The organism is Mesorhizobium japonicum MAFF 303099 (genome assembly GCF_000009625.1).
GTDB lineage: Bacteria > Pseudomonadota > Alphaproteobacteria > Rhizobiales > Rhizobiaceae > Mesorhizobium > Mesorhizobium japonicum.
On the sequence record NC_002678.2, the window covers coordinates 55,672 to 109,874 of the forward strand.

Here is a 54,203-nt window from a genome sequence, read left to right on the forward strand (position 1 = left end):
CGAAGGTGCCGACCGCCCCTGATATGGCGCAGGTGGCGATGTCTTCGCGTGCGTGCACCAGCCGCTCGCGGCAGCGCGAGAATTCGGCATAGGCCTGCGCCAGCTTGATGCCGAAGGTTGTCGGCTCGGCATGGATGCCGTGGCTGCGGCCGATGGTAACGGTGTCCTTGTGTTCGAAGGCGCGGCGCTTGAGCGCGGCAAGCAGGCCGTCAATGTCTGCGAGCAGAATGTCGCTGGCGCGGGTAAGCTGGACGGCAAAGCAGGTGTCCAGCACATCCGAAGACGTCATGCCCTGGTGGATGAAACGCGCATCCGGTCCGACGAATTCGGCAAGATGTGTGAGGAACGCGATGACGTCATGCTTGGTGACGCGTTCGATCTCGTCGATCTTCTCGACGTCGAATTTCGCGGCCCCGCCCTTTTCCCAGATGGTCTTTGCCGCTTCCTTCGGGATGACGCCGAGTTCGGCCAGCGCGTCGCAGGCATGGGCCTCGATTTCGAACCAGATGCGAAACCGGGTTTCGGGCGACCAGATGGCGACCATTTCCGGCCGGGAATAGCGAGGGATCATCGGTCAGTCCTGATGTCTCTAGAACAATTCCAGGAAAAGTGTGCAGCAGTTTTCCGTCCGGAATTGCGAAAAAGAAGGAGTTAGAGCGGGTCGGCGGTTCTACCAAACGCTAAACCGCTCTGGGTTAGCCCGCCTCCTAACAGAGACAGACAAAATGCTCAACGCCGCTGCTGTGCAAACCAGAGGCTGGCGGCAAACAAGGCGATGAACCCAAGCGGAAAATAGAGCCTGATGCCCAGCACCATGAACTGATAGGACGCCACCGCCATCGTGAAGGCGAGTTGAAACCCCCAGGTGAGGGTGAAGACCGGTGCATGCCATTCGGCATAATAGGACCGGTATTGCAAGGCATAGAGCCCGTCGGTCAGCCCGATCGTCGCGGCGGCAAGGCACACCATTGTCGCCGCGAAGGCGACCTCCCGGCGCCTTCCGAGTGAGACCAGCCGTGCCACGAACAGGCCGACCGGAAAGGCCAGCGCGCCGCCGCCGGCAAACAGCAGCGACACGGTGCGGATTTTCTCCGGTGTCACCCAATTGTCCAGCAACAGGTTGATGAGCGCGCTCGTGCCCATGGTTGCGGCCCAAAAGAGCGAGCCGAAAAGTGTCGCGCGCCACCCTGGCAAGGCGCGGCGCACGAAATTCAAATTGCGGCTGAGTATGGCGGCGTGCGGTGTCACAGGCGGCCGGTCACGGCGATCCAGCGGAAGTCCGGACCCTCGAAGCCATATTGGCGCACCGCGATCAGCACCGCATAGGCGCTGAGGCTATCCATGGAGAATGTCTGGACCGCGCCGATGCGGTAGCCGTTCGGGCAGCTACGGCTTTTGGGGATAGACTTGTCCTCATGCAGCAATTTGGTGGTGCCGCCATCCTGCGCTTCTATGCGCAGCAGCCGGAAGCCATTGATCTCGCCCTGGCTGTCGCAGCCTTCGGTGTTGTTCATGCCGATCTCGTCCAGCCGGAACTCGAGCGGTTGGTCGACCGGAGAGAAGATCGGGCGTGGATTGACCGCCATGCGGTGCGGATCGGCCGAAAGCTCGGTCACCGGGTTGAAACCGGCCGTGATGCCGCGGTTGGCGCTCAACTCGGCCTGGCTGACAATGGCCTCGCCCTTTTGCCGGGCCTGGAGGCGCGCCGCATCCAGTTTGGCGTTCTCGTCGTCGAGCCGCACCCGGATCGGCGTGCCCTTGAGAAAGCTGTCGGTGCTCGTGTCGATGTAATAGCGGTTGGCATAGGGGAAGCCCGACCCGTCCTGGACGCCGTATTCCTCGAAGGCGAACACGCCGCCGTCCTTGCTGAAGCCAAGGATTTCAAGCTCGGCGACATCGCCGGCCTGGGCGACGATCAACGCGCCAAGCTGTGCGGCCAGGGAAACGGCAAACAGGAAGAGCATTCGCATTGTTTTACTCCGACAGGCGATCGTTCAATCCCTAGCACGGCCGAATCAAAACGTCGTGCAGGCCGAAAGCCGATGCATCCAATCGGTTCGTCATTTGTTATTGTCGGCAGTCCCAATGGAGAACCACCATGACCGACACCAGCAAAATTCGTGAGCATATGGAAGTCGTCGGCGCCGATGGCGTGCATCTCGGCACTGTCGACAAGGTCGACGGCCAGCGCATCAAGCTGACCAAGGCCGACAGCGGCGAGGGCGCTCACAAGGGTCATCACCACTACATTCCTCTGGCCCTGGTTGCAGAAGTCGATGGCAAGAAGGTGTGGCTGTCGGCGAATTCCGACGTGGCGGTGACGTTCGAGGAAGAAAAATCCGATCCGGTCTGATCGATCGATTCAGCCCAACCGCGACGACCAGACGGGAAACAGATCGTTGTCGGCTGGCGTCGCGGCAAACACGCCACGGCCGATGGCGCGCGCCATGGTGGCGCCGGCCGCGGCATAGAGGTCGATTGCCGCATCGGCCTCGAGCCGGATGCCGCTCGTTCCCGTCGCCAGTGCGAACACCAAGTCACCATCGGCCGGCGTGTGCGTCGGCCAGATGGCGCGCACGAAGCCGTCATGCGCCGACATTGCCAGGCGTTTCGCCGCGGCCTTGGTGAGAACCGCATCCGTGGCAATGACGGCGATGGTGGTGTTGCCGCCGGTTTCCATCTGCTTGCCCGCATGCTTGTCGCGGTATTTCAGCAAGATCTCCTTCGCATCGGCCGGCATGGGCGAGGGATAGCCGAGCCCGCCGAATTCGTCGCCGATTTCGAAGGGCGCTGCCCACAAATGGCGGGTGCGCCCGACGGTCACCGATCCGGTCGGATTGACGGCGGCCAGCGCACCGATGGTAACGCCTGTGTCGAGCAGCGTAGAAGCGGAGCCCAGGCCGCCCTTCAGCCCGGCGGTTAAGGCACCGGTGCCGGCACCGACCGTGCCGAGCTGGAAATCGGTCGCGGCGGATTGCGCTGCCTCATAGCCGAGGTCGCGATATGGGGGATAACGGCCCCAGTCCTTGTCCCCACCATTGCGCAGGTCGAACAGGATCGCCGCCGGCACGATCGGCACGCGAAAGCCGCCCACCTCGAAGCCGACGCCGCGCTCGCGCAGTGCCGCCTGCACGCCGGACGCAGCGTCGAGGCCGAAAGCCGAACCGCCCGACAGCACCACAGCATGGATCGCCTCTATCGAATTGTGCGGTTCGAGCAGGTCCGTCTCGCGCGTGCCCGGCGCGCCGCCCAGGATCTGGACACCGGCCACCGCCGGTTCGTCGCAAAGGATAGTCGTCACGCCGGATTTCAGCCGGGCATCGGAAGAATTGCCGACGCGCAGGCCGGCAACGTCGGTGATCAGATTGCGCGGACCGGTGTGGAACATCAATTGCTTTCCAAAGGCACGAAGCGCGCGCCGTCGAAGCGGAAGACGCGGTAGGGGCTCTGGCTGAGGTCGCCCTTGGCGTCGAAGCGGACCGGGCCGATCGCCGTGGCGAAATCATGCCCGCTCAGCACTTCGGTCAGCGGCTTGCCCGGGGACAAGGTCGATGCGGCCTTGGCGATCTCGACCGCCGCAAAGGCCGGCAGCGTATAGCCGTCCGGCACGATTTTCTGCACGGAGAAGCTTTCCAGCACCTTTGCGTCGGCGACATCGGCCCATTCGGGCGGCGCGATCATCAGCGTGCCTGTCGCATAGGGCACGTCGCCGGGCGGCGTGCGCAGATTTTCGCCGCCGGCAAAGACGATGCCGGCCTGCAGCTGCGCGGCATCGCGGCCCATAATCGCGATGTCGTCACCGTCGCCGCCGGCAAAGACATGCGTGGCGCCGGCCTTCTTCAGCCGCCCGATCATCCCTATCTGGTTGTCGAGCTGCGGCCGGAACGTGTCGACGAACACCGGTTTCAGCGCCGCTTGCTCGGCCGCCGCGCGAAATGTTTCCGCCATCTCGCGGCCATAGATGGTGCCGTCATCGATGATGGCGAACAGCTCCTTCTGCCACAGGTGGGTGAGGGTGGAGGCGACGGCGTTGCGTTCATCGTCGCCGCGCGGCCCCAGGCGATAGACCGGCCAGCCGGTCTTGGCGCGGCGGTCGGTGAGGCTTTCGGTACGCACGCCGACGGTGATGACCGGGATATTGGCGTCCTTGAGGATCGGCATCGCCGCCTCGATGGCTTCGGTGCAGAGGAAGCCGATCACGACACTGACCTTGGCCGCAGCAAAAACCCTGGCCGCGGCTGCCCCGCCATCGGCGGTGCAGGCATCATCCTCGGTCTTGAGTTCGACGCCGTCTGCTTGCGCCGCCAGCGCTGCACCGGCCTCGATCTGCTTGCCGAGGATGGCCGACGGTCCCGACAACGGAGCAGCAACGCCGATCGTCAGCGTCTGGGCGCTAGCGGCGCCGGCCAGGAACAGCCAGGCCAGCGCGGCCGATATCGTTGCCCCGGGTCGCATTCTGCCGAAGAGTTCCTCCCAAGCCCGCGATAACAGCGCGAGCGCCAATTCCGCCAAGACCTAAAGGCTGCCCGGCCTTGGTGCAACACGCGAATTCGGGGATATGGGCCAAGCACTTCGCTTGTGGCATGTCATGTCTGGCCATATATAGCGGTAGGGTTCTGGCTATGGACAATTTCCGGTGCTGAAGAAGAATGATATTGGACCGCAGGCCTATCGCGACGCGATGAGCCATTTTGCCGGCCACGTCCATGTGGTCACCACCGACGGGCCCGCCGGCAAGCGCGGCACGACGGTGATCGCTGCCTGCTCGGTGTCGGACACGCCGCCGACCATTCTGGTCTGTCTCAATCGCGAAAATGCCAATAATGAGCTGTTCGTGAAAAACGGCCGGTTTGCCCTGAACACGCTGGCTTCGCACCAGGAACCGCTGTCGATCGGCTTTTCAGGCATCACCGGCCTGCCGGTCGAGGAGCGTTTCGCGCTCGGCGAATGGGACGTGATCTCCACCGGCGCGCCGACGCTGAAGGGCGCGCTCGCCGTGTTCGACTGCGAATTGATCGACACCAAGGATCTGGCCACGCATCGTGTGCTTTTTGGCAAGGTGACAGGCCTTCGCATGGGCGATAATTTGCGGCCGCTGATCTATCACGCCCGCGGCTATCATGTCCTGGACAGCGGAGCGGCGGCGTTCACGGAGAAAGAATGACCGAACTGAAACCGCGCCCCGTACCGCGGACGATCGACGAGACGCTCGATCTCCTGACCGGCGCGGACTATGTGGCGGACCGGTCGCTGGCGACCGTGCTTTTCCTGTCGTTGCGTATGAACCGGCCATTGTTCCTCGAGGGCGAGGCCGGCGTCGGCAAGACCGAGATCGCCAAGGTGCTGGCGCAGGCGCTTGGCCGCCGGCTGATCCGCTTGCAGTGCTATGAAGGGCTCGACGTTTCGTCTGCCGTCTACGAGTGGAATTACGCCGCGCAGATGATCGAGATCCGCATGGAGGAGGCGGCCGGCAAGGTCGACCGCTCCGCCATGGAGCGCAACGTCTTCTCGGAAAAATACCTGATCCGCCGCCCGGTGCTCGATGCGCTGACCGGCAAGACCGGAGCGGCCCCCGTCTTCCTGATCGACGAACTCGACCGCACCGACGAAGCTTTCGAAGCCTTCCTGCTCGAAATCCTTTCCGACTACCAGGTGACGGTGCCGGAGCTCGGCACCATCAAGGCGCAAGAACCGCCGATCGTCATCATCACCACCAACCGCACCCGCGAGATCCACGACGCGTTGAAGCGGCGCTGCCTGTATCACTGGGTCGATTATCCCAATGCTGAGCGCGAATTGGAGATCGTACGCCGCAAAGTGCCGCGGGCCAACCAGCGGCTTTCGGCGGAGGTGGTCTCCTTCATCCAGAAACTGCGCCAGATCGAACTGTTCAAGGTGCCGGGCGTCGCCGAGACCATAGATTGGGCCGGCGCGCTGACCGAACTCGACAAGGTGGCACTCGACCCGGAAACTGTGTCCGACACGATCGGCGTGCTGCTGAAATACCAGGACGACATTGCCCGCATCGGCACGGGCGAGGGCCGGCGCATCCTCGACGAGGTCAAGGCCGAGCTCGCGGCGGCGGAGTAACGCGATGAAAGCGCCGGGTGCTTACCCCAAAGAGGCCGACCCCAAGGAGGCGACGGCGGACGGACGCATCGCTGACAACATCGTCTATTTCGCCCGCACCTTGCGTAAAGCAGGCATGCGGGTCGGACCGGCCTCGGTCAAGGACGCCATCGAGGCGGTGCTGGCCGCCGGCATCGGCTCGCGTGACGATTTCTACTGGACGCTGCATGCGGTGCTGGTGTCCAGGCACGAGGACCACCCGGTCTTCGACGAGGCCTTCCGGCTGTTCTGGAAATCGCGCGAACTGATCGAGAAACTGCTGGCGATGTTTTCGCCGGTGGCGCCCGACGTCAGGGAGAAGCAGAAGCCGCGCGCGGCCGAAAACCGCGTCAGCCAGGCCATGTTCGAGGGCCATCAGAAGAATCAGCCACCCCAGGAGGTCCCTGAGATCGAGGTCGATGCCCGCTTCACCTTTTCCGGCAACGAGGTGTTGCGGGGCAAAGATTTTGCCCAGATGAACGTCGCCGAAATCGCGGACGCGAAGAAGGCTATCGCCGAGCTGCGGCTGCCTTTCGACATGGTGCGGACCCGGCGCTTCAAAGCCGATGCGCATGGCCGCCGCATCGACCCGCGCGCCATGATGCGCTCGGCCGCGCGCACCGGCGGCGAATTGATCCTGCCGAAATTCCGCTCGGCCCGTGAAGTCCACCCGCCGCTGGTGGTGCTGGCCGACATTTCCGGTTCGATGAGCCAGTACACCCGCATCTTCCTGCATTTCCTGCACGCGCTGACGGAAAAACGCCGCCGCGTCCACACCTTCGTCTTCGGCACGCGGCTGACCAATCTGACCCGGCAGATGCGCCACCGCGACCCCGATGCCGCGCTTGCCGATTGCTCGGCGGCGGTCAAGGACTGGTCCGGCGGCACGCGCATTGGCGACACACTGGCCGAGTTCAACCTGGCATGGTCGCGGCGCGTGCTGGGGCAGGGCGCGGTCGTGCTTCTGATCACCGATGGGCTGGAGCGCGACGATGTCGCCGGCCTTTCGCAGGAGATGGAGCGGCTGCACAAATCTTGCCGGCGGCTGATCTGGTTGAACCCGTTGCTGCGCTTCGACGGTTTTCAGGCGCGCGCCCGCGGCGTCAAGGCGATGCTGCCGCATGTCGATGAATTCCGCTCTGTGCACAATCTCGATGCGCTCGCCGACCTCTGCGCGTCGCTGGACAAGAAGTCGGCACAGTCCGTCGATCCGCGCCGGTGGATGGAAGCTGGCGCGAGGCAGGCCGCGTAGCCATATGTTTTCCAGGCTCCCTGGAAAAACAGACCCTGAGAGAGGCAACGATGAACGACAGTCTTTATCTCGATGAGGCCCGCGATCCGCTGATCATCGCGGAAGGTTGGATGAAGGATGGCAAGGATGTCGCCATTGCCACCGTGGTCGAGACCTGGGGTTCGGCGCCGAGGCCTGTCGGCAGCCATCTGGTCATCGATGCGGACGGCAATTTTCACGGTTCGGTCTCGGGCGGCTGCGTCGAGGGCGCGGTGGTGAGCGAGGCGGTCGACGTCATCGGCTCGGGCAAGGCCAGGATGCTCGAATTCGGCGTCGCCGACGAAACCGCCTGGCAGGTCGGCCTGTCCTGCGGCGGCCGCATCAAGGTGTATGTCGAGCGGTTGGGCTGATCTCAGATGGATCCATACGCCCTGAAAGCTTTGAATGCCGAGCGCCGCGCCCGCCGTGCGGCGATCCTCGTCACCGATCTCGGTGATGGCCGCGACCGCATCGTGCGTGAGGGCGACCAGGTCGCCGGTGATCTTGGAGCCGCGATCGCCAAGGCCTTTCGATCAGGCAATTCCGGTTCGGTCGAGGCTGAAGGGCGGACCTTCTTTCTCAACGCGCATCTGCCGCAGCCGCGCCTCCTGGTGATCGGCGCCGTCCATATCAGCCAGGCGCTGGCGCCGATGGCGAAAATCGCCGGCTATCCCGTCGAGATCATCGATCCGCGCACCGCTTTTGCCACGCCGGACCGCTTTCCCGATGTCGCTCTGCATGCCGAATGGCCGGAAGATGTGCTGAAGCGCCAGCCGCTCGACAGCTACACCGCACTTGCCGCCGTCACTCATGACCCGAAGATCGACGATTTCGCGCTGAAGGCCGCGCTAGACGCCAATTGCTTCTATGTCGGTGCGCTTGGCAGCCGCAAGACGCACGCCAAGCGGGTCGAGCGCCTGCTGGCGCTGGGCGCTGCTGCCGACCAGATCGCCCGTATCCATGCGCCGATCGGGCTCGATATCGGTGCCGCGAGCCCCGCCGAGATCGCGGTAGCCATTCTCGCGCAGACCATCTACGCCTTCCGCTCGCGCGGCCTCGATGTCTCCGCATCGGCGCAAAGATCGGAATCGATTTTGGAGAAGCACGATGCGTAGATTCAAAGCAGCAGAGCGTCCTTTGCGCGTCCAAGTGGACGCGCGGCGCTCTGCGGGCGCGGTAGCGTGAAATTCGGTCCGATTGCGATTGAAGAGGCCGAAGGCGCGGTGCTGGCGCATTCCACCACCGCTGGTGAAAAGCGCTTTCGCAAGGCGCACAGGCTGAGCGCTGAAGACATCTCCGTACTCAAGCGGGCAGGCATCGTGCAGGTCGTTGCGGCCGTGCTTTCCCCCGATGATCTGGGCGAGGACGCCGCGGCGCAAAGAATTGCCGAGAGCATGAGGTTCAGCGGCATCGAGGCGAGGCCGGCCGCCACCGGCCGAGTCAATCTCCACGCCAAGGCATCAGGCATCTTCACGGTCGATGCTGCGATGATCGACGCCATCAACGCCGTCGATCCCGCCATCACCCTTGCCACGCTGGCGCAGCATGCGCCGGTCGAAAAGGGTCAGATGGTGGCGACGGTGAAGATCATCCCCTTCGCGGTCGCCTCCACCTTGGTCGACACTGTTGTGAAAATCTGCGCCGGCGGCGAGATCCTTGCCGTCAACGCCTATCAGCCGGTGCGCGTCGGCGTCATCCAGACGGTCCTGCCGGGCATCAAACCCAGCGTGCTCGACAAGACGCTGCGCGTCACCGAAGCGCGGCTGGCGCGTTCGGGCGGCAGGTTGACGGCGGAGCGCCGAACGCCGCATGAGATCGCACCCGTGGCGGAGGCCGCCGCCTCGCTGGCGCGCGACAATGACCTGGTGGTGATCTTCGGCGCCTCGGCGATGAGCGATTTCGCCGATGTCGTTCCAGCGGCGATCGAGAGGGCGGGCGGAACAGTTGTCCGCGCCGGCATGCCGGTCGATCCCGGCAATCTGCTGGTGCTCGGTACACTCGGCGGCAAGCGCATCATCGGCGCGCCGGGCTGCGCCCGCAGTCCCAAGGAGAACGGCTTCGACTGGGTCCTTGACCGTCTTGTTGCCGGCCTCGACGTCACCGCGAAGGATATCGCCGGCATGGGGGTCGGCGGGCTGCTGATGGAAATCCCGACGCGACCGCAGCCGCGCGAACCGCTGCCGGCCAAGAGCCGGCTCAAGGTCGGCATCGTGCTTTTGGCAGCCGGCCGGTCGAGCCGCATGGGCGGGCCGAACAAACTGCTGGCGCTGTTCGACGGCAAGCCGCTGGTGCGCCGCACCGCCGAGCGCGCGCTCGGCTCGAAGGCGTCAGGCACGATCGTCGTCACCGGCCATCAGCGCGAGCGCGTACGCGCGGCTTTGTCTGGCCTCGACGTCACTTTCGCCGACAATCCCGATTTTGCCAATGGGTTGTCGACCTCGCTGAAGGCCGGCATTGCCTATCTGCCCGAAGACACCGCCGGCGCGATGATCGTTCTGGGAGATATGCCTGGTGTTGTGTCAGGCGATCTCGACCGGCTGATCGATGCCTTCCGCAAGGCCGGTGGCAATTCCGTCGTCCGCGCCTCGCATCAGGGCAAGCGCGGCAACCCGGTGCTCCTGCCGCGCGCGCTGTTCCCGGCCATCGCTCATCTCGAAGGCGATACCGGCGCACGCCATCTGGTCGAGGCCGAGGGGCTCGACGTCGTCGATGTCGAGATTGGCGAGGGCGCCTCTGTCGATGTCGACACCCGTGAGGCGCTCGAAGGCGCCGGCGGCGTGCTGCAGGATTGACAAACCCGGGCCGAATTACGCAAGCCTGCAATATGGCTTTTCGTTTCCTTTCTCCCCTCCACGGGTTTCTGGCTGCGGTATCTGTTCTTTGCCTTGCCGGCCAGGCCAATGCTCTCGAACTAAAACCCTTCAAGGACGATCTCTTCGCCTATCCGGCGACATTGTCGACCGGCGACGGCGGCGCTTACACGGTCATCGACTATCGCGAGATGCGCGATATCAACCAGCGCGACGTGGTGCCGGAAAAGCGCGTGCATCCGCAATATACCGACACCGGCGTGCGCAAGGTGCAGCAGGATCTGATGCTGAAGACCGATGCCGGCGATGTCAGGCATGTCGCCGTCGGCAAGACGGAAGGCGCCGCCCTCATCGTGCTCTACCTGCACGGGCAGGGCGGCAGCCGCAAGCAGGGCGTCGACGACTTCACTTTCGGCGGCAATTTCAACCGGCTCAAGAATTTGATGGCCGACAATGGCGGGCTTTATCTCTCGCCGGATTTCCCCGATTTCGGCGACAAGGGCGCTGCACAGGTCGCGGCCTTGATCGACCACTATGCCGAACAATCGCCTGGCGCGAAAATCTTCGTCGCGTGCGGCTCGATGGGCGGCGCGCTGTGCTGGAAGCTTGCCGCCCGCAACGATACTGGCCGGCGCATCAACGGGCTGCTGCTGCTCGGGTCTTTGTGGGACGAGAGTTTTCTCGCCAGTCCCGCCTTCAGGCGCCATATCCCGGTCTTCTTCGGCCAGGGCAGCCATGATGTGGTGTTTCCCGTGGTGAACCAGGAAGCCTTCTTCCGCTCCATCATCGCCAGGTCGAAGGCCTATCCCTATCCGACCCGCTTCGTCCGCTTCGAGACCGGCACGCACGGCACGCCGATCCGCATGGTCGACTGGCGCAGCACGCTGAACTGGATGCTGTCGAAGGCGCCTTGACTGGCGCTGCTCCGACGTCCTTCAAGGCGCCGTGTTGTAGTCGACGACCGTCTGTGGGTTCTCCTGCCCGTCATAGGAGGCATCGACGTCATACTGGACCAGCGAGAAATCGCCGTTACGGAACAGATAGGTTCCCGAATCGGAGGCATCGCCGACGCCTCGCCACTTGTCGAAGGTGGTGATCGTATGGGTGTCTGGGTCATAGTCGGAATTAACCGCCCAACCGGTCGTCTCGAAGCCGACGATGCTCATGCCCAGCAATTTGCCGTCGCTGTTATTGTTCTCGTAGCGGATGTCCATCTTGGGTTCGGCGAACTGCAATTGCCGCACTTCAGACAATTCGTCGGTCATGTAGTAGACCGAACTTTCATTGTAGGCCGCAGCCGAACAGGAGAAACGGAACAGCCGGGCTTCCTTATCGGGATCGCCGGGCCGCGCATCCTTGTCCTTGTACTTGATCGAAAATACCTCCGGCTCATTGCCCAGGAACTGCTTGTCGCACTGGTCGCCATAGGTCGCCAGGAAGGCTTTCCTGGCCTGCTCGAGTGCCGTATCCTTCTTCGGCGGTGGCGGGCCGTCGCCGCAGCTTGGCGGCAGCGCCGCCTCGAAATCCGCCGTTGAGGGTTTCAACGCCCCCTTTTCGATGTGGATAGGATCGAAGGGCGGCGCGGCCTGGGCCTGCGCATTGACCTGGCGCAGCGTGTAGCAGCCGGCAAAGACCTTTTCGCCGCCGCTCTTGTCCGTGGCACGGATGGCGACCGGGACGTTGTAGAAGATGCTGCCGGCGGCTCCGTCGTCCGAAATAGCTCCGGTCGTGACTTCCACCTTGTCGGTACCGTCATAACCCTTGACGAAGCTGTCAAAATCTTTAGCCGGCTTCGTATCGCCATAATATCCCCAAGCGCGGGCGAATTCGTGCCGGTTGATGGCGCTGTAGAGCGAGCGAATAACCGCCTCCGCGCTCGATCGGTCGTCGACATAGGGTGCTTCGGGAGCGTCGTCGGCGGCCAGCGCCGCTTGGCCAGATATGGTAAGGGAGAGAAAGGCAGTCGCTGCGAGAAGGACGCGTCTCATCGGGAATCTCCGCTCGATAACGGAAATTCTACCACGGCGATTGCGGCGGCGTGGTGACGCGGTGCCTACGGCGCTTGAAGAATCGTGTGCGCAGGCGCTACGTCGCTTCGCCGGCGTTCCGACCGGACAGGAGATCTGACGTGACGATATCGATGTATGAGGCATCCGTGCCGGTGTTTTCAACCAGGCTGAAAGCACTTTCCAATGTGCTGGCGGCTGCCGAACAGAATGCGCTTGACCGCAAGATCGACCCGCAGGTGTTTTTGACGGCGCGGCTTGCGCCCGACATGTTCGCTTTGACCCGGCAGGTGCAGATCGCCACCGACCACGCCAAAGGCGCGCCGTCGCGGCTGGCCGGCCGAGAGGTGCCGAAATATGAGGACAATGAGGCAAGCTTTGCCGATCTCGAGGCGCGGATCGCCAAGACGCTCGCGCTTCTGGCAACGTTCTCGGCCGCCGACATCGACGGTTCCGACGACAAGGTGATCGAACTGAAACTCGGTGGACGCGAAACCACGTTGGCTGGCATGCAGTATCTGCTGCATGTGGCCATGCCCAATTTCTACTTCCACCTCACCACCGCTTACGACATCCTTCGCCACAATGGCGTGCCGCTTGGCAAGGCGACATTTTTGGGATCGCGTTAAGGGGCAGATATTTCGAGATGTCCCGGATCGTCCGGGACATCTCGGAAGACGCATCTAGCGAATGGACATTTCGCGGGCGACGCGCGGAAAATCGGCGGGCTTGATGCCGATATCGGCGCGGTCGGCATTGCTCATCGAATGAAGCAGGGCGAGCGCCGCGCGGTAGCGCAAATGTTCCTGCGGGCGCGGCCGGGCGAACATTTCCGTGAAGAAACCCATGAATCAGGCTCCTGGTTGGTCCTCCACGCCAGCCAGTATAGGTGAATCATGACAATTGTGCAGTGCAGCATTTGCATGCCTGCTATGTCCGGATAAGTTTCCTAAAATTTTTTGCAGCCCACTGAAACTTCCGCGCCGCACGAACCGTAGGCTTCGACGCTGGCACGTGGCCAGTTTTTCCTCGCCACTCCTGGCGAATTTCCGGACTGCATGAAAATGCAGTCCGGCTTTTTGTTTTGAGGGACCGGTCGCGATCCTCGAATGGCTAAATTCATTAAGATCGGTGGTATGTATTTTTAACGAGCCGATTCTATGGTCTGGCAACCTGACGGTCAGGCAAGGAGGAGGCTGACATCGCTACCAGCGCCAAGCGTGATTTCGCTTCGCTGCTCGACGACCTCTTCGTTGCCTCCGACAAGGGCGATGGCATAGAGGACGACGAGGCCGGTGCGCGTCCGTCCATTCCATTCGATTATCTTTCGGTCGCCGATGAACTCCATTCCGGCCGCATCAAGGTATCCGCCGCCGAATATCGCGAGGCCGGTGCTGATCTGGCGAGCGAATTCGCCGCCTTGCTCGAACACGCCAAGCTGGCGCTGGCTGCCGAGGACCCGAAGCCCGAGGAAAAACTCCCGCCGATTGATCCGGAATCGATCGCGGCGGAACTGGGACTGAACCAGCCCAAAAGCGCTGCCGATTTCGGCCGTATGCGCCGCAGCTTTGCTTTCACCAACCATCCCGATCGCGTCGCCCCGCATCTGCGCCAGCGCGCCATGATCCGCATGCAAGTGGCCAACATGCTGATCGACGAGGCCAAGCGTCGCGCCGTGGCCGGCGCCCGCCGCTAGCTAAGCGCTGGTTCACGCAAAAGTCGGCCTGGTGAGGGTTGGAGAGCGCCGTGGCTTTCCCTATACATGCGTCTCCCTCCCGCGCAGACTTTCCCTCCGGAGCAGAATTCCATGCACAAACGCCGTCTCGGTCGGACCGATCTTCTTGTTACCCAGATCTGCCTTGGTTCGATGACCTGGGGCCAGCAGAACACCGAGGCCGAAGGCCACGCGCAGATGGATCTGGCTTTTTCGCGCGGCGTCAATTTCATCGACACCGCCGAGCTCTATCCGATCCCGCCCAAGGCGGAGACGCAGGGGCGGACGGAGAAGATCATTGGCAGCTGGATGAAGGCCAAGGGCAATCGCGACAAGGTGATCCTTGCCTCCAAGGTCGTCGGCCGCACCGCCAACAGCTGGTTTCGCGGCGACAGGCCGTCGCAATTGGTACGTGCCGATATTTTTGACGCCGTCGACAAATCCCTGGCCAAACTCGGCACGGACTATCTCGACCTCTACCAGATCCACTGGCCGGAACGGGATATCCCCTGGGGTGCCAACCCGACGCGCATCGGCGCCGTGGCGCGGCGCGCCGATGCCGACGGCGCACCGGCCAACGAAACGCCGATCGCTGAGACGCTTGGCGTCTTCGATGAGTTGGTGAAGGCAGGAAAGATCCGCCATTTCGGCCTGTCGAACGAAAGTTCCTGGGGCGTCATGCGGTTTCTTGCCGAGGCCGACAAAGGCGTTGGCCCGCGCGTAGCGTCGATCCAGAACGCCTACAATCTCGTCAACCGCACCTTCGAGGTGAATCTTGCCGAGGTCTGCGAGCGCGAACAGGTGTCGTTGCTGCCATATTCGCCGTTGGCGCAGGGCTACCTGACCGGCAAATACGACCATGGCGCCCGACCGCAGGGCTCGCGCTCGCAATTGTTCAATCGCGGCCAGCGTTACGAGACGCCGAATGCAGCCGAAGTGCTGCTCGAATACAATGAACTGGCGCGCTCCTTTGGCATGGAGCCGGCGCTGTTTGCCAATGCCTATGTATCGAGCCGGCCGTTCGTCACCTCCAACATCATCGGCGCGACGACCATTCCACAGCTCGAAATGGCGTTGTCTTCGGTGGATGTCGTCTGGACAGAGGAGATGCAGAAGGCGGTGGACGCGATCCACCAGCGGGTCGGCAATCCCTGTCCCTGATCGGCGTGAATTATCAAGGAACAACGGAGGGGTGGAGACGATGGTGGATTTTCCGATCGAGGCCGTGCGCGGACAATTTCCAGCGCTTTCCCTGACCGACAAGGGCCGCCGTCGCATCTATCTTGACAATCCCGCCGGCACGCAGGTGCCGCAGGCCGTCGCCGATGCGGTGTCGCGCTGCTTGCTCACCACCAATGCCAATCTCGGTGGCTATTTCGAAACGACGATCGCGGCTCAATCCGTCGTCGATGACGCGCATCGGGCGATGGCCGATTTCCTCGGTGCGGCGAGCCCGGAGGAAATCATCATCGGCGCCAATATGACGACGCTGACCTACCACATGTCGCGCACGCTCGGCCGCACGCTGAAGCCCGGTGACGAGATCATCCTCACCCGCATGGACCATGAGGGCAACGTCTCGCCGTGGCTGCAACTGGCCGAGGATTTGAGCCTCGTCGTGCGCTGGCTGCCATTCGATGAAAAGAGCTGGCAGGTCGAGGAGGCGGCGCTGACCGGGCTGCTGTCCGACAAGACACGGCTGGTCGCGCTGAATTATGCCTCGAACCTGACCGGTTCGATCAACCGGGTTAAGGCCCTGACCGCCATCGCAAAACGGGCCGGCGCCCTGGTCTATGTCGACGCCGTGCAGTTCGCGCCGCATGGCCTGATCGACGTGCAGGACCTCGGCTGCGATCTCCTGATCTGCTCGGCCTACAAATTCTTCGGTCCGCATATGGGCATTTTGTGGGGGCGGCGCGAAATCATCGATGGCCTGAAGCCCTACAAATGCCGCTGTTCGTCAAATGGCCTGCCGGAGCGGTTCGAGCTTGGCACACCGCAGATCGAACTGATGGCCGGCCTCATGGCGGCGGTCGACTATTTTGCCGGGCTGGGTGTAGCAGCGGGCGAGGGTGGTTCGCGCAGGCAGAAGATCGCCAGGGCGTTCGAGGTTTCCATCGCCTACGAGAATCCGCTGGCACAAAGGCTGATCGATGGCCTGTCCGACATTCCAGGCCTGACTATCCATGGCATCACCGATCGCAAGCGGCTCGCCGATCGCGTGCCGACGGTGTCCTTCACCGTCGACGGCATCGTACCGGAGACGATCGTTCGACAGATGAATGCCGAAAACATCTTCCTGTGGTCCGGCCACAACTACGCCTGGGAGATCGTCCACCAGCTCGGCATTCCGGCCGAGCAGGGCGTTGTGCGCATCGGCATCGCGCACTACAACACGGCGGCCGAAATCGACGAGACGCTGGAGAGCGTGCACCGGGTCATCGCCATGCTCAGGCAGCAGCGCTCCTGACGTAAGAAGAAACCGTCACCGCACCTTGCCGCCAAAACCTGTGAGGAAGGCGGTGAGATTGTCGCTGAGTGCGTCGCAGAGATAGCCGCCTTCCTGGACGACGACGCTCGGCAGGCCGAGTTTGCCAATCGCCTCGCCAATGCGGGAGAAGCCGGGCGTCGTCACCGAGAGCCCGCCGAACGGATCGCCTTCGAAGGCGTCAAGGCCAAGTGCCACCACCAGCGCATCCGGTGAAAAGGCGCGGATGCGCTGGAACGCAACGCCAAGCGCTTCCAGAAACGCCGCGTCGGCGGATTTGCGCGGTAAGGGCAGGTTGAAATTATAGCCGAGGCCGGGGCCTTCGCCGCGCTCGTCGGCATGACCCCAGAAGAACGGGTAGAACCGCACCGGATCGGCATGCAGCGAGACGGTGAACACGTCGGGCCGGGCATAGAAGATGCCTTGCGTGCCGTTGCCATGGTGCAGGTCGACATCGAGAATAGCCACCCGCGCCGCCTGCTTGCGCAGCACCTGCGCGGCGACCGCCGAATTGTTGATGAAGCAGAAGCCGCCGGCGACATCGGCAAAGGCATGGTGGCCGGGCGGACGGCACAGCGCATAGGCTGCCGGCGCGCCAGCCATCACTGCTTCCGCCGCTTCGACCGCACTCCAGGCGCTCCACAGCGCGCTTTGCCAGGTTTCGCCTGAGATCGGGCAAGCGGTGTCGGCCATATGGTAGCCGGCCTGGCCAACCGCCGAGGCCGGATAGGAGCCGTTGCGCGCGATCGGGTGGATGTTGGGGATCACTTCCGCCGAAGCGCCCTCAATCCGCTGCCAGCGCTCGAAAATATGTTCGAGGAAGTCGAGATATTCCGGTGTATGCACTGCCGAGACCGGGCCGAGCCCGTGATTGCGCGGCTGCTCGATCATGCAGCCTGCAGATTTTGCGCCGGCTAATAATTTCTCGACGCGCTCGGGCTTTTCCGGATTGGGCTGCGCCGCACCACTGGAAAGAAAGGCCTTGGGGTCGTGACGTTTCTGTTCCTCGGCGTAAAAGGCCTTCATTCCTGCTCCTCCGGCGCGTCGGCGAAGGCAAAAAAGGCATCGCCGATGATTTTCTGCGTCTGTTCGTAACTCGACCAGGCGATGCCCAGCCTTTCATAGAAGGCTTTGGCACCTTCATTGTCGGTGTCGACCGACAGCCTGAGATAGACACCACCTTCTTTGCGGCATTCCGCGGCCACACGCCGCAACAGCCGCTCGCCGATCTTGCGGCCGCGGAACCTGTCCTCGACATAGAGGTCCTGCACATAAACGCCGGGCCGCCCCATCCAGGTCGAAAAGATCGGGAAATACAGGCAAAGACCGGCGAATTCGCCGCCAACTTCGGCGATCAGCGTGGAGAAGGCCGGCTTGTCGCCGAAGCCGTAGCGGCGGAGATCATCTGAAGTGGACGTGATCTCCTGATGCGCGCCGATATGGGCGCCGAGTTTGAGAAGCGCGGCGTGGATGGTTTCGGCGTCATCGATTCGTCCGGGGCGGATGACGATATCGCTGGTCTTGGTCTGGACCTTGTCTGTCATGGATCAGGCCGTAGTCTCCACTGAACCGGGCCTATTCAGGAGAGCATCAAGGTCGCCGATACTGTCTTCCGAAAAGACGCGAATGCCATTGGCCTCCAATAGAGCGGCGGTCGTGCCGCGACCGGCTACGCGCTTGCCTGAAAAACTGCCGTCGAAGACGAAGCTGCTGCCGCAGGACGGACTGCCGTCGGTAAGAACCGCATAGCGGCATCCCGTTTCGCGCGCGAGTTCGAGTGCAAGCTGCCCGGCTTCGAGATAAAGTGCAGTCACATCGCTTCCCGTCTGCTCGACCACTCGACCCTGGCCGTCGAGCACAGCGTCGGCTGTACCGTGAATTTCCGCTGCAGGACGCGGCGTGGAGAAGCCTGCGGCGACCTCTGGACAGATTTGCACAACCCGTCCTTCCGCCTGCCACCGTGTCAGTACCGGATGGCCGTCCAGCCGGTAGGAGCCGTTATAGCGGACATGGCTGCCGAGCAGGCAGGCGGAGACGAGAACCCTTTCCATGTCAGCTCCCTCCCTTGCTTCTAGAAAGCCACCCGGTCGCCACCCTTTAGCGCCAGCATCTCACGCGCTTCGGCCGGCGTGGCAACCTCCAGCGACAGGCCGTCGAGAATGCCACGGATGCGGCGCACCTGGTCGGCATTGGATTTCGCAAGCTGGCGGCCGTCGTAGAGACTGTCTTCAAGCCCGACACGGACATTGCCGCCCATTGCCGCGGCGATCGAGATCAGCGGCATCTGCTGGCGGCCGGCGGCCAGCACCGAGAACTGATAGCTGTCGCCGAACAATTTGTCGGCGATGCGCTTCATATGGACGAGATTGTCCGGATCGGCGCCGATGCCGCCCAGAATGCCGAGCACGAACTGGATGAACAGCGGCCCCGACACCAGGCCGCGGTCGCGGAAATGCGCCAGCGAATAGAGATGGCCGACATCGTAGCATTCGAATTCGAAGCGCGTGCCGCAACCCTTGCCCAGTCTTTCGAGCACGCCTTCCATATCGGCGAAGGTGTTCTTGAAAATGGTGTCGCGCGTGGCTTCGAGGAGCTTCGGCTCCCATTCGTGCTGCCACTCCCGTGGCTTGTCGAGCATCGGAAACAGCGCGAAATTCATCGAACCCATGTTGAGCGAGCACATTTCGGGCTCGGCGCGCAATGGGGCGGCCAGTCGCTGGTCCAAGGTCATCAGCGACGAACCGCCGGTGGTGATGTTGATCACCGCATCGGTCGCCTGCTTGATGCGCGGCAGGAACTGCATGAACACGTCGGGATCGGCGGTCGGCCGGCCGTCTTTGGGGTCGCGGGCATGCAGATGCAGGATCGAGGCGCCCGCCTCGGCCGCTGCGATCGCATCCGACGCGATCTGGTCCGGGGTCACCGGCAGGTAGGGCGACATCGATGGGGTGTGCACCGAGCCGGTGACGGCGCAGGTGATGATGACTTTGCGCGGCGCCATTCCTTACCCCCGGCCTTCGACCGGCAGGTCGAGCTCTGAAGCCAGAACCTCCAGCGAGTCGCCGATGATGGAAATGATCTCGCCGACCTGTTCGCTGGTGACGATCATCGGTGGCGCGACCATGAAATTGTCGCCGTCGACGCCGCCCTTGACCCGGCGGCCATAGATGATCAGCCCGCGCTCATAAGCGAGGTCGAGCAGGCGCTGCGTGGCTTTCTTGCCTTGCTCGATCGGCCTCAGCGTCTCCGGATCGGCGACCATCTCGGCACCGGTCAGCAGGCCCTTGCCGCGTACGTCTGCAATGAACGGGAAGCGCTTCGCCAGCCCCTTCAGCCCGTCCATCAGCACGTCGCCCATGGCGGCGGCATTGGCGATCAAGTCGAGCCGGTCCATTTCGCCGAGCACGGCAAGCCCAGCGGCGCAGGCCAGCGGATTGCCGGCATAGGTATGGCCATGCTGGAAGCCGCCGGAAGCAAGCAGCGGCTGCACCAGCCGCATCGGGGCCGCCAGTGCGCCGAGCGGGGCATAGCCAGAACCCAGCCCCTTCGACAGCGCGACGATGTCGGGCTTGCAGTTCCAGTGGTCGCCGCCGAGGAATTTCCCGGTGCGGCCGGCGCCGCACATCACTTCGTCATGGATGAGCAGGATGCCGTAGTGGTCGCAGATCTCGCGAGTGCGCGCATAGTAGCTGTCCGGCGCCACCAGCGCCGCAGTCGCCGCACCGCCGATCGGCTCCATGATGAAGGCGACGACACTTTCCGGTCCTTCCGCGAGGATTTTTTCCTCCAGCATGTCGGCATAGCGGACACCGCGCTGCTCCATCGAAAGATTGTCGCGGTCGCGCCAGGCGGTGGGCGCCGGCACGGTCGGCATCACCCGCATCATCGGCTCGAAGGTTTCGGCCAGGGCGTCGTCGCCGGTGATCGAGAGTGAACCCAGCGTGCCGCCATGATAGGAGGGGAAGCGCGTGATCACCTTCCAGCGGCTGGCCTGGCCGGTGGCAACAGCCCATTGCCGTGCCAGCTTGATGCAGGATTCCGTCGCTTCCGAGCCACCGGAGACGAAGAAGATGCGGTCCATGCCCTCCGGCAGTTTCTTCGCGAGTTCCCGCGCGAGTTCCTCCGCCGGCTCGTTTTCGAAGTGCAGGCGATAGGCGAAGGTGGCGCGGTCCATCTGCCGCTTCATGGCATCGAGCACATTGCGGTTGGAATGGCCGATATTGGCGACCATCGGGCCGCTTGATCCGTCGATGAAGCGGCGCCCGTCTTGCGTCCACATGTAGATACCCTCGGCGCGATCGATCAGCGGCCGGCGCAGGCTGGACAGGTAGAACAGATGCGATTCTCGGCGCGCCTCGGTGATTTGGTCGGCGGTCTGGGTCTTCGACATGTCAGGACTTTCCAAGGTAGCGATCAAGGACATTGCGGGTGACGCGTTCCACCATCGGGTCCTGCCTTAGCAGGCCGGCTACCCATTCGCAGCTTCCCGCATGAAAGACCTCGCCTTTGCCGCGTGGGAAATTGACGATCATGCCATTGCCGCGTTTGACTTTTTCCAGATTGGCGTCGCTCGCCTCGCCGAACAAAGTCTCGGCGGTGAAGCGGCCATCCTCGTCGGTCAAAAACTGATCCTCGATCGGAATGTCGGCGCTTTCCTCGACCTGGCTGGCCATGCCCACGGCAAGAACCTGCAAGCCATCTGGCGCGCCGCTGGTCGCGGTGGGGTAGGGCAGGCCGCCGCGTATCTCGAAGTCGAGCCCGTCGACCTCATAGCCATAGACATGGCCGTCGGCGCCGAGCAGGTCGCCATAGTAGATGCCGGTGCCGGCAAAGGCCCAGTGTTCCGGCCGGTAGACCGGAAAACCACGCACGCCGCGCGGCGCGCAGCCGCCCCAGCCGGCATAGACCCCGCGCGTCGCGTTGAGGCCGAAAGTCGCCGAACCCGGCCGGCCGATTTCCGGGGCTTCCCAGGAATTGGTGGCGCGAGTGACGTCGCCACCGCGATAGGCGGGATCTTCCGCGCGGGCGCGGTATTTGTAGCAGACCTGCCGGCGGCCCTCGCCCTCGAGCCGCGTCTGCCACATGAAATTGCCGGCGAAGCGCGCCGCATGGCCGCCGCGCTCAACATAGTTGTCGACCGCGTCGCGCATTTCCCAGGTCCAGTACTCGTCATGGCCGACGAAGACGGCGCAGTCATAACCGTCGAGAATGTCGGGCGAGAAATGCAGATCGTGCTGGCTGGCGAGATCGACGGCATAGCCGGCCTGCTCGGCGAAGCGGAGGAAGTGGCTGTCATAGCTCGCCCAGCCCGACGAGGCGTATTTCTTCGAATGTCCGGTGGCCAGCGCCCATTCCATGTGGGGGTAGCGTGGTACCGTCTTCGGCGGCACGGCGACCTTGAGCGGCACGCGCGGCGCATCTTTTGGCAGCACGACGAAGCCGCGGCACCAGGGGCGTTGCGTCGACACAACAGGCGAGTACTGGTTGCGATCCGGCCCGGTGATGCCCTGATAATGGTTGGAGCCGCCCCAGGTGTTGTAGGCAAGCCAGGTGCCCGTCGCCGCCACCTGCAGCACACGGCCTGGCTTCTTGCCGGGTTGGGGTGAGACGATGAAGAGGTGGTAGCCATGGATCGGCCTACCGTCATGGCCAACGGAAGTCAGCGTTACCCGATAGGCACCGGATGGCCAGTCGCTCCCGACACGGAATTCAAAGGACGCTTCCCAGCCGCACCCCTCGGCGGAACATTGGTCGGGCGTGTCCTGCCAGCACGCCGCAATGCCGGATTTCTCGAAAACTTTCGTCTCGGTCCCGCCGTCGCGGATGATCGCCATGCTGAAGGACGGCGCTGTCGAGCTGACATGCAGCGTCACCATCTCGCCGGGGCGATAGGAAAAGCGATCCGAGTAGCACCAGATTTCGCCGCGCTCGCCATCCATGCCTGGCCACTCATAGTAGTGGCCGCGCACCGCGTGGCGGCGCTGCTCGGGCGTCAGCCCGAAATCGGGGAATTCGGTCGGCAGCTGGGTCATGAACACCGGAAAGGATCGAAGGTCGCCATTTCGGCCATCTGCCGGCCAAGCGTCAAATGGAAACGATCGGGCCAGCAATTGCTTGGCCGCCCTTGGCCGCACAAGGCAAAGCGACTATTTCAGGCGAGGCGGTATGTTCCGCCTGGGGAGCCAGCATGCTGAGAGTGCAAAAGGTCAAGGTCGACGAGATCTACGTGCCGACGGCGCGCAAGAAGACATTGCACCCAGAGACCGTCCGCCATCTGGCCGAGGACATATTGGAGAACGGCATGAAGACGCCGATCCAGGTCCGCCACGACGGCAAACGCCATATCCTTGTCGAAGGTCTGCACCGGCTGGAAGCGGCCAGGTGGCTCGGCGAGACCGAGATCGACGCCTATCTGGTGCAAGCCAAGCGCCACTGACACCTCCTTCGTCCTCGCAGCATGGAAAGCCTGTCGATAATTTTTCGCTGGTTTGTCGGGTTGCGTTCTGTCGGCTCGTCCTTAGGGCGGAAGCCAGATCAAACCGAGGAGACCACCTTGACCACTAAGCTCGACATCGCCCCCGCCAATGACCGCGAACTGGTTGTCGCCCGCATCATCGATGCGCCCCGCGAGAACGTCTATCGCTGCTGGACCGACACCAGGCTTTTGACGCAATGGTTTTCTCCGAAACCTTGGACGACGCCGCGTGCCGAAATGGACATGCGCACTGGCGGGTCGAGCCTTGTGATCATGGCCGACCCCGACGGCAATGAATTCCCCAACCCGGGCGTCTTCCTGGAAGTCATTCCCGGCAAGAAGATCATCTTCACCGATGCCTATACCCAGGCTTGGGAGCCATCGGAAAAGCCGTTCATGACCGGCGTGCTGACCTTTGAGGACGAAGGCGAAGGCCGGACCCGCTATATAGCGCGCGTCCGCCACTGGAGTGTTGCCGACCGCGAACGACACGAGGCGATGGGTTTTCACGTGGGCTGGGGCCAGTGCACCGACCAGCTCGAAGATCTCGCCAGGACGCTTTGATACAGCACAGCCCCGCCGACGATCGCGCCCAGGCTCAGGAAGCCTTGGCGCGGCGCGGTTGCCTGAGATGCTTGATACCGGCCATCTCCACGAAATTAGTCGCCGCCTCCCACAGATAGTCGCCGTAGAGAAACGGCTCGAAGGGCTCGGCGCCACTCAGCGGCAGCGGGGCGATCTCGGCGTCGACACGCGGTTCGTAGAAAAACGGGATCGAGAACCGCGCCGTCTTCGGTGCGATCACCCGGTGCCGCGTCGCCCGCACACGCCCGCCGGTCCAGCGCTCCAGCAACTGGCCGAAATTGACCGCCAGCGTGCTGTTGGCGGGCGGCACGTCGATCCATTCGCCGGCGAGGTTTTTGGCCTGCAAGCCTTCGACGCCGTCCTGCGCCAGCAAGGTGACGAACCCGGAATCGGCATGCTCGCGGCCGATGATCGTACGCGTCTCGCCCTTGTGGACCACCGAGAACTCAGGCCCGCTGATGTCGATGCCTGCATTGGCGTCGCGCAGGGGATAGCGGATCAGGCGCAGGGTCGAGATGCCATGCTCGAAATACGAATCGAAGATCGTTTCCGGCAGGTCAAGCCCGCGCGCGATCGACCGCATCAACGCATTGCTGACCGTCTCCATCGCGCGATAATAGTCCGCCGCCGCCGCGCGCCAGCCGGGCAGGGCATCTTCAGTCGGCAATGGCGTCGGCTCGCACAGCGGATCGTCGGACGCCGAAACGCCGGCTGCATCGGCGATATCCGGCCCCATGTCGATGCCTTCCTTGTAGGAAACGGCTGTCGGCTGCAGTGAAAACCAGCCGCGATAGACATTCTTCCTGGTGCGGTCGAAATTCCAGCGCAGCAATTTCTGCTTCTCGGTGTCGGGAAGGGCGAAGATGTGCAGCAATTGCGCTCGGCGTTCCGGCATCAGCCAGGCGTCTCCGGGAAAATCCCGAACCGCCATGAAGCCAATGCCCGAGGCGGCGGCCATGATGCTGATGTCGGCGCGGTCGCGGCCGGGCGAGGGCGGCCCGAACAGATCCGCAATGCCGATGGTTTCAATGTCTTGCGTCACGGCCGCCCCATCACGGTAATCGATGAAACTGTATCAAAGCTTTTCAATTGACCCAATCGGTCCCGCCATTTACCTCGATTGCATACTCTCATCATGGATCACGGTGATGGCAAAACATCAGGGCGGGTGCCTGTGCGGAGCGGTGCGCTACAGCACCGACGCGGCGCCCATCAACGAACGCATCTGCCATTGCCGGCTTTGCCAGAAGGCAATCGGCGCCGCCTTCAACGCCCGCGTGCTGTTTCGCATCGATGATGTGACCATCGAGGGGCCGCTGGCGACCGTGAACACCTCGCCCGATCTCAAGCGCGGTTTTTGCCCGGACTGCGGCACGACGATGTTTTCGCGTCGCGATTCCGCCGGCATCATCGGCATCACCACCGGCTCGCTCGACGATCCCACTTTCTTCAGGCCGCAGATGCATATTTTCACCGCCTCGAAACAGCCCTGGGTGGTGCTCGATGACGGCCTGCCGCAATATGAAGGCGCTCCGCCGCCAGGCTAGCTCTTCCTTCTCCCGCAAGGGGAGAAGGGAAGGTGAGACCATGACCAAAAATTGATCCAAATCATCACGCGATAGCCGGCAAAACGTCATTGGCGGGCCATCATTGTCTTCCTATCTATGCTGCGCGGGCCGGCATCGAGGAGACGACGGATGAACGACAGCATCAGCACCCTGGACGAGCTTTTGAGCGATCCGATGGTCCTGCTTGTCATGGAGCGCGACCGTGTGCGCCCGGAACAGGTACGAATGCTGCTCGAGCGGGCTCGCAACCGGGCGCCCGATGGCGCACGCGCCGATCAGCCGGTCGTTCCGCCGGCCCATATTGTGGCCAGAGGTTGTTTCCAGCAATGGCTGCGCGGTTAGGCGCGGTCAGTTGGAGCTAGGCGGCAAATAGCTGTAATGGCTGCGGAAATAGGCAATCCTGAAGCCCAGGCGTGCGTAATTGCGGTAGGCCGGGCCGTCGCGTTCCTCGTGCGGCGCCTCGATGTCGGCGACGAACAGTTTCGCGCCGGCCGCAATCCCGTCGCGCACCAGCGCTTCGCCAAGCACCGCGTCGAGATCGAAGCTCGGCGCCATGATGCCCGGCACCGGCGCTTCGATGCCGCTCCAGGCCGCGCCGTCCACGCCGATGAACAGCGAGCGCACCGCGGCCACTGCGCCATCCCGCTTGGCCATATAGTGATGCCAGCCCTGTCGGTCGACCAGAGCCAGCAGCCAAGGTGTGGTGGGCAGCCGGTAACTTTTGTCGATGAAGCCGGCCCATTCGCTTGCCGATGCCTTCGTCACGCGCTCGACTGAAACCCCGTCAACCGTGAAGAGCGGCTCGGACGACAGCGGTTCGGCGTCGCGGTAAATCCGCTCCCAGCCGCCCTGGCGCTGCAGGCCGCGCGCCTCGAGCCAGCATCTGAGGCGTGATGGTTCGGCGTGTGGATTGACATAGAACCAGGGCCGCGAAATGCCAGCGGCACGGTAGTGCGCCAGCAGCGCGTCGAGCTGGCTTTCCGAGGCCGGGCTGTCGACGCCGAAATTCTTCACGCAGTTGAAATGGACGAACGGGATCGTCGTGCAGGTGGTCCAGGCGAGGTCGCCTTCTCCCGCTATCGAAAGGCCTTGCCTTGCGGCGAAATCGGCCGGTGCTGCGGCATAGAGGTCGAGCCAGGCGTTCACCTCGGCGCGCTCGATAATCCGGCTGAGGTCGCGCGAGACATCCTCGATCGCGATGGCTGGCGAGTGCGGTTCGGGCAAGGGCTGTAATTCTGACAGGGCGGTCAGCATGGCTCTCCTCCGTCATTTAACTTACAGTGTAAGATTAGCGAAGGATAATATGAATGCGCGGCTTGTCAAGCGGCGCCTTACAAATCCGTAAATAGGAATCCGGGGAGCGCCAGACTATTGCTCGGCGGGGATCGCCCTCATGATTATTCGACAGAAAGGCTCGATATGGCTGACATCTGCACTCAAGGCGTAGACACCGGCTTCGTCGGCCTGGGATTTGCCAAGGTCGCCTTTCTCGGCCTGGTGCAAGGCATCACCGAATTGCTGCCGATTTCCTCGACTGCCCATATGCGCATCGTGCCGGCGCTACTCGGCTGGCAGGACCCGGGCTCCGCCTTCTCCGCCGCCATGCAGCTTGCCGCCCTTGCCGCCGTGATCAGCTATTTCTGGGGCGATGTCAGGGATCTCCTGTTCGGCTCGCTCGATGCGCTCACGAGGCGCGATTTTTCCGACCGGCATTTCCGGCTAGCGTCCTGGATCGTGCTGGCGACGATCCCGATCGTCATTGCAGGCGTCGCGCTATCGGGCGTTCTCAATGCCTGCAATTCGCCGCTGCGCAGCCTGACCGTGATCGGCTGGTCCTGTATCGCCATGGCGATCCTGCTGGCGCTGGCCGAGATTTTCGCCCGCCACAAGCGCACCATCGCAGAAGCGTCGCTCGCCGACGCGCTGCTTGTCGGCGTAGCACAGATCGGCGCGCTGATCCCCGGCGTCTCGCGCTCGGGCTCGACCCTGACGGCGGCGCTTGGGCTCGGCTTCAAGCGGGCCGAGGCGGCGCGCTTCTCGTTCCTGCTCGGGCTGCCGGCGATCGCGCTTGCCGGTCTCAAGGAACTGTGGGAGCTGCACAAGGTTCATCTCGACGCCCATGGCTGGTCGGTTCTTGCCACCGGGCTGGTCGTCGCCTCGATCTCCGCCTTCTTTGCCATCTGGGGCCTGATGCGAGTGCTGGAACGCTTCTCCGCCTGGCCTTTCGTCATCTATCGCGGCCTGCTCGGCGTGGTCTTGTTGCTCGGCCTGGCGATGGGATGGCTGGCTTGACAGCAGTGTTGCGTGCCGGCACCAGTTGAGTGCATGAGTCGATCCCCTCGCAGATGTGATCGCTAGGGTTGATTGACTTCGGAATATAACCGCCCTTAACATTCTGTTAACAAAACAGGTGGGTGGGGCCGGATGGCATCCTCGATGGGTTGGCGCCGCAAGGCGAAGGGGCTGGCGGTTGCCTTGGCCGTTTTCTGCGCGGTGGCGGGTTCGGCCCATGCCGCGCCTGCTTCCATGGTTGTCGGCGGCTCGACCTCCCAGCCGATCGGCCACTATGATTTTTGCAAGATCCATGTCGCCGAATGCTCTATCCGCTCGCCCGACAGTGTACCGGAACACCTGACCAGCAAGCTGCTGCACGATATCTCGGCCGTGAATCTCTCGGTCAACACGCGCGTCAAGCCGATGAGCGACATGGACAATTACGGCAAGGACGAATGGTGGGCCTATCCGGACAATGGTTTTGGCGACTGCGAGGATTACGCGCTGGAAAAGCGGCGTGAGCTCAACAGCCTGGGCATTGCCATAGCCAATCTTTTGATGACGGTGGTTCGCAAGCCTGATGGCGAGGGTCACGCCGTGCTGACGGTGCGCACCGACAAGGGCGACTTCATCCTCGACAATCTGACCGACAAGGTCCGCCTCTGGAACCAGACGAGCTATCGCTACCTGAAGCGGCAGGCGAGCGACAACACCGGGCACTGGGTCTCCATTCTGGGCGGCGACGAACAGCTGGTCAGCGCCGTCAAATAGTCGGGTCGGCTCCATCGCGTCCCGACCGCGGATGCTGGCGTGCGCCCATTCCAGGCCGATCTTCCACAATGCCCGTCGGCGATGTTATCCACGGCGGCTCGGCGAGGCTGGCAATCTGGTAGACGCATGGATTTTCTGACGTTTTTCAGCTCGGCGCCCCTGCTGCTGGGCGCGGTCAAAGCCGCGCTGCCGCAGGCCGTCGCCAGCACGATGGCCTTCAGCCAATGGTTCGTGTCGCTGCCGCCGTGCCGCGACTTCGCCTTCGAGGCGACCAGCTATCTCATTTGCGAGGTCGATCCGAAGCTCTATTCGATCGAACTGTTCTGGAAGGATCCGGTCGGCAAGCCATTTCAGTCGCTGCACAATCTCGACGCTGCCCAGCGCGCGGCCGGCCGCACCATGCTGTTTGCCATCAATGCCGGCATGTATCATCCCGACCTCAGGCCGGTTGGCCTCTATGTCGAGCGTGGCCGGGAAATGGCCGGCGTGAGGACGGGATCGGGAAGCGGCAATTTTTCACTGCAGCCGAATGGCATCTTCTACATCAGCGGCGGCAAGGCCGCGGTCCGGGCGACCAGGGACTTCGTCAGGAAGCGGCCGTCCACCGACTATGCCACGCAATCCGGGCCGATGCTGGTGATCGACGGCCAGCTTCATCCGAAATTCCAGTCCGACGGCACCTCGCGCAAGACCCGCGACGGCGTCGGGGTGCGCAAGGACGGTGTCGCGGTCTTTGCCATTTCGAACGGCACGGTGAATTTCCATACATTCGCCCGGCTGTTCCGCGATGCGCTCGGCTGCGACAATGCGCTGTTTCTCGACGGCACGATATCGAGCCTGTTTGCGCCCGCCATCGGCCGCAACGACGACTACTGGAATCTAGGGCCGATGATCGGCGTGTTCAGGAAGCGCGGCTAGGCGCGGCGGTTCGCTTACGCCGAAGCTTGAGCGCGATCACTGCTATGATAATCAAGGCGACCACGCCGATCGCCGCCAGCCCGAACAGGCTGGTCACGTCGAGTTCGGGGATGCTGCCGGCGCCCTTGGCCACCAGCCATCCCGGCGACAGCACGACCGGCGCCCAGATGATCGCCGACAGGATATTGGCGATCTGGAAGCGGCGCCGGTGCATGCCCATCATGCCGGCGACCAGCGGCACGGTGGCGCGGACCGGGCCGAAGAAGCGGCCGACGAAAACCGCTGCGAAACCATAACGGTGGAAGAACAGCCGCGCCCTGGCGACCTCGCGGCGGTAGCGGTTGAGCGGCCATTTGTGGACGACACTGCGCCCCAGCCATTTGCCGAGGAAGTAGGAGATGGTATCGCCGAGCGCCGCCCCGACCATCGCGGCCAGAAGCACCGGCAAAGGCTGGACGATGCCGGCCCCGACCAGGCCGCCGACGATGATGAGCACCGTGGTGCCGGGCAAGAGGATGCCAACCAGCACAAGCGACTCACCGAAGGCCAGCAGCCCGACCACGAGGCCGGCCCATGCCTGATGGTTCTCGATGAAACAAACGCTCTGGTCGATGAACGCCTGCACGCAAGCTCCTGTTGAAAGCGTTTCTCAGCTGCCGCTGTCGAGCAGGCTTCTGAGTTCGTCGAGCTTGTCGTTGACGAGCCAGCCGTAATAATTCTCCGCCGGCAGCTTGCGGCCTTTGCCGCTGGCGAGCGCTGCGCGCAGGTCGGCCGCCCGCTGCCGGGGCTGGCCGACATTGTAGAGCGTGGCCGTGATCCCCGGATTGTCCGAGACGTCGAAGCCCTGTTCCTTGTAGGCGTCGATGGCGTCGCGCACGATCGCGGCGATGTAGACGATGCTGCGGTCGGGATCCATGACATCGCGATAGATCGCCTGCGGATGATCCGGCGTGAGCTTGTCGTAGCCGCTCACCTTGTTGACCAGATCGGTCACCTCGAGCGCGGTCAGCGGGCTGATCTGGCCGAGGCCGAATGTCTGGCCGGCGAAGAAGGGCTGGAAGAAGGCCTGCTGGAAGGTCATTGCGTCGTAGGTGACGCCGTCGACCGTCTTGCCTCGGAAATGGTCGACCCAGACCCTGTCGCGGCAGCTCCAAAGGGAGGCACTGTCCTTGGCCTGCGCGCAGCCAGCGAATTCCGGCCGCTGGACAAAGGTCTGAACCGGCACGCCCTTGTAGCGGAAGGCAAAGTCGAGGCCGGAATAGGACAGCGCCTTCACATAGTAGGTCTGGACCGAGCCGACAGCCGTCACATTGTAGGTGTGTTCGCCGACCAGCGCCCCGACAATATGGATAGGGTCGATATCGTAAGCTGCCGCGACCTGCTTGATATGCGCCACCAGCTTCTTCTCGCGTTTCAGCAGCGCGACGATCTTCTCGTATTTTTCCGCGTAGGTGGTCTTGAAAGCGCGGGTTCGCGTCGCCGACGCATCCGGGATTCGCGGTTGCGTTTCCGAGCGATTGCCGGGGGGAACGACGATCAGCGCGCTGGCATGCGCGGCCTCGGCCAACAGCGCGCCGCCGCAAGAGAGGACCGCGAGCAGGGGGACCAGGAGAAGCCGCTGCAACGCAATCATCGGATGCCTTTTGTAGAAATCGTGGGAAATGCCTGCGGCCAAAGCCGCTCTCGTCTCAACAGCCACATCATGGCGCTGTCAAGGCTGGGCCGGCGGCGTCGACGGCGAATGTCTGAAACGGGTCACAGTCATGGTAAAAAACTTGATTCAAACTTTATTGGTAATTTCTCGTTCATAACTGGCCCGGTTGTCCGTCGGCCATTGCCTTCGGTCTGTTGTGTTTTGAGTACAGGTCCAGATGCGGTTACCAGGCGCCATCAGTTTCGTGATCGCATCGCTGTGCCTCGCCGGCTGCTCGTCGACATCGGGCATGGACGCGCTCGACATGCAGAAGCCGTCGAACGAAACCACCAGTTCGGTGGTGCGGCCAAGCGCACCGATCGCATCCGTTCCGGTGAGCAAGGCCAGCAATGCGCGCAAGCCGGCGGAGATCGCGCCTGAGGATGGTCCTGACCGGCCCTTCGGGCTGGCGGAGGAAGAAACCGTGGCGCTTTCGGCGCCCGCATTGCCGGACAATGTCGATCCGCCCGTTGAGCCCGCGGCCCTGGTCTCGCCACCGAAACTCTTGTCGCGCGCCGCACCGGCGATGCTTGCCGGGCCGGTCACGCGCTATGGTTTTCGCGATGCCAAGCCGATCAATTTCGGCCGCTCCTCACCCCGCCACCTTGCCGTGCACGGGGTCGACGTGTCGCGCTGGCAAGGCGACGTGAACTGGGAAAAGCTGCGCGCGCAGGGCGCCAACTTCGCCTACATCAAGGCGACCGATGGCGGTGACCATCTCGATCCGATGTTCATGAGGAACTGGCGCAATGCCGATGCCGCCGGGCTCAAGCGCGGCGCCTATCATTTCTTCTACTGGTGCCGCACCGCCGGCGAGCAGGCCGACTGGTTCATCCGCAACGTGCCGAAGGTCGATGGTGCGCTGCCGCCGGTGATCGACGTCGAATGGAACGGCGATTCCAGCTGCAAGCGGCGCCCGTCACGTGAAAAGGTGCTGGAGAAGATGCAGGTGTTCATGGACAAGCTTGAACGCCACTACGGTCAGCGTCCGATCATCTACACCTCCCCCGATTTCTATCGCGACAACCTCCAGGGCGCTTTCCTCGACTACCCGTTCTGGCTGCGCGCGGTGGCACGGCACCCGTCAAAGGTCTATCCCGGCCGCAAATGGCTGTTCTGGCAGTATTCCGGCTCCGGCCTGTCGCACGGCGTGACCGGCCGCGTCGACCTCAACGTCTTCCATGGCGACGAGCGGCAATGGCGCGCCTGGGCAGGCGGCGGCGGCCGTCAGATGATGGCCGACGCGGATTAGGGTTCGCGTCGCCATTCGTTCAGGTCCTGCTGCCTATTGCAGCTGGTTGCTCCCGCCATTCCTGTCCTCGCTCAGCCGCAGCTTTCTCCTCAACGCCATGATCTCGGCTATCGCGGCATCGATCATGGTGAGAAGTGTCAACGTGTCGTGCTGGGTTGGGTCGGCTCTGACATAGGCGAGCTGGTTGACGATGTCGGTGTCGTCGTCGGGTTCGTCACTCATGGCCGTTTTCCGGTTGTTATCTTCCAGACGTTCCCATTCGATCCGATCCGTCGTCAAATTGTACCTATATCACTTCGTCGTGTGAATGGTCGCCCGACCGCCCATCCAACCGGTCCGACCGCCTTATCTTGGATGACGGCGACGCGATTCGTCGAAGGTGGCAAAAGCCAGAACCGCGGAAAATGATGCGAAACTGAGCAGGACGGCGGCGATAACCATGAGGTCGTAAGTCGACACGTTCGTTCTCCCTGGGATGGTAGCCAAGGAGCAACGAGACAGCACGGACGACGCGTCCGCGTTGATCTGGATCAACCGTCGGCCGATGCCGGCGCCGTGCGCAGCAGGGGGTGACTGTGGCCGAGGGCGGAGAGAGGCGAGATTCAGATCGCCCCTCATCCTCGGCTCGTATTGGCGCCCTAGGATGAAGCCGCGGGCTCGTTGATCATTGCCTCGATGTTGTAGCCATCGGGGTCGAGCACGAAGCAGGCGTAGTAATTCTCCGCATAATCGGGACGCGGGCCGGGCGCGCCATTGTCTTGGGCGCCGGCTGCCAGCGCCGACTGGTGGAACGCATCGACCTCCGCCTTGCTGCCGACGCGGAAGGCAACATGCAGATGGGTGAGCGGCGGCGCCTCGCCGGTTCGCTGGATCTCGAACAGGCAGCCATTGCCGACATCGAAGGCCCAGAACACGCCCTCCTTGCCGAAGGACAGGCGATAGCCCAGGGGCGCGAAAGCGCGTTCGTAGAAGAGCTTGCTCCTCTCCAGGTCGGGCACTTCGATGGTTATGTGATCGATCATCTGGTCCTCTGTTGCGAGTGAACCTTGTAGGCCTAAGTCTGGCGCCCTTCTTGCGCCCGGATCTCGGCGGTCTGGGCCAGCACCCAGTCGCGGAACACCTTGATCTTCGGCACGTTGCGGCGGCTTTCCAGGTGCACCAACCAATAGCCGTCACCGTCGGATCCCAGGACGTCAAATGGCTGTATCAACTGACCGTTCGCCAGCAGGGCGCTGTAGATGTTGCGGGTGAGGATCGCCGCGCCCCGATCGGTCAATGCCGCCATTGCGTCGTAGGCCTGCGAACCCAGCATCGGGCCCGCAATGACGCGATCGGGCTCGAAGGGTACGCCGGCTGCCTCGAACCAGATTTTCCACCAGGGATCGTCGGCGCAGCATAGCGGCACCTTGTAGAGATCCTCGGGGCGGCGGATGCCGCCCACGCTCTCAGCCAGTTTTGGACTGAGCATGGGCGTGTAGTCGGCCTTGAACAGATAGTGCGCGGTCAGGCCGGACCAATTTCCGGTGCCGGTCCGGATGCCGATATCCATGTCCTCGCGTGTGAAATCGACCAGCCGGGGCGATGTATTGACCTTCACGGCAAGATCGGGATGCATCAGCTGGAATGTTCCCAGCCACACGGCTAGCCAGTTCGTTGCGAAGGTTTCCATGGTCGTGACAGACAGCACGCCTGTCGCTCCACCCTTGGTGGCGACCCAGGCATCCGCCAGGGCCGAGAACGCGCCGGATGCATGCGGCGCCAGCTGCTGTCCGGCTTCGGTCAAGGCGATCTGCCTTGTTTTTCTTATGAAAAGCGGCGTTCCTGCGCGTTCTTCCAGAACCTTGATCTGATAGCTGGCGGCCGACTGGGTCATGCCGAGTTCTTCAGCCGCCTTGGTAAAGCTGCCCAGCCGCGCGGCGGCTTCAAAGACTCTGATAGCCCCTAATGGCGGTAGCTCCCAACTCATGATGCATCAATCCTCCTGATGCATAGTATGCGACGTTCGATTGGAATCCAAGGCCGTGAACAGGCATGATCTGGTCATTAACCCGAACCCGAAAGGACCACGGCAATGACCACCACCCTCTACAACACGCTTCGACGTCCGGTGCTCGATCTCTTCACCGCGCCGTTCAGGTCCCGCAGCCGCGGCCTGCTTGACCAGCGTTCGCTGTCGGATCATTTCCTGCGCGACATCGGCGTCCTCGACGGCCACGTGCCTCCCGGCACCCTTCGCTGAAGAAGCTTTTTTGACTCACAGGACGCAAGGGAGGGCAAGATGGATGTGTCGCAGACTCTGGCGAAGAGCCGTCAAACGATCAGCGCTTATGAGGACTATGCGGATCGCTACGATGCCATCGTGCGGCATGTTCCCAACGAGAGAGAGCAGGCATCGCTGAAGCGCCTTGTGGCGATTGCCGGCACGTCAGGCCGGATTCTGGAAGTCGGGTCGGGAGCGGGCTACGATGCGGACTTTCTGGAGGGCCTGGGCGTCAAGGTTCGGCGCACCGACGCGACAAAGCGGTTTCTCGAACTACAGGCCGCGCGCGGCAAGCACGGTGACCTTCTCGATCTCCTCACCGACGATCTCGGCGGTCCCTATGACGCCGTCCTGGCGCTCGCCGTCCTGATCCATGTGCCGCGGGACCAGACCGACCAGGTGCTTGCCAAGATAGCCCGGTCGCTGCGGCCAGGCGGTGCCTTCCTCGTATCGATGCGCAACGGCGACGGTGAGACGGACAGCAACTATCATACGGTCTTGTGGCGTCGCGACGACTTCGCGGTCCGTCTCGAAGCCGCCGGGCTGGTCCTTCTCAGGGACGATTTCAACGTGGGCCGCAACAGCGAGGAATGGAACACCTTCCTGGCTGTCAGGCCGTCATGACGGGAGAGGGCGCGCGTTACGCCCGACCGCTCATCTCTCGACTTTGCGAATAAGCGAGACATTGCCGCCGCAGTGCTGTCTAGTGCCTGTTCCTGCACTCCGGGGGGATCAGGGTGGAGCTGGAACTCAAATTTCTGCTTGTCGGCTTTGCCTGCGCGGTCTCCGGCATGCTGTCGCTCATCACCTTCGTGAAATGGCGGGAGGTGCAGGCGCTCAGCCGCTGGTTGCCGACGCCGGGAAAGATCATCTCGTCGCGCGTCGAGGCGCGTGAGGTCAGAAGCTCGGGCGCTGGCTCGGACAGCACCGATACCACGGAAATGCGAAATTTCCCGGCAATCACCTTCGAATACAAAGTCGGCGGCAAGAAATTTCAAAGCTCGCGCTACAGCGTGAAGGAAAATTTGGGGAACTTTGAAGTCCGCGAAACCCTTGCGCAGTTTCCCCGCGGCGCGGAGGTGACCGTCTTCTACAATCCGGCTGATCCGAGCAAAGCCGTCATCGAGCGCACCATGCCGGACGGCGCCTTCAAGTTCATGTTCCAGCTCTCGGCCGGGTTGGTGATCGGCACGGCGGTTCTGGTGTTTTCCGTTGGCGGCGTGCTCGAGGCGATCCGGCCGCATCTGCCCAAGCCGCAGAATCTCGGCGCCGCCGCACTGCTGCTGTTCATGGGCCTGTTCGCCCTGCGCATGGGCTTCGCCCAGAAGTCGCTCGCCGAGCAGGCGGCAAAATGGCCGGTCGCCGCCGGCCGCATCGATGCGTCAGGCCTGCAGGCGCTGCGGACCCATTCAAGCTATCAACGCTGGCGCACCGTTTTCAAATCCCGCATCGTCTACAGCTATGGCGTCGCCGGCCAGTGCTACAGCGCCGACCGCGTCACCTTCGGCGCCACGGTCACGGCCTCGCTGCCCGGCCTCGTCAGCGCTCAGGCACGAAACTATGCCGAGGGCGGCAAGGTCGACGTGCACTACGACCCTGCCAATCCTGGCTCGGCGGTGCTCGAATGCCGGGTGCGTGGACTCTGGCTGCTATGGGTCTGTTCGGCAGGATTTCTCGGCGGCGCTGCCTGGCTCGTCGGGCTGGTGTGAGGACAGGTTTTGGCTTCCACAACGCTTTCCCGGAGATATCCAGTGATCGTTCGCAAACTGGCCTGCGTTTTCCTGGGACGGCCCGATCCAGCTGGCGAGCGCCAAGGAATGCCTGCTGAGCCACGCCACCTACCGCGAGCCGCGCTCGGGTCCACCGAATGGGCCGATTTCGCCAACGCCAATCCGGACGGCTCGGCCTGGGATGCCTTCACTCTGACGAGATGCAGCGATGACTAGCGCCGTGAGATCGATCAGTTCGCGTTGCGTGCAGGCGCCTAGACCAGTGCTCCTGCCGCTGGCGACCCACCTCCTGGACCCGCCCCCGGAGGTTACGCTAAGTCCGCGCCACTGGGCGGTTCCTTCTGGCGTACGCGGATCCTGCTGATGCGATGTGATCGATGGCGGACGTCAAACCGCGGATAAGCGGCTTGCGTAGCGGGGTTTCGACAAAACGCCAGATCAAGAAGGAGGCAAGGAGCACCGCGAGCAAAACGACAAAGAACGCAGCGTTCTTGCCGATTAACGGGGCCAGTGCGTTGAGAGAGAGATAACCTATGTACTGGTGTAGAAGATAAAGCGGGTAAGTCAATCCGCCGAGCATGAGGACGGTTTTCGAAGGGGCCACGAGGGAGCGGATCAGGAGTGCGCCTGCGAAAATCCCAAAGACAACTCCATTGGCGACCAAGAGAGCGGGATAGGGAATGGCCATTCCGTAATGTTCCTGCATCCAGCCCTGATTGAATGTGATCGTCTGGCACGACAACAGGAATGCCGCGACAAGAAGGATGAGCGCCGCCGGCGAACGACCTTTTGCAACAACCTGTTGGGCCAAAATACCGACGGCAAAAAAAGGCGCGTAGCTTGTGATAAGCAAAATTCGTATCGCCGTGTTCCCGAAGAAGAGCTCATTTCCTGCCGAAATCACGAGCCAGATGGCAACGATCGCCAACTTCCAACGCTGGAAGGCACCCGCAAAAATAAGCGCCGCAACCCAGCCATAGAATACGATCTCGAGCATGATCGACCAGTAGACACCGTCCATGGACGGCCTACCGAATGCGCGAGCGAACATGGAAAGATTGGCGACATAGGTCGAAAAATTTGTCGGAAATCTAGGGTTGTTGGCGATTGAGAGAACGACAAACGTCAACGTCATGCAGAGCAGAAATCCAGGATAAAGCCGCACGAAGCGCGCGACGGCGAAATCCTGCCACTTTCGCCCCTCAGCCGACCACGTGATGACAAAACCGCTGATAAGGAAAAACAGACTGACACCGAGATAGCCATAGATAGCAAACGGAGCAGCCGCAGGATATCCAGCGTCGATATCTCCGGCAATCGGCCCCCGATAAAGGTAGTGAAAGCACACAACCGCCAAGGCTGCGATCAATCGCAGAAGGTCGAGTGATGCCAGGCGCGATGAGTTGGTGTTGCCAACCATTTCCATTGCCCCTCTTCGCCATACAGGGCCCTTTGACCCAGACTAAAAGCCTGATCCCAAGGCTTCAGCGTCACAGAGAGGTCTATCGAGCGCGCTTCGATAGTGCTTGTCGCCTCGGGCTAAATCATCGTGCGTTTGCATGAGTTCGGCCTCGCCAGAACTGGACCAAAGGTCCACAACGCTCTCAGAATAGAATGCGCGTGGCGATATCACCGTGACCGCTTGAAGCCGATCAGGGTCAAGGTAAGAACCAATACCGTTGCTGGCCCTTGACCGTGCGCATGTTCAATAATGTCAACAACGCATAGATCAGTCCAGGCAGGATCTTCAGCCGCTTTCGGATGTAGACCGCCATTGCAACGTTCCACACAACCGGAGCAAGCGCGAGCCCTATCGCGGCACCCAATGGGCCTTAGATCTGTATCCCGATAACGCAGCCGATGACGCTAATAGCCGCGCCCGCCGTCATCGTCCCAGCGGCCGCCCCCTCGTTCCCAGTCATGGTCAAGAGATTCAATTGCAGTCCGCATAAAGCCACGAATACGCACCCGGGCATGAGTACACGCGCGATGGGCGCCCCGGTACCGAAGTCGTCACGCACCAGCTCAAGAGCGGCGAACAATCACCGGCAAAGGGATTGCCCATTGCCATTGCGGCGCCGCCGGCTGATTCCGAGCGCTCACCCCCGGCTTCAGCCTAGACGTGAATCAGGAGGCCCGGACATTGATCCAGGCCTCCTGCCATTTTCCGTTTGCTCACCTCTCAAAAACGAGGGTGAGCAAACTTCGTGTGTCGAATGAGCAGTTTACCTTGACGTCGAGCGAGATACAGTGACGCGTCAGGGCGCTTCAAATTCTCAGCTGCACCCGCTCGTGGCGCCGCACGTATCGCACTTCTCGCAAGTCCCATTCCGCACCATCGTGAAATTCTGGCACTCGGAGCAGGAATTGCCGGTGTAGCCTTGCAGCAGCGACTTGGCGCGGCGGTCGGCGGCGAGTTTCTTCGCCTCGGCGGCTTCGTTCGCTGCCGCGTCGGTGAACAGCGCCGCCGTGGTGTCCGAAGTCTCCGAAACCGTTTCCTCGAAGGCGATGTCCTCGGCCAGTTCCTTGGCCCGCTCCTCATAGTCGCGCTTGTAGGCGACCGCCTCGTCGCTGGCCGGCTTCAGCGCCAGCACGTTGGAGCCGGAGAAGGCGGTCGGCGCGGAGCGGGCAGGGGTGCCGGCGCCGGCAAAGCCCTTCGGCTCGTTGCCGATGGCCCTCGACACCAGCTTCACCGGCGAACCACGGGTCAGGCCCTTGGAGACGGCGTCGGTCTTGCCTTCGCTGATGCCGCGACCAAGCGCGGTGTTGGAGAAGTCCGACTGGTCGACATGGGCGAGGTCGTTGCGGCCGAGATAGGAGATGGCCAGTTCGCGGAACACGTAGTCGAGGATCGACGTCGCGCTCTTGATGGCATCGTTGCCGATGACCATGCCGGCCGGCTCGAACTTGGTGAAGGTGAAGGCGTGCACATATTCGTCGAGCGGCACGCCGTATTGCAGGCCGAGCGAAATGGCGATGGCGAAGTTGTTGAGCAGGCCGCGCAGCGTGGCGCCTTCCTTGTTCATGTCGATGAAGATCTCGCCGAGGCGGCCATCATCATATTCGCCGGTGCGCAGGAAGATGGTGTTGCCACCGATCTTGGCCTTCTGCGTGTAACCCTTGCGGCGGCCAGGCAGCTTTTCCTGCTCGCGCGACACGCGTTCGATGATGCGCTCGACGATCCGCTCGGTGATCTGCGCCGCGCGCGCTGCGGCCGGGGCCTGGATCAACTGCTCGACGGCTTCGTCCTCATCCTCCTCGCCATCGGCGAGCAGCGAGGCGTTCAGCGGCTGCGACAGCTTCGAGCCGTCGCGGTAGAGCGCGTTGGCCTTCAGCGCCAGCTTCCACGACAGCATATAGGCGCCCTTGGCGTCTTCCACCGTCGCATCGTTGGGCATGTTGATGGTCTTGGAGATGGCGCCCGAGATGAAGGGCTGTGCGGCCGCCATCATCTGGATGTGGCTGTTGATCGAAAGCGAGCGCTTGCCGATCTTGCCGCAGGGGCTGGCGCAGTCGAACACGGCGAGGTGTTCAGCTTTGAGGAAGGGTGCGCCCTCCAGCGTCATGGCACCGCAGACATGGATGTTGGCGGCCTCGATGTCCTTCCTGGAGAAGCCCATCGCCGGCAGCATCTCGAACGAGAAGTCGTTGAGCTGCTCGTCGGTGAACCCAAAAGTCTCCTTCACCCAGTCGGCGCCGAGCGTCCACTGGTTGAAGACGAACTTGATGTCGAAGGCCGACTTCAGCGCCGCATTGAGCGCGGCGATCTTGTCGTCGCTGAAACCCTTGGCCTTGAGCGAGCCGGGGTTGATGCCGGGCGCCTGGTTGAGATTGCCGTGGCCGACCGCATAGGCCTCGATCTCGGCGATCTGGCTCTCGGAATAGCCGAGCGTGCGCAGCGCTTCCGGCACGGCGCGGTTGATGATCTTGAAGTAACCGCCGCCGGCGAGCTTCTTGAACTTCACCAGCGCGAAATCGGGCTCGATGCCGGTGGTGTCGCAATCCATGACCAAGCCGATCGTGCCGGTCGGCGCGATGACGGTTGCCTGCGCATTGCGGTAGCCATGTTCCTCGCCGAGCTCGATGGCGCGGTCCCAGGCGGCTTTGGCATGCTCGGCAAGCGCCTGCTGCTTGAGATCGGAGGCGACCAGCGGCACCGGGTTGACTGCGAGCTTCTCGTAGCCGTCCTTGTCGCCATAGGCGGCGCGGCGATGGTTGCGCATGACGCGCAGCATGTTCTGGGCGTTGCGGTCATAGTCAGGGAAGGCGCCGAGTTCGGAGGCCATTTCCGCCGAGGTGGAGTAGGCAACACCGGTCATGATCGCGGTGAGCGCTGCGCAGATGGCGCGGCCCTCGTCGGAATCATAGGGAATGCCCGAGGTCATCAGCAGGCCGCCAATATTGGCGTAGCCGAGGCCGAGCGTGCGGTATTCGTAGGAGAGCTTGGCGATCTCTTTCGACGGAAACTGCGCCATCATCACCGAGATTTCGAGAACGATGGTCCACAGCCGCACGGTATGCTCGTAGGCGGCGATGTCGATCGTGCCGTCGGCGTTGCGGTAGGGCAAAAGGTTGATCGAGGCGAGGTTGCAGGCCGTGTCGTCGAGGAACATGTATTCCGAGCACGGGTTGGAGGCCCGGATCGCACCGGCCGAAGCGCAGGTGTGCCAGTCGTTCATCGTCGTGTTGAAATGCAGGCCCGGATCCGCCGACGCCCAGGCGGCGTAGCCGATCTTTTCCCAGAGGTCCCTGGCCTTCAGCGTCTTCAGCACCTTGCCATCCTTGCGGGCGGTCAGGTGCCAGTCGGCATCGTCTTCGACGGCGCGCAGGAAATTGTCCTTCAGCGACACCGAATTGTTGGAGTTCTGGCCCGAAACGGTCAGGTAGGCATCCGAATCCCAGTCGGTGTCGTAGGTCTTGAACGACATCGACTTGTAGCCCTGCTTGGCGAACTGGATGACGCGGTAGATGTAGTTCTCTGGCACGGCCGACTTCTTGGCTGCCTTGATCTCGCGCTTCAGCGCCGTGTTGATGGCCGGATCGAAGCAGTCCTCGCCATTGCCTTCGCAATTGACGCAGGCCTTCATGATGGCTTCGAGATGTTTCTTGACGATCTTCGAGCCCGTCACCAGCGAGGCGACCTTCTGCTCTTCATTGACCTTCCAGTCGATGAATTCCTCGATATCGGGGTGATCGGCGTCGACGATGACCATTTTGGCGGCGCGGCGCGTCGTGCCGCCCGACTTGATGGCGCCGGCGGCGCGGTCACCGATCTTGAGGAAGCTCATCAGGCCGGACGAGCGGCCGCCGCCCGACAGCTTTTCGCCTTCGCCGCGCAGCAGCGAGAAGTTCGAGCCGGTGCCGGAGCCATATTTGAACAGGCGCGCCTCGCGCACCCACAGATCCATGATGCCGCCCTCGTTGACGAGGTCGTCCTGCACGCCCTGGATGAAGCAGGCATGCGGCTGCGGATGCTCGTAGGAGGACTTCGACTTGGTCAGCTTGCCGGTGAAGGGGTCGACATAGAAGTGGCCCTGGCTCGGACCGTCAATGCCGTATGCCCAGTGCAACCCAGTGTTGAACCATTGCGGCGAATTCGGCGCGACACGCTGGGTGGCCAGCATATAGGCGAGCTCGTCGCGGAAAGCCCGCGCGTCTTCCTCCGACTTGAAGTAGCCGCCCTTCCAGCCCCAGTAGGTCCAGGTGCCGGCCAGACGGTCGAAGACCTGGCGGGCGTCGATCTCGGAACCGTAGCGCTCGGCTTCGGGCAGCTTGGCCAGTTCGGCTTCGTCGGCGACGGAGCGCCACAGGAAGGAGGGGACGTCGTTCTCCTCGACCTTCTTCAGCCGCGCGGGCACGCCGGCCTTGCGGAAATATTTCTGCGCCAGGATATCGGCGGCGACCTGGGAGAACTGCGCCGGCACATCGATGTTGTCGAGGCGGAACACCACCGAGCCATCCGGATTCTTGATCTCGGAAAGCGCCTTGCGGAATTCGATCTCCGCATAAGCCGATTGCCCTTGCTTGGTGAAGCGACGCTCGATGCGCATTGGTCCGGTCCTTTTGTCTATATATAGCGCTTTTCCCCAGGGATTTCTCCCCCTGATGCGAAACGCGCATGTCCGCCGTCTGCCGGCGTTCGAAAACGGCCGGCTCTCCATTCCGCGATCTCCCCCAGCATTTGCAGCCTGGGCTTCTCGTGAAGCCTCTGTCACAACGCGCCGGCGAACCCCGCGGGTCCCTCAAATCTGATTTTTTCGATTCCCTCACTCGAGGGAAATTCACACTATCTAGCGTCGAACCTACCTGCAAACACTAAATATAGTATTAACAGACAATTTATTCCAGTCCGACAATTCTCCCTTTCGTCGCCCCACCACCCCAAGATCCCAACGCTTCCGCCGGCCTCGTAAACGGGCGGAAATGCGGGCAAAACGCACATAATCCGGGAAAAAGACCGGGCTCAGAACTTTCCGGTCGCGCTCTCAACAGGAGCACATGGCCTATAAAAGGCGACTCGTTTTGCGCCGTCAAGGATTCGTTTGCGTAGCTTTTGTGACCCCAACATCTTGTGTGCCACACATGTGGATAACGGGGATAGAAATGCGCCGCCGCGATTGCCGTTTCGAACGGTGGATCTGCGGCCTTTGACCGCCGGGAGGCGTCGATCGTGAGCAATCTGGTCGGCCTCGAAAAACCTGTCGGGCCGATATGCCAGATATCAGCCGTAATGCAGCTTCGGCTTCGGCTCGGTGCCGGTGAACTGCACGCCGACCCGGTCGTTGCGGCGCCAGCGGACCTCGCAGCGATAGGCGACGCCGTCGAGCGGCACATAAAGCAGGAAACGATCGGGCACCCGCGCCTCGATCGGTATTTTCAATTCGGCGCCGCCCGCATGCTGGTTGCGCAGCGTCACGGCGATTTCCGAGTTTTGAATCCCGGTGATAACGGTTCCACCCTTGAGCACGCGTGGACGGTGCTCGCGCTCGGGCTCGCCGGTATGTTGCTGAATTGGGTCTACAGGATTCGCCATCGATCAAACGCCAGATTGGTCGATTCTTAGCGAAGAAGGATTAGCAAACCTTTCATGCTCGACACATCACAGGGTTGTTAATATGCCCTGGAGGTCACCTAGGAGAATCTGTGCGGGTCGGCGCAGAAATAGGCGATGATCTGGCAAAGGTCCGGCTCATTGATCATGCGCACGGCTTCGCTGGAACTCACCCACTTGCGGGTGCGGGAGTGCTTTTCCTTCCAGCGGTCGGCGATCTTGTCGACGTGCAGCGGAAACACCAGCACCTCGCAGGGCACTTCTTCACCCGAAGCCAGAACCTTGGCATAGAAGTAGCGGCCGGCTTCGAGATGCGAGACGGTTCCGCGCAATCCGGCTTCCTCGCCGGCTTCTCGCGCCGCCGCCTCGCAGAGCGGCTCCTTGGCTTCTGGCCAACCCTTCGGCAACACCCAGCGGCCCGTGTCGCGGCTGGTGATCAGCATGATCTCGACGCCATTACCGGTATCGCGCCAGGGCAGCGCGGCAACCTGCAGACGGCACGGCGCGGTGCCGAAGAGTCGCCGGACCCTTTCGGCCAGATGGTTGTGCGTCGTTGGCCTTGTCAACATCGGAGAAGCTAGCCCCAGCCTCCAGAATCGTTTGCCGCCTTACGAATCTTACGGCTAATTCTGACCAATAAAAGTAAAAACTTTGATCAGCCTGGCCGATTCCCGCCAATAGAGGTCGATTTCACAGGATATCCTGCCCCAGGGAGCCGTCCACGGAAGCAAATATTGTCGTCGGTGGCTGCTTAGTTGGAAAAAGCGGCGTGTCGCGAATCAGCCGGCGTGGTCGTCGGCGATCGGCTTCTGGTAGGTGAAGCCCATGTCCCAGGGGAAATAGATCCAGGTATCCTGGCTGACCTCGGTGACGAAAGTATCGACCAGCGGCCGGCCCTTCGGCTTGGCGTAGACGGTGGCGAAATGCGCCTTGGGCATCATTGCGCGCACGATGCCGGCGGTCTTGCCGGTGTCGGTCAGGTCGTCGATGATCAGCACGCCGGCGCCGTCGTCGGCGAGCAGTGCGGGCGTTATCTCCTTCAGCACCTGCAACTGCCCCTGGCTGGTGTAGTCGTGGTAGGAGGCGACACAGACCGTCTCGATGACGCGGATGCCGAGTTCGCGCGCGATGATCGCCGCCGGAACCAGCCCGCCGCGCGTGATGCAGACGATCGCCTTCCATTGCCCCTTGTTGGCGCCTGAAAGCCGCCAGGAAAGCGCGCGGGCGTCACGATGGAACTGGTCCCAGGAGACCGGAAAGGCTTTTTCGGGAAGGGACATTTTTCGCGCACTCCGCAGCACGCGAAGACCGCGTGCACAAAAACAGGGGAATGCGCGCGGAATTAACTGGAAAGCCTCGGCTTTGGCAAGGGCGGCTGGCAGCGATGGCTGTGGACTTATCGCGACAGGAAGGCCGCCACCTGTGCTGTACGCAGCACCGTGCGCGTCACTCCGCCGAACAGCAGCTGGCGCAGCCAGGAGTGGCTGTAGGCGCCAAGCACCAGCAGATCGGCGCCGGTCTCGGCGACCCGGTTCTGGATCATGTCGTCGACCGAGGTGCCGCCCGATTTCTGCACCGAGACGCTGACATTGGCGCCGTGGCGTGACAGCGCCGACGCGATTTCGGCGCCGGCGGCCTCCGGGCTTTCGTCGAACGTATCGGGCGGATCGATGACCAATATGTCGGTCTTCTCGGCCTCGATGATGAAGGGCAGGGCGTCGAAGGCGGCGCGGGCGGCCTCCTTGCTGCCGTTCCAGGCGAGCAGCACGCGTTTGAACGTGGTGACCAGCGGACCGGCACTCGGCACCACCAGCACCGGCCGGCCGGCGTCATAGACCAGCGTGTCGACATCGGCGCTCGGATCGCCGCCGGTTTCGCGCTGGGCGGCAATGATAAGATCGGCGGCGCGCACGCTTGAAATGCCGGTCAACGCGCTGTCGCCGGAGAAGCTCTCCAGGCTGCGCCACTCGAAAGAGAGGCCGGAATCCTCGATGCGCCTGAGGAAGACGGCCTGCAGCTTGTCGGCCCGCTCCCGGCTCATGTCGGCCGAGACCTGCAGGAACTCGGTATCGGGAAAGCCGGTCGCCGACGTGTAGGGCACCGGAAGCGCCTCGGCATGGATGCCGATCAGATGGCCCTGGAAGCGGTTGGCGAGCGGAATGGCGCAGTCGAGCACGCGCTCGGCGTCCTGCTCGTTCTGCAGAATGGCAACGATGGTCTTGAAGCGCATGGTGATCCCTCAATCTGGCGAGTGTTTGAACTCGCGTGAAAGCAACGCCGGCGCGCCACGCTTTGTTCCGGCCTGGACCCGCTCAGCTCGCCTTGGCGGCGAACCCCGCCACCATTGCCTCGACATCGGCGCGCGCGGCGTCCAGCGCTTCCTGGCTGCGGGCGCGAACGACCAGTTCGGTCCAGAACTTGCCGTCGCCATACTTTGGATAGGAGCCGATGATCGTGTCCGGATGCGCTTTCTGGATCTCACCCAACGGTCCACCGACAAGGCCTTCGCCGAACGGACAGTGCACGGTCGCCGACAGCATCTTCGTGCCCGTCTTCAGCGTCGGCACGACATTGTCGAGCATGGCCTGGAAGATCGAGGGCACGCCGGCCATGACGTGGACGTTGCCGATGCGAAAGCCGGGCGCCACGGACACCGGATTGTCGATAAGGTCGGCGCCGCGCGGCATTCGCGCCATGCGCTTGCGCGCCTCGGTGTATTCGATGCCGCGCGCCGCATAGCTTGCCTCCAGCAGCGCATAGGCCTTGGCATCGTATTCGCAGGGCACGCCGAATGCCTTGGCAACCGAATCGGCGGTGATGTCGTCATGGGTCGGGCCGATGCCGCCGGTGGTGAACACATAGGTGTAGCGCGCACGCACGGCGTTCACCGCCGCGATGATCTCGTCTTCTTCGTCGGGAACAATGCGCACTTCCTTCAGGTCGATGCCGATGGCCGTCATCATGTCGGCGAGGTGGCCGATATTCTTGTCCTTGGTGCGGCCGGAGAGAATCTCATCGCCGATGACGAGCATGGCGGCGGTAACGATTTCGGTCATGGAGGGCTCCGGCAGGACGGGTTGCCTGAGATAGCGCGGCGCGTGGCTGTCGGCAATGCCGCCAGGCGGTGAACAATCCATGCCTGGACGCGCCCGTTTCGAAGCGAGGTTGCAGCATGACCGGATGCGGGTAAGCTCAAACGGGTTCTGGTCCGGGTGAACAATGCTGATATCGATCCTGTCATGGCTGCTGGCCGTGCTGTTCCTGCTGGCGGTCCTGGGGATCGCCTGCCTGGCGCTGGCGACGCTTTGGATCGCCATGAAAGCCCAAGCACTGGTGCCGCCGGTCGGAAAATTCATCGAGATCGACGGCAACCGCATCCACTATGTCGATGTGGGCGAGGGGCGGCCGATCGTCTTCCTGCACGGGCTTGGCGCGCAACTCCATCACTTCCGGCGCACTTTGTTCGGACATTTCGGCCCGGGTTATCGCCTGATCGCGCTCGATCGTCCGGGATCGGGCTATTCGACGCGCGCGAGCGGCACCACCGGCCGCTTGCCTGAACAGGCGGCGCTGGTGCGCCGCTTCATCGAAAAATTGCAACTGGAAAGGCCGCTGGTCGTGGGCCACTCGCTGGGTGGCGCCGTCACATTGACCCTGGCCGTGGAACATCCCGAGGCAATTTCGGGCATCGCCTTGCTGGCGCCGCTGACGCATCTGGAAACCAGGGCGCGGCAAAGATTTGACCTGCTGTACATCCCCTCCCGCGTGCAGCGCTGGATCATGGCCTATACCGTGGCGATACCCCTGAGCCTGCGCTATGCGCGGCCGACAATGGAATTCATCTTCGCGCCGCAGGCTTTTCCGACGGACTACATGGTCGAAGGCGGCGGCTGGCTCGGGCTGCGACCAGTCCATTTCCAGGCGACATCGGCCGATGTCGTGGCCGTCGAAGAGGATCTCGGCCGCATCGAGCAGCGCTACGGCGAGATTGTCATGCCTGCCGGCATCCTCTTCGGAACCGCCGACCGTGTCATCGACATCCGCATCCATGGCGAGCCGATGCGAGGCAAGATCGCGGGGCTCGATTTTGAACCCGTCGACGGCGTCGGCCATATGCCGCAGTTCGTCGAACCCAAGCGGGTGATTGGCTTCATCGAGCGGATTGCCGTCCGCGCGTTTCCATCACCGCAGCCTCACGACAATTTCAATGAACCAACCGGCTGACTGCCGGGTTTACCCCGTGTCGCACCCCAAGGCGACCAAGACACGGAGTAATGCAATGTACAGGAGATTTCTTGCAGCATCGGTTCTGACGATCGGTCTCGCCACATCGGCGATGGCGCAATCGTCCGACGGCGCATATTCCAACCGTCACAACTGGTGGCCATTCGGCAACGAACAGTCCTCAGGCGTCGACCAGAACACGACCGGTAGCATCAATGGCGACCGCTCTGGGCTGGACAGCCTTGGCAATTCGGGTCCTGCCGGCCCGTGTGCATACGGCACAGCGGGTCCTGATGCGAATGCTCAGGGCAATGTGAACGACCAGTATTGCGGCAAATAATTCAGCCACCGGGCAGCCGTCGACCGTGGGACGTCGTCTCTCCTGACGTCCGCGGCCGGCGCCCTGCCTCAGTCTGTTGGCAAGTTCTCTTCTTCGGAAAGTCTATTCGGACACTTCGGTCTGCGGCCGGTCGCGGCCATCGGCCAGTTCCTCGTGCCATTTGCCGTCGGCATCCTCATATTGGATACCGTCCGTCGCGCCTGCCACCTGCTGCTCGGCCGAGGCGATCTCGGCGGCGCGCAACGCATCCTGATGGGTGGGAAATGTCTCCGAGAAGGTCGAACCGACCTTATAGGCCCAGCCGCCGTCATGCTCGACGATCTTGTAAGTCAGCTTCGCCATAAAAACCTCCGGTTGAAAGGTCCGCCTGCTCAATGCAGCCGGTCGTCGGATAGCTTGTCGTCGGGCACCAGCACTTCCGATTCCCTGGCGGCCTCGATCAATGCCCGTCGCGCCTCCGCTGTCGAACGATAACCTTCCAGCACTTTGAGGCAAGTGTCGAGGGCATCACGATGACGCGGGCCGCGATTGAGCGGCCAGACCGTCATCAGACACTCCGCTGCTTCCTGGGTGCTGCGGATATGGCGATATTTGCCGACATGGCCGAGTTCGACCACGACCGGCGTTTCAAAAGGTTTGTTGTCCATCATGGCCGCAACGCAAAGCAGCCAATTTGGTTGCAAAAGTGGCCCGAAACCTGCGCCCAAAAGTCGCGTCGCGTTTTGCGACGCTTTTTAGCTGACATGCATCGGCGTCAGTAGCGGCAGTCGTTGCGCAGCCAGCGTGCATTCGCCCAGCCGGTCGAGCCGCCGATTTCGACCTGATACCAGTTGCCGCGGCGGTCGAAAATCTCGACGTGATCACCATTGAACAGCTGGCCGATCATCCGCGATGACGAGTTCGGCCGTGTCCGCACGGCGAGAAAGCCACTACCGGTCGCCAGATTGTAGCGGCCGGACAGGCCGTGCACCGTCCCCTCGCAATATTGCGCGACGCCCGGCGTCGATGCGCCGAGCCAAAAGCCGGCGACAGTCACAAGCATCGCAGCCGGCAAGAATGCCCTGAATGACATGATCTTCTCCCAAGCCCGGCCGCGCCCGCCGCAGCCTGACCCAACGTAACAGTTTGCGACCAGAATTGAAGCGGGCTGTGGCAAACGAGCCGGTCAGGATCGCGCTGGTATCGGGAGAATGGGCGGTTCAGCCCGCCGCCTTCATCCAGTGCTCCATCGTCGTCACCGAGCGCGCGAGCTGCGGCGCCGGATGGATCTTTTCCTTGAATGTGGCGGCCGCACGCCAGCCCCAGCGCGGATCGGCGAGGAAGGCACGCGCCAGTGCCACCATGTCGGCACGGCCCTCGGCGATCACAGCCTCGGCTTGCTGGGGATCGTCGATCAGGCCGACCGCGCGGGTCGGGATGCCGGCGCCCTTGCGCACGGCTTCTGCCAGATGCACCTGATAGCCGGGGCCGGTGGGCAATTTCTGTAACGGCGAATTGCCGCCGCTGGAGCAGCAGAGATAGGCGATGCCCTCGGCCTTCAAGGCCTTCGCCACCTCGATCGCATCCTCGACGTCGAAGCCGCCGTCGACCCAGTCCTTCACCGACAGCCGGGCGCCGAGCATCAGCTTCGGCACCGCCTTCTTCACCGCCCTGGCGATTTCGACGACAAGACGCATCCGGTTTTCCAGCGAGCCGCCCCAGCGGTCGGTGCGCTGGTTGGACAGCGGCGACAGGAACTGGAAGATCAGATAGCCGTGTGCTGCGTGCAGTTCGATGAAGTCGAAGCCGGCGCGTTCGGCCCGCCTTGCCGCTTGGGCGAACCGTTCGATGAGCTGCAGGATCTCTTCCTCATCGAGCGCGCGCGGCACGTTCCAGCCGGTGTCGTAGGCCATGGCCGAGGCCGAGACGGTCTGCCAGGGGTCTTCGTTTGGCTGCAGTGGCCCGCCGCCCTCCCAGGGCTTGCGATTTGAGGCCTTGCGGCCGGCGTGCGCCAACTGGGTGCCGAATTTCGTGCCCGGCGCGGCGACGCGTCGTGCCGCGTCCAGTGTGCGGCGCGCGGCGGCTTCGTTGTCGTCGGAGTAAAGCCCGAGGCAACCATGGGAGATGCGCCCGCGCCGCTCGACATCGGTCATCTCCACCGTGACCATGCCGGCGCCGGACATGGCCAGGTTCATCCAGTGGTAAAGATGCCAGTCGCTGGCCGACCCGTCCTCGGCGGAATACTGGCACATCGGCGCCACGGCGATGCGGTTGGGGAAGGTGAGGCCGTCGAGGGTGATCGGCTGGAAAAGCGATGCAGTCATGAAGAGGGCTCCGGGAGAGGGAACGCGTTATCTAGGCGACAGATATCTTGCATACCACACACGAGAGAGTGAAACGCTTGCTGGACCAATCGCTGCCCCAATTGCGCCGGCGCCGTTTCGCGGCTACGCCTGCGCCGGCCGGCAAATACCGAGGTATCCAATGGAAGATCGTATTCGTATCCGTTCGGAAGAGGTTCTTTCCGACGACTGGGCGGTGCTGAAAAAGACCGTGCTCGACTATCGCCGGCGCGACGGGCAATGGGAGACGCAAATCCGCCAGACCTACGATCGCGGCGATGGCGCGGTGATTTTGCCTTACGACCCCCAGCGTTCGACGGTGCTCCTGGTGCGCCAGTTCCGCTATCCCGCCTACGTCACTGGCCACCGCGAACCGCTGATCGAGGCCTGTGCCGGGCTGCTCGACGAAAACGATCCGGAAACCGCCATCCGCAAGGAAGCCGAGGAAGAGCTCGGCTACCGGCTGAAGGATATTGAGCGGCTGTTTTCGCCTTATATGAGCCCGGGCAGCGTCACCGAGCGGCTGTGGTTCTTCATTGCCCGCTATTCGCCCGCCGACCGCATCTCGGCCGGCGGCGGCGCTCCGGAAGAGGGCGAGGATATCGAGGTTCTGGAAATGCCGCTCGACGAGGCGCTGGCCGGCATCGCCGACGGTCGCATCGTCGATGCCAAGACGATTATCCTGATCCAGCATCTGAAGCTGAACCCGATGAAGGCCTAGTCTCTCGAAGCTCGCTGGGTATTGCCTTGCTAGCTGTGCTGCGGACAGGCCGGCACGTCCATTTCGCGGATGAAGGTGCGCAAGGCTTCCATATCCCGGGACAGAGGCCGATCGTCGGAATAGTGCGCGATATTTTCCCGGACCAGTTGGTAGATGGTGTCAGTACCAGGCGCGCGGGCACCGCGCCGCGCCAGAAAATCATGGGCCTGCGCGGCTGCCATGAGTTCGATCGCCAGGATGTATTCGGCGTTGTCGATAACCGCCAGCAGCTTGTTGGCTGCGACGGTTGGATGCGCAAGAAAATCCTCTTGCAGGCCGGATGTGACGCCGCCGTCGGTCGCCGCCGGGGCGGCCAGACGCCGATTGACGTTGCTGAGCGAGGTGGCCGTGTACTGGGCGATCATGAAGCCGGAATTGGCTCCGTCCTCATCGGCAAGGAAGGCCGGCAAATTGTTGACAAGCGGATTGACGAGACGATCGATCCGACGCTCGCTCATTCCGGCCACCTGAGCCAAGGCGATGGTCAGGCCGTCGGCGGCCTGCCCGAGGGCGGGCGCTACCGCATGCGCCTCTGAAACAACCTGAGGATCGCTCAAGGACCCGAATACCGCGGGATTGTCGGTGACGGCAGCCAGTTCGCGGTCGACCAGCTCGGAGGACCGGTCCAGCACCTCCCGGGCGGCGCCATGAACATGCGGCACGGCGCGAAGACTGAGTGCGTCCTGCGTGCGACTGCCATGGGCCAGCGCGATAAGTTCGCTGCCATGAAGCCAGCCGCGCAGTGATCTGCCCACGTCCTGAATGCCGGGTGAGGGCCTCATCGCCAGGATTTGTTCGCCAAAAGCCGGCATTTGCGCGCCCGCGGCTTCGAGCGTCAAAGCCGCCGCCGCGTCAGCCCATCCCAACAAACGCTCCGCGCGCAGCACCGCAATGCTTGTCAGGCCGGTTGCGCACGCCGTGCCGTTGACCAGGCTCAAGCCTTCCTTGGCGCCAAGCTCCAATGGCTCCAGACCCATTTCAGCCAACGCCTCGAGCCCGCTCATCGGGCGGCCTGCCACGGTTGCACTGCCTTCGCCGATCAAGACCAGTGCTACATGCGCGTTGTGCGTCAAATACCCGGCCGATCCCCGGGAGGGCACGTCGGGAACGCAGTCGCGCTCGATAAAGGTGAGCAAATTGCGGACGATCGCAGGGCTAACGCCCGAACGGCCATGCGCGAAATTAGCCACTTGAGCGGCAATGATGGCGCGCACGCCGCGTCTCGGCACGAGGTCACCTACGCCGCAGGCGTGACTGCGAATGATATTGCGCGACAGTTTCTTTTGCAGGGCAGGCGCCACGACCTTGCTTGCCAAGGCGCCGACCCCGGTATTGACGCCATAGGCGCGGATGCCTTTTTCGACGATGGCCGCGACGATCTGGTGCGCAAAGGCGATCCTCTCCCATGCTGCCTGGCTAAGCGCCAGGGATTCGCCTTCGCTCACCCGCGCGATGTCGCGCCAGCTGGCGTTTGTATCTATCGTTATTGTCATTGCCCGTTCCGAAATAGCTTTGCGAATGCGCAGGCGCTGTTGGCTCGCTCGAAAGGCGGCGTGAGACCGCTGCTTCGGCCCCTTACCGCACATCAGCGGGCATAATGGCGATGGAATTGCCGGCTGATGCGACTGTAGCGACCTCGTCGGCAACAAAAGACATGCCGACTGCGATCCGACGATCTTCTGGAGCCCAAAGACGCTTCCCGGGAAGGGTATATTAGCAATAAACAATATATTAATGGCTATAATGCAGCCTTGGCACAGGGATGGAAATACCATCGACGTTCCGACACGCGCCCTGGAGCGCCGGAACGCTTGACCAATGCGGAGCAAAACGCATGAGTGTCGGAACCGCTCTCGAACAATTGCTCCGGCTGATTCATCGCCGAGCCATGAAATTGGCGATGTTGCCGGAAGATGAAAGGGATTCTCACTACGATCGCATCCGCCTGTCATGTTGTGCGGCCGCCGAGCACATTGGGCAAGATCCCGACCAGGCAGCCATCACGGCGAACGATATGGTTGAGTTTGTTCGCGCGCTGGTCGGAATCATTGAAATGGGCTCTGGACCGGATCATGAGCGAAACGCCGATCAGCGGTCGCCGATGCTGCCTTCGGGCGGTCAAGAGCATGTCACCACGCGCATCTAGCAAACAGACAAGAACGCCACCTTGGGGCAGCGGGAACGGGGCGGCTAGGGCTGGTGCTGTACGATGTAGCTGCTGGTGACGGCGTCGTCGCCGTGGCCGCGCGTTACAAGAACTTTTGTATAGCCGAGCGGCAAGCCCTCTGTGACGGTCGCATCAACGAGACGACACCGCCCGACGGTTTCGCCGTTCGGAGCGCTTGCCAATCTGTCTTTCAGCGAAGCCATGCATAAGTCGAGCGACGCATACATGGTCGGCCCCATATCGACGGGTTTGCAGACAGAACCCTCAACCGGGCTACACTGGAGCAAAACCATCACTGCCGCAGTTGCCGGATCCATTTTCAAAAATCTCTCGTTTGGACGTACCTCAACGTGGAAATGCATCCTTTGTTTCACTTTAGCTAAAAAACGAATGGAATGGCCGTTCTCGACACGGCTGCCTTGCGGCCATCCTGCCAAGCCTCTTCATGGCAGCCGCCCATGCCAACCAGCCAAACTCTGCTTTGATTTCAATCTGGTGCGGACGACGGGAATCGAACCCGTACGATCAGAGATCGAGGGATTTTAAGTCCCTTGCGTCTACCAATTCCGCCACGTCCGCAGGCCAGCCCTTTTCAGATGCCAGACACAGGTCGTCAAGTCGTGTTTCTTAAGCCGCCTGAACGCGCACCCCCGAGGAGGTGGCGTGGCGATACTGGTGTGATCGCGGAATTTAGCGCGGCGCGTGAAATGCGTAGGGTGTTTGCACGGCGGATCTGATCCGCCGAGGCCGGCGTCTACCAGGCCCAACCCATTCCCCCGCCCACTGGGGGCGCCGGCCGCCCCTCTCATCGAAATCGCGGATTACGTCACAGCCGTCGCTCTGCGACCGCAGTTGGCAAGGCTCAGAACTTGTAGCTGAGATTGATGCCGACGGTGTTCAGCTTGGTATCCTGGTCGCGGCCGACGAAGTCGCTGGATCCGTCATAGTGTTCGGAGCCGAAATCGTAGTAGCGATACTGGGCGCCGACGACGAACTTGTCGGTCAGCGCGTAGTCGACGCCGGCGCCCAGGGTCCAGCCGACATTCGCGCGTGTCTCGGAGAAAGCGGAGCCCGCCGATTGCGAGGTCTCGATCCCGGCAAAGGCAACGCCGCCTATGCCATAGACCAGCACGCGATCCATCGCGTATCCGGCCTTGGCGTTGACCGATCCGAACCATTTGATGTCGGTGCCGAAATTGTTTCCGGGTTCCGCTTCGGCCGTGCCGTTGACCGAGGAATAGTTGAGGTCGGCTTCGGCGCCGATCACGGCCTGGTCGAACTGCCACAGCCCGGCGATATGCCCGCCGACGAAACCGCCGTTTATGTCCGGCGAGACGGAAAACGGCTCGCCCTCCGTTCCTGAGATGTCGGACTGGCCCCAGCCATAGCCCGCCTGCAGGCCGGCGTAGTATCCGGTC

Annotated in this window: 61 protein-coding genes and 1 tRNA gene (2 of these 62 only partly in view); 27 read left to right on the forward strand and 35 right to left on the reverse strand. The window is 62.6% G+C overall.

Going from position 1 to position 54,203, the window contains the following annotated elements; all coding sequences use genetic code 11:
- From purB to MAFF_RS01390, 3 genes are all read right to left on the reverse strand, one after another.
- Positions 1 to 571, reverse strand: the 5' portion of a protein-coding gene (purB, locus tag MAFF_RS01380) for an adenylosuccinate lyase (RefSeq protein WP_010909109.1). 737 nt of this gene lie to the left of the window's left edge; 571 of the gene's 1,308 nt are visible here — the first part of the coding sequence; the start codon lies at positions 569 to 571; its stop codon lies off the left edge, out of view.
- 158 nt (positions 572 to 729) lie between these two features.
- The gene (locus tag MAFF_RS01385; RefSeq protein WP_010909110.1) at positions 730 to 1,248 is read right to left on the reverse strand and encodes a hypothetical protein; all 519 of its coding nucleotides are present in this window, start codon (positions 1,246 to 1,248) and stop codon (positions 730 to 732) included.
- Positions 1,245 to 1,970, reverse strand: coding sequence for a DUF2259 domain-containing protein (locus MAFF_RS01390; protein WP_044547434.1), 726 nt, complete (start codon positions 1,968 to 1,970; stop codon positions 1,245 to 1,247). Before MAFF_RS01390 ends, MAFF_RS01385 begins: the two co-directional genes overlap by 4 nt.
- 128 nt (positions 1,971 to 2,098) lie before the next feature.
- Here MAFF_RS01390 and MAFF_RS01395 point away from each other — a divergent pair, with 128 nt between their 5' ends.
- Positions 2,099 to 2,353 (forward strand): DUF2171 domain-containing protein, encoded by a 255-nt coding sequence (locus tag MAFF_RS01395; RefSeq protein ID WP_010909112.1) that lies wholly within the window; start codon positions 2,099 to 2,101, stop codon positions 2,351 to 2,353.
- A gap of 9 nt (positions 2,354 to 2,362) precedes the next feature.
- On the opposite strand, the gene MAFF_RS01400 is transcribed toward MAFF_RS01395, so the two are convergent.
- Both MAFF_RS01400 and MAFF_RS01405 read right to left on the reverse strand, forming a co-directional pair.
- Entirely contained in the window at positions 2,363 to 3,388 is a 1,026-nt protein-coding gene (locus MAFF_RS01400) for a P1 family peptidase (protein ID WP_010909113.1), read from the reverse strand.
- The gene (locus MAFF_RS01405; protein WP_010909114.1) at positions 3,388 to 4,455 is read right to left on the reverse strand and encodes a branched-chain amino acid ABC transporter substrate-binding protein; all 1,068 of its coding nucleotides are present in this window, start codon (positions 4,453 to 4,455) and stop codon (positions 3,388 to 3,390) included. Before MAFF_RS01405 ends, MAFF_RS01400 begins: the two co-directional genes overlap by 1 nt.
- 181 nt (positions 4,456 to 4,636) lie before the next feature.
- Here MAFF_RS01405 and MAFF_RS01410 point away from each other — a divergent pair, with 181 nt between their 5' ends.
- The 7 genes from MAFF_RS01410 (at position 4,637) to MAFF_RS01440 (ending at position 11,102) form a co-directional block, all read left to right on the forward strand.
- A complete protein-coding gene (locus MAFF_RS01410; protein ID WP_010909115.1) occupies positions 4,637 to 5,164 on the forward strand; it encodes a flavin reductase in 528 nt (175 codons plus the stop codon).
- Positions 5,161 to 6,090, forward strand: coding sequence for an AAA family ATPase (locus MAFF_RS01415; protein ID WP_010909116.1), 930 nt, complete (start codon positions 5,161 to 5,163; stop codon positions 6,088 to 6,090). The genes MAFF_RS01410 and MAFF_RS01415 overlap by 4 nt, the downstream gene beginning before the upstream one ends.
- 4 nt (positions 6,091 to 6,094) lie before the next feature.
- Positions 6,095 to 7,360, forward strand: a complete 1,266-nt coding sequence (locus MAFF_RS01420) for a vWA domain-containing protein (RefSeq protein ID WP_010909117.1) — start codon at positions 6,095 to 6,097, stop codon at positions 7,358 to 7,360.
- 50 nt (positions 7,361 to 7,410) lie between these two features.
- Positions 7,411 to 7,749: an XdhC family protein gene (locus MAFF_RS01425; RefSeq protein WP_010909118.1), complete on the forward strand. Its 339-nt coding sequence runs from the start codon at positions 7,411 to 7,413 to the stop codon at positions 7,747 to 7,749.
- Positions 7,750 to 7,755: 6 nt separating this feature from the next.
- On the forward strand, positions 7,756 to 8,493 hold the full coding sequence (locus tag MAFF_RS01430) for an XdhC family protein (protein ID WP_010909119.1): 738 nt from the start codon (positions 7,756 to 7,758) through the stop codon (positions 8,491 to 8,493).
- Between the two features lie 66 nt (positions 8,494 to 8,559).
- Positions 8,560 to 10,170, forward strand: a complete 1,611-nt coding sequence (locus MAFF_RS01435; RefSeq protein WP_010909120.1) for an NTP transferase domain-containing protein — start codon at positions 8,560 to 8,562, stop codon at positions 10,168 to 10,170.
- A 32-nt stretch (positions 10,171 to 10,202) separates the two neighbouring features.
- Complete coding sequence (locus tag MAFF_RS01440; RefSeq protein WP_010909121.1) at positions 10,203 to 11,102, forward strand: alpha/beta hydrolase family protein; 900 nt, start codon at positions 10,203 to 10,205, stop codon at positions 11,100 to 11,102.
- A 21-nt stretch (positions 11,103 to 11,123) separates the two neighbouring features.
- On the opposite strand, the gene MAFF_RS01445 is transcribed toward MAFF_RS01440, so the two are convergent.
- On the reverse strand, positions 11,124 to 12,176 hold the full coding sequence (locus MAFF_RS01445) for a DUF1176 domain-containing protein (protein ID WP_010909122.1): 1,053 nt from the start codon (positions 12,174 to 12,176) through the stop codon (positions 11,124 to 11,126).
- Between the two features lie 140 nt (positions 12,177 to 12,316).
- Here MAFF_RS01445 and MAFF_RS01450 point away from each other — a divergent pair, with 140 nt between their 5' ends.
- Positions 12,317 to 12,823, forward strand: a complete 507-nt coding sequence (locus MAFF_RS01450; RefSeq protein ID WP_044547437.1) for a DUF1993 domain-containing protein — start codon at positions 12,317 to 12,319, stop codon at positions 12,821 to 12,823.
- Positions 12,824 to 12,877: 54 nt separating this feature from the next.
- On the opposite strand, the gene MAFF_RS39895 is transcribed toward MAFF_RS01450, so the two are convergent.
- A complete protein-coding gene (locus MAFF_RS39895) occupies positions 12,878 to 13,042 on the reverse strand; it encodes a hypothetical protein (protein WP_080511763.1) in 165 nt (54 codons plus the stop codon).
- 386 nt (positions 13,043 to 13,428) lie between these two features.
- Between MAFF_RS39895 and MAFF_RS01455 the strand changes: the two genes are divergently transcribed.
- The 3 genes from MAFF_RS01455 to MAFF_RS01465 all read left to right on the forward strand — a co-directional run bounded on the left by MAFF_RS01455 (position 13,429) and on the right by MAFF_RS01465 (position 16,378).
- Positions 13,429 to 13,890 carry a hypothetical protein gene (locus MAFF_RS01455; protein ID WP_080511764.1) on the forward strand — a complete coding sequence of 154 codons (462 nt, stop codon included), beginning with the start codon at positions 13,429 to 13,431 and terminating at the stop codon, positions 13,888 to 13,890.
- A 111-nt stretch (positions 13,891 to 14,001) separates the two neighbouring features.
- On the forward strand, positions 14,002 to 15,069 hold the full coding sequence (locus MAFF_RS01460; RefSeq protein WP_010909126.1) for an aldo/keto reductase: 1,068 nt from the start codon (positions 14,002 to 14,004) through the stop codon (positions 15,067 to 15,069).
- A 40-nt stretch (positions 15,070 to 15,109) separates the two neighbouring features.
- Complete coding sequence (locus MAFF_RS01465) at positions 15,110 to 16,378, forward strand: cysteine desulfurase-like protein (protein WP_044547442.1); 1,269 nt, start codon at positions 15,110 to 15,112, stop codon at positions 16,376 to 16,378.
- A 15-nt stretch (positions 16,379 to 16,393) separates the two neighbouring features.
- Here MAFF_RS01465 and MAFF_RS01470 read toward each other — a convergent pair whose 3' ends face one another.
- The 6 genes from MAFF_RS01470 to MAFF_RS01495 are packed head-to-tail and all read right to left on the reverse strand — an operon-like array spanning position 16,394 to position 22,428.
- Positions 16,394 to 17,422 carry a histone deacetylase family protein gene (locus MAFF_RS01470; protein ID WP_010909128.1) on the reverse strand — a complete coding sequence of 343 codons (1,029 nt, stop codon included), beginning with the start codon at positions 17,420 to 17,422 and terminating at the stop codon, positions 16,394 to 16,396.
- Positions 17,419 to 17,940: a GNAT family N-acetyltransferase gene (locus tag MAFF_RS01475; RefSeq protein ID WP_010909129.1), complete on the reverse strand. Its 522-nt coding sequence runs from the start codon at positions 17,938 to 17,940 to the stop codon at positions 17,419 to 17,421. Before MAFF_RS01475 ends, MAFF_RS01470 begins: the two co-directional genes overlap by 4 nt.
- A gap of 3 nt (positions 17,941 to 17,943) precedes the next feature.
- Positions 17,944 to 18,447: a DUF523 domain-containing protein gene (locus MAFF_RS01480; protein WP_010909130.1), complete on the reverse strand. Its 504-nt coding sequence runs from the start codon at positions 18,445 to 18,447 to the stop codon at positions 17,944 to 17,946.
- Positions 18,448 to 18,467: 20 nt separating this feature from the next.
- Complete coding sequence (locus MAFF_RS01485) at positions 18,468 to 19,397, reverse strand: 3-keto-5-aminohexanoate cleavage protein (protein ID WP_010909131.1); 930 nt, start codon at positions 19,395 to 19,397, stop codon at positions 18,468 to 18,470.
- A 3-nt stretch (positions 19,398 to 19,400) separates the two neighbouring features.
- Positions 19,401 to 20,786, reverse strand: coding sequence for an aspartate aminotransferase family protein (locus MAFF_RS01490; RefSeq protein WP_010909132.1), 1,386 nt, complete (start codon positions 20,784 to 20,786; stop codon positions 19,401 to 19,403).
- A gap of 1 nt (position 20,787) precedes the next feature.
- Positions 20,788 to 22,428: a N,N-dimethylformamidase beta subunit family domain-containing protein gene (locus MAFF_RS01495; RefSeq protein WP_044547443.1), complete on the reverse strand. Its 1,641-nt coding sequence runs from the start codon at positions 22,426 to 22,428 to the stop codon at positions 20,788 to 20,790.
- Positions 22,429 to 22,583: 155 nt separating this feature from the next.
- Here MAFF_RS01495 and MAFF_RS01500 point away from each other — a divergent pair, with 155 nt between their 5' ends.
- Both MAFF_RS01500 and MAFF_RS01505 read left to right on the forward strand, forming a co-directional pair.
- Complete coding sequence (locus MAFF_RS01500) at positions 22,584 to 22,832, forward strand: ParB N-terminal domain-containing protein (RefSeq protein WP_032930073.1); 249 nt, start codon at positions 22,584 to 22,586, stop codon at positions 22,830 to 22,832.
- Between the two features lie 117 nt (positions 22,833 to 22,949).
- On the forward strand, positions 22,950 to 23,435 hold the full coding sequence (locus MAFF_RS01505; protein ID WP_032933381.1) for an SRPBCC family protein: 486 nt from the start codon (positions 22,950 to 22,952) through the stop codon (positions 23,433 to 23,435).
- A 34-nt stretch (positions 23,436 to 23,469) separates the two neighbouring features.
- Here the strand turns inward: MAFF_RS01505 and MAFF_RS01510 are convergent, their stop codons facing one another.
- On the reverse strand, positions 23,470 to 24,498 hold the full coding sequence (locus MAFF_RS01510) for an isopenicillin N synthase family dioxygenase (protein WP_010909136.1): 1,029 nt from the start codon (positions 24,496 to 24,498) through the stop codon (positions 23,470 to 23,472).
- A 106-nt stretch (positions 24,499 to 24,604) separates the two neighbouring features.
- Between MAFF_RS01510 and MAFF_RS01515 the strand changes: the two genes are divergently transcribed.
- Positions 24,605 to 25,003, forward strand: a complete 399-nt coding sequence (locus MAFF_RS01515) for a GFA family protein (RefSeq protein WP_010909137.1) — start codon at positions 24,605 to 24,607, stop codon at positions 25,001 to 25,003.
- Positions 25,004 to 25,153: 150 nt separating this feature from the next.
- Positions 25,154 to 25,366, forward strand: coding sequence for a hypothetical protein (locus tag MAFF_RS01520; protein WP_032930076.1), 213 nt, complete (start codon positions 25,154 to 25,156; stop codon positions 25,364 to 25,366).
- A gap of 6 nt (positions 25,367 to 25,372) precedes the next feature.
- On the opposite strand, the gene MAFF_RS01525 is transcribed toward MAFF_RS01520, so the two are convergent.
- Positions 25,373 to 26,278, reverse strand: a complete 906-nt coding sequence (locus MAFF_RS01525) for a hypothetical protein (protein WP_010909139.1) — start codon at positions 26,276 to 26,278, stop codon at positions 25,373 to 25,375.
- Between the two features lie 165 nt (positions 26,279 to 26,443).
- Between MAFF_RS01525 and MAFF_RS01530 the strand changes: the two genes are divergently transcribed.
- From MAFF_RS01530 to MAFF_RS01540, 3 genes are all read left to right on the forward strand, one after another.
- Positions 26,444 to 27,316, forward strand: a complete 873-nt coding sequence (locus tag MAFF_RS01530; RefSeq protein WP_044547447.1) for an undecaprenyl-diphosphate phosphatase — start codon at positions 26,444 to 26,446, stop codon at positions 27,314 to 27,316.
- A gap of 132 nt (positions 27,317 to 27,448) precedes the next feature.
- Positions 27,449 to 28,069, forward strand: a complete 621-nt coding sequence (locus MAFF_RS01535; RefSeq protein ID WP_032930079.1) for a transglutaminase-like cysteine peptidase — start codon at positions 27,449 to 27,451, stop codon at positions 28,067 to 28,069.
- A 126-nt stretch (positions 28,070 to 28,195) separates the two neighbouring features.
- Entirely contained in the window at positions 28,196 to 28,987 is a 792-nt protein-coding gene (locus MAFF_RS01540) for a phosphodiester glycosidase family protein (protein ID WP_010909142.1), read from the forward strand.
- Here the strand turns inward: MAFF_RS01540 and MAFF_RS01545 are convergent.
- Positions 28,971 to 29,612 carry a DedA family protein gene (locus MAFF_RS01545; protein ID WP_010909143.1) on the reverse strand — a complete coding sequence of 214 codons (642 nt, stop codon included), beginning with the start codon at positions 29,610 to 29,612 and terminating at the stop codon, positions 28,971 to 28,973. The two genes, MAFF_RS01540 and MAFF_RS01545, sit on opposite strands and share 17 nt — an antisense overlap.
- Before the next feature lie 24 nt (positions 29,613 to 29,636).
- Positions 29,637 to 30,620, reverse strand: coding sequence for a DUF1402 family protein (locus MAFF_RS01550; RefSeq protein ID WP_052292111.1), 984 nt, complete (start codon positions 30,618 to 30,620; stop codon positions 29,637 to 29,639).
- Positions 30,621 to 30,858: 238 nt separating this feature from the next.
- Between MAFF_RS01550 and MAFF_RS01555 the strand changes: the two genes are divergently transcribed.
- Entirely contained in the window at positions 30,859 to 31,932 is a 1,074-nt protein-coding gene (locus MAFF_RS01555) for a glycoside hydrolase family 25 protein (protein WP_044547451.1), read from the forward strand.
- Positions 31,933 to 31,965: 33 nt separating this feature from the next.
- On the opposite strand, the gene MAFF_RS01560 is transcribed toward MAFF_RS01555, so the two are convergent.
- The 3 genes from MAFF_RS01560 to MAFF_RS01570 all read right to left on the reverse strand — a co-directional run bounded on the left by MAFF_RS01560 (position 31,966) and on the right by MAFF_RS01570 (position 33,898).
- Positions 31,966 to 32,154, reverse strand: coding sequence for a hypothetical protein (locus MAFF_RS01560; protein WP_032933382.1), 189 nt, complete (start codon positions 32,152 to 32,154; stop codon positions 31,966 to 31,968).
- Positions 32,155 to 32,570: 416 nt separating this feature from the next.
- A complete protein-coding gene (locus tag MAFF_RS01565; protein WP_010909148.1) occupies positions 32,571 to 32,954 on the reverse strand; it encodes a VOC family protein in 384 nt (127 codons plus the stop codon).
- A 32-nt stretch (positions 32,955 to 32,986) separates the two neighbouring features.
- Entirely contained in the window at positions 32,987 to 33,898 is a 912-nt protein-coding gene (locus tag MAFF_RS01570; protein WP_010909149.1) for a LysR family transcriptional regulator, read from the reverse strand.
- 105 nt (positions 33,899 to 34,003) lie between these two features.
- Between MAFF_RS01570 and MAFF_RS39900 the strand changes: the two genes are divergently transcribed.
- From MAFF_RS39900 to MAFF_RS01580, 3 genes are all read left to right on the forward strand, one after another.
- Positions 34,004 to 34,171 carry a hypothetical protein gene (locus tag MAFF_RS39900; RefSeq protein WP_164987052.1) on the forward strand — a complete coding sequence of 56 codons (168 nt, stop codon included), beginning with the start codon at positions 34,004 to 34,006 and terminating at the stop codon, positions 34,169 to 34,171.
- Between the two features lie 39 nt (positions 34,172 to 34,210).
- Entirely contained in the window at positions 34,211 to 34,816 is a 606-nt protein-coding gene (locus MAFF_RS01575) for a class I SAM-dependent DNA methyltransferase (RefSeq protein ID WP_010909151.1), read from the forward strand.
- Between the two features lie 113 nt (positions 34,817 to 34,929).
- The gene (locus tag MAFF_RS01580; protein WP_010909152.1) at positions 34,930 to 35,901 is read left to right on the forward strand and encodes a DUF3592 domain-containing protein; all 972 of its coding nucleotides are present in this window, start codon (positions 34,930 to 34,932) and stop codon (positions 35,899 to 35,901) included.
- 334 nt (positions 35,902 to 36,235) lie between these two features.
- Here the strand turns inward: MAFF_RS01580 and MAFF_RS01585 are convergent, their stop codons facing one another.
- From MAFF_RS01585 to MAFF_RS01620, 7 genes are all read right to left on the reverse strand, one after another.
- Positions 36,236 to 37,348 (reverse strand): acyltransferase family protein, encoded by a 1,113-nt coding sequence (locus MAFF_RS01585; RefSeq protein WP_010909154.1) that lies wholly within the window; start codon positions 37,346 to 37,348, stop codon positions 36,236 to 36,238.
- An 850-nt stretch (positions 37,349 to 38,198) separates the two neighbouring features.
- Complete coding sequence (locus tag MAFF_RS01595) at positions 38,199 to 41,972, reverse strand: vitamin B12-dependent ribonucleotide reductase (protein ID WP_044547456.1); 3,774 nt, start codon at positions 41,970 to 41,972, stop codon at positions 38,199 to 38,201.
- Positions 41,973 to 42,643: 671 nt separating this feature from the next.
- Entirely contained in the window at positions 42,644 to 42,955 is a 312-nt protein-coding gene (locus MAFF_RS01600; RefSeq protein WP_044547459.1) for a PilZ domain-containing protein, read from the reverse strand.
- Between the two features lie 98 nt (positions 42,956 to 43,053).
- Positions 43,054 to 43,542, reverse strand: a complete 489-nt coding sequence (locus MAFF_RS01605) for an NUDIX hydrolase (RefSeq protein WP_010909157.1) — start codon at positions 43,540 to 43,542, stop codon at positions 43,054 to 43,056.
- Positions 43,543 to 43,752: 210 nt separating this feature from the next.
- Positions 43,753 to 44,253, reverse strand: coding sequence for a xanthine phosphoribosyltransferase (gene gpt / locus MAFF_RS01610; RefSeq protein ID WP_010909158.1), 501 nt, complete (start codon positions 44,251 to 44,253; stop codon positions 43,753 to 43,755).
- A gap of 116 nt (positions 44,254 to 44,369) precedes the next feature.
- A complete protein-coding gene (locus tag MAFF_RS01615; RefSeq protein ID WP_010909159.1) occupies positions 44,370 to 45,203 on the reverse strand; it encodes a universal stress protein in 834 nt (277 codons plus the stop codon).
- A gap of 82 nt (positions 45,204 to 45,285) precedes the next feature.
- Positions 45,286 to 46,029: a competence/damage-inducible protein A gene (locus tag MAFF_RS01620; RefSeq protein ID WP_010909160.1), complete on the reverse strand. Its 744-nt coding sequence runs from the start codon at positions 46,027 to 46,029 to the stop codon at positions 45,286 to 45,288.
- Between the two features lie 163 nt (positions 46,030 to 46,192).
- Between MAFF_RS01620 and MAFF_RS01625 the strand changes: the two genes are divergently transcribed.
- Both MAFF_RS01625 and MAFF_RS01630 read left to right on the forward strand, forming a co-directional pair.
- Positions 46,193 to 47,197 (forward strand): alpha/beta fold hydrolase, encoded by a 1,005-nt coding sequence (locus MAFF_RS01625; RefSeq protein ID WP_010909161.1) that lies wholly within the window; start codon positions 46,193 to 46,195, stop codon positions 47,195 to 47,197.
- Positions 47,198 to 47,252: 55 nt separating this feature from the next.
- Entirely contained in the window at positions 47,253 to 47,537 is a 285-nt protein-coding gene (locus MAFF_RS01630) for a hypothetical protein (protein ID WP_044547460.1), read from the forward strand.
- Between the two features lie 102 nt (positions 47,538 to 47,639).
- Here MAFF_RS01630 and MAFF_RS01635 read toward each other — a convergent pair whose 3' ends face one another.
- The 4 genes from MAFF_RS01635 to MAFF_RS01650 form a co-directional block, all read right to left on the reverse strand.
- The gene (locus MAFF_RS01635) at positions 47,640 to 47,879 is read right to left on the reverse strand and encodes a DUF2188 domain-containing protein (protein ID WP_010909163.1); all 240 of its coding nucleotides are present in this window, start codon (positions 47,877 to 47,879) and stop codon (positions 47,640 to 47,642) included.
- 29 nt (positions 47,880 to 47,908) lie between these two features.
- Complete coding sequence (locus MAFF_RS01640; protein WP_010909164.1) at positions 47,909 to 48,187, reverse strand: DUF982 domain-containing protein; 279 nt, start codon at positions 48,185 to 48,187, stop codon at positions 47,909 to 47,911.
- Positions 48,188 to 48,291: 104 nt separating this feature from the next.
- Positions 48,292 to 48,609 carry an SH3 domain-containing protein gene (locus MAFF_RS01645; RefSeq protein WP_010909165.1) on the reverse strand — a complete coding sequence of 106 codons (318 nt, stop codon included), beginning with the start codon at positions 48,607 to 48,609 and terminating at the stop codon, positions 48,292 to 48,294.
- Positions 48,610 to 48,736: 127 nt separating this feature from the next.
- Positions 48,737 to 49,840 carry an NADH:flavin oxidoreductase/NADH oxidase gene (locus MAFF_RS01650; protein ID WP_010909166.1) on the reverse strand — a complete coding sequence of 368 codons (1,104 nt, stop codon included), beginning with the start codon at positions 49,838 to 49,840 and terminating at the stop codon, positions 48,737 to 48,739.
- Positions 49,841 to 50,000: 160 nt separating this feature from the next.
- Here MAFF_RS01650 and MAFF_RS01655 point away from each other — a divergent pair, with 160 nt between their 5' ends.
- Positions 50,001 to 50,579, forward strand: a complete 579-nt coding sequence (locus MAFF_RS01655) for an NUDIX domain-containing protein (protein WP_010909167.1) — start codon at positions 50,001 to 50,003, stop codon at positions 50,577 to 50,579.
- A gap of 29 nt (positions 50,580 to 50,608) precedes the next feature.
- Here the strand turns inward: MAFF_RS01655 and MAFF_RS01660 are convergent, their stop codons facing one another.
- A complete protein-coding gene (locus tag MAFF_RS01660) occupies positions 50,609 to 52,111 on the reverse strand; it encodes an HAL/PAL/TAL family ammonia-lyase (protein ID WP_010909168.1) in 1,503 nt (500 codons plus the stop codon).
- A gap of 341 nt (positions 52,112 to 52,452) precedes the next feature.
- On the opposite strand from MAFF_RS01660, the gene MAFF_RS38930 reads away from it, so the two are divergent.
- Positions 52,453 to 52,764, forward strand: coding sequence for a hypothetical protein (locus MAFF_RS38930; protein ID WP_065141626.1), 312 nt, complete (start codon positions 52,453 to 52,455; stop codon positions 52,762 to 52,764).
- Positions 52,765 to 52,808: 44 nt separating this feature from the next.
- Here MAFF_RS38930 and MAFF_RS01670 read toward each other — a convergent pair whose 3' ends face one another.
- The 3 genes from MAFF_RS01670 to MAFF_RS01680 form a co-directional block, all read right to left on the reverse strand.
- Entirely contained in the window at positions 52,809 to 53,222 is a 414-nt protein-coding gene (locus MAFF_RS01670; RefSeq protein ID WP_244420700.1) for a hypothetical protein, read from the reverse strand.
- Between the two features lie 56 nt (positions 53,223 to 53,278).
- Positions 53,279 to 53,364 (reverse strand) — tRNA-Leu (locus tag MAFF_RS01675).
- Positions 53,365 to 53,647: 283 nt separating this feature from the next.
- Positions 53,648 to 54,203: the 3' portion of an outer membrane protein gene (locus MAFF_RS01680; RefSeq protein ID WP_010909170.1), read on the reverse strand. 110 nt of this gene lie beyond the right edge of the window; 556 of the gene's 666 nt are visible here — the last part of the coding sequence; its start codon lies off the right edge, out of view — the gene reads right to left on this strand; the stop codon is at positions 53,648 to 53,650.

Excerpts from the sequence above, each read along its gene's own strand:
- MAFF_RS01390 (WP_044547434.1), bottom strand. The coding sequence starts at position 1,970 with ATGCGAATGCTCTTCCTGTTTGCCGTTTCCCTGGCCGCACAGCTTGGC.
- MAFF_RS01395 (WP_010909112.1), top strand. The coding sequence starts at position 2,099 with ATGACCGACACCAGCAAAATTCGTGAGCATATGGAAGTCGTCGGCGCC.
- MAFF_RS01400 (WP_010909113.1), bottom strand. The coding sequence starts at position 3,388 with ATGTTCCACACCGGTCCGCGCAATCTGATCACCGACGTTGCCGGCCTG.
- MAFF_RS01405 (WP_010909114.1), bottom strand. The coding sequence starts at position 4,455 with ATGCGACCCGGGGCAACGATATCGGCCGCGCTGGCCTGGCTGTTCCTG.
- MAFF_RS01415 (WP_010909116.1), top strand. The coding sequence starts at position 5,161 with ATGACCGAACTGAAACCGCGCCCCGTACCGCGGACGATCGACGAGACG.
- MAFF_RS01420 (WP_010909117.1), top strand. The coding sequence starts at position 6,095 with ATGAAAGCGCCGGGTGCTTACCCCAAAGAGGCCGACCCCAAGGAGGCG.
- MAFF_RS01425 (WP_010909118.1), top strand. The coding sequence starts at position 7,411 with ATGAACGACAGTCTTTATCTCGATGAGGCCCGCGATCCGCTGATCATC.
- MAFF_RS01430 (WP_010909119.1), top strand. The coding sequence starts at position 7,756 with ATGGATCCATACGCCCTGAAAGCTTTGAATGCCGAGCGCCGCGCCCGC.
- MAFF_RS01440 (WP_010909121.1), top strand. The coding sequence starts at position 10,203 with ATGGCTTTTCGTTTCCTTTCTCCCCTCCACGGGTTTCTGGCTGCGGTA.
- MAFF_RS01445 (WP_010909122.1), bottom strand. The coding sequence starts at position 12,176 with ATGAGACGCGTCCTTCTCGCAGCGACTGCCTTTCTCTCCCTTACCATA.
- MAFF_RS39895 (WP_080511763.1), bottom strand. The coding sequence starts at position 13,042 with ATGGGTTTCTTCACGGAAATGTTCGCCCGGCCGCGCCCGCAGGAACAT.
- MAFF_RS01460 (WP_010909126.1), top strand. The coding sequence starts at position 14,002 with ATGCACAAACGCCGTCTCGGTCGGACCGATCTTCTTGTTACCCAGATC.
- MAFF_RS01465 (WP_044547442.1), top strand. The coding sequence starts at position 15,110 with ATGGTGGATTTTCCGATCGAGGCCGTGCGCGGACAATTTCCAGCGCTT.
- MAFF_RS01470 (WP_010909128.1), bottom strand. The coding sequence starts at position 17,422 with ATGAAGGCCTTTTACGCCGAGGAACAGAAACGTCACGACCCCAAGGCC.
- MAFF_RS01475 (WP_010909129.1), bottom strand. The coding sequence starts at position 17,940 with ATGACAGACAAGGTCCAGACCAAGACCAGCGATATCGTCATCCGCCCC.
- MAFF_RS01480 (WP_010909130.1), bottom strand. The coding sequence starts at position 18,447 with ATGGAAAGGGTTCTCGTCTCCGCCTGCCTGCTCGGCAGCCATGTCCGC.
- MAFF_RS01485 (WP_010909131.1), bottom strand. The coding sequence starts at position 19,397 with ATGGCGCCGCGCAAAGTCATCATCACCTGCGCCGTCACCGGCTCGGTG.
- MAFF_RS01490 (WP_010909132.1), bottom strand. The coding sequence starts at position 20,786 with ATGTCGAAGACCCAGACCGCCGACCAAATCACCGAGGCGCGCCGAGAA.
- MAFF_RS01495 (WP_044547443.1), bottom strand. The coding sequence starts at position 22,428 with ATGACCCAGCTGCCGACCGAATTCCCCGATTTCGGGCTGACGCCCGAG.
- MAFF_RS01500 (WP_032930073.1), top strand. The coding sequence starts at position 22,584 with ATGCTGAGAGTGCAAAAGGTCAAGGTCGACGAGATCTACGTGCCGACG.
- MAFF_RS01515 (WP_010909137.1), top strand. The coding sequence starts at position 24,605 with ATGGCAAAACATCAGGGCGGGTGCCTGTGCGGAGCGGTGCGCTACAGC.
- MAFF_RS01520 (WP_032930076.1), top strand. The coding sequence starts at position 25,154 with ATGAACGACAGCATCAGCACCCTGGACGAGCTTTTGAGCGATCCGATG.
- MAFF_RS01525 (WP_010909139.1), bottom strand. The coding sequence starts at position 26,278 with ATGCTGACCGCCCTGTCAGAATTACAGCCCTTGCCCGAACCGCACTCG.
- MAFF_RS01530 (WP_044547447.1), top strand. The coding sequence starts at position 26,444 with ATGGCTGACATCTGCACTCAAGGCGTAGACACCGGCTTCGTCGGCCTG.
- MAFF_RS01535 (WP_032930079.1), top strand. The coding sequence starts at position 27,449 with ATGGCATCCTCGATGGGTTGGCGCCGCAAGGCGAAGGGGCTGGCGGTT.
- MAFF_RS01540 (WP_010909142.1), top strand. The coding sequence starts at position 28,196 with ATGGATTTTCTGACGTTTTTCAGCTCGGCGCCCCTGCTGCTGGGCGCG.
- MAFF_RS01550 (WP_052292111.1), bottom strand. The coding sequence starts at position 30,620 with ATGATTGCGTTGCAGCGGCTTCTCCTGGTCCCCCTGCTCGCGGTCCTC.
- MAFF_RS01555 (WP_044547451.1), top strand. The coding sequence starts at position 30,859 with ATGCGGTTACCAGGCGCCATCAGTTTCGTGATCGCATCGCTGTGCCTC.
- MAFF_RS01560 (WP_032933382.1), bottom strand. The coding sequence starts at position 32,154 with ATGAGTGACGAACCCGACGACGACACCGACATCGTCAACCAGCTCGCC.
- MAFF_RS01565 (WP_010909148.1), bottom strand. The coding sequence starts at position 32,954 with ATGATCGATCACATAACCATCGAAGTGCCCGACCTGGAGAGGAGCAAG.
- MAFF_RS01570 (WP_010909149.1), bottom strand. The coding sequence starts at position 33,898 with ATGAGTTGGGAGCTACCGCCATTAGGGGCTATCAGAGTCTTTGAAGCC.
- MAFF_RS39900 (WP_164987052.1), top strand. The coding sequence starts at position 34,004 with ATGACCACCACCCTCTACAACACGCTTCGACGTCCGGTGCTCGATCTC.
- MAFF_RS01575 (WP_010909151.1), top strand. The coding sequence starts at position 34,211 with ATGGATGTGTCGCAGACTCTGGCGAAGAGCCGTCAAACGATCAGCGCT.
- MAFF_RS01585 (WP_010909154.1), bottom strand. The coding sequence starts at position 37,348 with ATGGAAATGGTTGGCAACACCAACTCATCGCGCCTGGCATCACTCGAC.
- MAFF_RS01595 (WP_044547456.1), bottom strand. The coding sequence starts at position 41,972 with ATGCGCATCGAGCGTCGCTTCACCAAGCAAGGGCAATCGGCTTATGCG.
- MAFF_RS01600 (WP_044547459.1), bottom strand. The coding sequence starts at position 42,955 with ATGGCGAATCCTGTAGACCCAATTCAGCAACATACCGGCGAGCCCGAG.
- MAFF_RS01605 (WP_010909157.1), bottom strand. The coding sequence starts at position 43,542 with ATGTTGACAAGGCCAACGACGCACAACCATCTGGCCGAAAGGGTCCGG.
- gpt (WP_010909158.1), bottom strand. The coding sequence starts at position 44,253 with ATGTCCCTTCCCGAAAAAGCCTTTCCGGTCTCCTGGGACCAGTTCCAT.
- MAFF_RS01615 (WP_010909159.1), bottom strand. The coding sequence starts at position 45,203 with ATGCGCTTCAAGACCATCGTTGCCATTCTGCAGAACGAGCAGGACGCC.
- MAFF_RS01620 (WP_010909160.1), bottom strand. The coding sequence starts at position 46,029 with ATGACCGAAATCGTTACCGCCGCCATGCTCGTCATCGGCGATGAGATT.
- MAFF_RS01625 (WP_010909161.1), top strand. The coding sequence starts at position 46,193 with ATGCTGATATCGATCCTGTCATGGCTGCTGGCCGTGCTGTTCCTGCTG.
- MAFF_RS01630 (WP_044547460.1), top strand. The coding sequence starts at position 47,253 with ATGTACAGGAGATTTCTTGCAGCATCGGTTCTGACGATCGGTCTCGCC.
- MAFF_RS01635 (WP_010909163.1), bottom strand. The coding sequence starts at position 47,879 with ATGGCGAAGCTGACTTACAAGATCGTCGAGCATGACGGCGGCTGGGCC.
- MAFF_RS01640 (WP_010909164.1), bottom strand. The coding sequence starts at position 48,187 with ATGATGGACAACAAACCTTTTGAAACGCCGGTCGTGGTCGAACTCGGC.
- MAFF_RS01645 (WP_010909165.1), bottom strand. The coding sequence starts at position 48,609 with ATGTCATTCAGGGCATTCTTGCCGGCTGCGATGCTTGTGACTGTCGCC.
- MAFF_RS01650 (WP_010909166.1), bottom strand. The coding sequence starts at position 49,840 with ATGACTGCATCGCTTTTCCAGCCGATCACCCTCGACGGCCTCACCTTC.
- MAFF_RS01655 (WP_010909167.1), top strand. The coding sequence starts at position 50,001 with ATGGAAGATCGTATTCGTATCCGTTCGGAAGAGGTTCTTTCCGACGAC.
- MAFF_RS01660 (WP_010909168.1), bottom strand. The coding sequence starts at position 52,111 with ATGACAATAACGATAGATACAAACGCCAGCTGGCGCGACATCGCGCGG.
- MAFF_RS38930 (WP_065141626.1), top strand. The coding sequence starts at position 52,453 with ATGAGTGTCGGAACCGCTCTCGAACAATTGCTCCGGCTGATTCATCGC.